The sequence below is a fragment of the Amycolatopsis jejuensis genome, from assembly GCF_000717335.1.
GTDB classification, from domain to species: Bacteria; Actinomycetota; Actinomycetes; order Mycobacteriales; family Pseudonocardiaceae; genus Amycolatopsis; species Amycolatopsis jejuensis.
Map to the genome: position 1 here is coordinate 1 of NZ_JNYZ01000023.1, position 56,905 is coordinate 56,905.

General features: G+C 68.7%; 52 protein-coding genes (1 of these 52 cut by a window edge). 27 read left to right on the forward strand and 25 right to left on the reverse strand.

Going from position 1 to position 56,905, the window contains the following annotated elements; genetic code table 11:
* The first annotated feature begins 444 nt into the window (after nucleotides 1–444).
* Both OO71_RS29430 and OO71_RS29435 read left to right on the forward strand, forming a co-directional pair.
* Nucleotides 445–750 (forward strand): hypothetical protein, encoded by a 306-nt coding sequence (locus tag OO71_RS29430; RefSeq protein WP_033293205.1) that lies wholly within the window; start codon nucleotides 445–447, stop codon nucleotides 748–750.
* Between the two features lie 217 nt (nucleotides 751–967).
* Nucleotides 968–2,260: an amidohydrolase gene (locus tag OO71_RS29435; protein WP_156096601.1), complete on the forward strand. Its 1,293-nt coding sequence runs from the start codon at nucleotides 968–970 to the stop codon at nucleotides 2,258–2,260.
* Between the two features lie 578 nt (nucleotides 2,261–2,838).
* Here the strand turns inward: OO71_RS29435 and OO71_RS29440 are convergent.
* Nucleotides 2,839–3,291: a gamma-glutamylcyclotransferase family protein gene (locus OO71_RS29440; protein WP_211260636.1), complete on the reverse strand. Its 453-nt coding sequence runs from the start codon at nucleotides 3,289–3,291 to the stop codon at nucleotides 2,839–2,841.
* Between the two features lie 130 nt (nucleotides 3,292–3,421).
* Here OO71_RS29440 and OO71_RS29445 point away from each other — a divergent pair, with 130 nt between their 5' ends.
* From OO71_RS29445 to OO71_RS29465, 5 genes are all read left to right on the forward strand, one after another.
* A complete protein-coding gene (locus OO71_RS29445; protein WP_033293207.1) occupies nucleotides 3,422–4,825 on the forward strand; it encodes an NAD(P)H-quinone dehydrogenase in 1,404 nt (467 codons plus the stop codon).
* A 76-nt stretch (nucleotides 4,826–4,901) separates the two neighbouring features.
* A complete protein-coding gene (locus OO71_RS29450; RefSeq protein WP_033293208.1) occupies nucleotides 4,902–5,348 on the forward strand; it encodes a hypothetical protein in 447 nt (148 codons plus the stop codon).
* Nucleotides 5,349–5,540: 192 nt separating this feature from the next.
* Nucleotides 5,541–6,158, forward strand: a complete 618-nt coding sequence (locus OO71_RS29455; RefSeq protein ID WP_033293209.1) for a hypothetical protein — start codon at nucleotides 5,541–5,543, stop codon at nucleotides 6,156–6,158.
* 63 nt (nucleotides 6,159–6,221) lie between these two features.
* Nucleotides 6,222–6,803 carry a class F sortase gene (locus OO71_RS29460; protein WP_033293210.1) on the forward strand — a complete coding sequence of 194 codons (582 nt, stop codon included), beginning with the start codon at nucleotides 6,222–6,224 and terminating at the stop codon, nucleotides 6,801–6,803.
* A gap of 70 nt (nucleotides 6,804–6,873) precedes the next feature.
* Entirely contained in the window at nucleotides 6,874–7,677 is an 804-nt protein-coding gene (locus OO71_RS29465) for a VOC family protein (RefSeq protein ID WP_033293211.1), read from the forward strand.
* Between the two features lie 668 nt (nucleotides 7,678–8,345).
* Here the strand turns inward: OO71_RS29465 and OO71_RS29470 are convergent.
* Together OO71_RS29470 and OO71_RS29475 are read right to left on the reverse strand one after the other, a co-directional pair.
* Nucleotides 8,346–10,562 carry a glycoside hydrolase family protein gene (locus tag OO71_RS29470; RefSeq protein ID WP_156096602.1) on the reverse strand — a complete coding sequence of 739 codons (2,217 nt, stop codon included), beginning with the start codon at nucleotides 10,560–10,562 and terminating at the stop codon, nucleotides 8,346–8,348.
* A gap of 92 nt (nucleotides 10,563–10,654) precedes the next feature.
* Entirely contained in the window at nucleotides 10,655–11,773 is a 1,119-nt protein-coding gene (locus tag OO71_RS29475; RefSeq protein WP_063740131.1) for a LacI family DNA-binding transcriptional regulator, read from the reverse strand.
* A gap of 181 nt (nucleotides 11,774–11,954) precedes the next feature.
* On the opposite strand from OO71_RS29475, the gene OO71_RS29480 reads away from it, so the two are divergent.
* Genes OO71_RS29480 through OO71_RS29495 form a run of 4 tightly spaced genes read left to right on the forward strand, consistent with a single transcriptional unit; the run spans nucleotide 11,955 to nucleotide 16,996 of the window.
* Nucleotides 11,955–13,262: an ABC transporter substrate-binding protein gene (locus OO71_RS29480; RefSeq protein WP_033293213.1), complete on the forward strand. Its 1,308-nt coding sequence runs from the start codon at nucleotides 11,955–11,957 to the stop codon at nucleotides 13,260–13,262.
* A 1-nt stretch (nucleotide 13,263) separates the two neighbouring features.
* Nucleotides 13,264–14,205, forward strand: coding sequence for a carbohydrate ABC transporter permease (locus OO71_RS29485; RefSeq protein ID WP_033293214.1), 942 nt, complete (start codon nucleotides 13,264–13,266; stop codon nucleotides 14,203–14,205).
* Entirely contained in the window at nucleotides 14,205–15,095 is an 891-nt protein-coding gene (locus OO71_RS29490) for a carbohydrate ABC transporter permease (protein WP_245633819.1), read from the forward strand. Before OO71_RS29485 ends, OO71_RS29490 begins: the two co-directional genes overlap by 1 nt.
* A 20-nt stretch (nucleotides 15,096–15,115) precedes the next feature.
* Complete coding sequence (locus tag OO71_RS29495) at nucleotides 15,116–16,996, forward strand: beta-L-arabinofuranosidase domain-containing protein (protein ID WP_033293215.1); 1,881 nt, start codon at nucleotides 15,116–15,118, stop codon at nucleotides 16,994–16,996.
* A 107-nt stretch (nucleotides 16,997–17,103) separates the two neighbouring features.
* Here the strand turns inward: OO71_RS29495 and glpK are convergent, their stop codons facing one another.
* Nucleotides 17,104–18,609 carry a glycerol kinase GlpK gene (gene glpK, locus OO71_RS29500; RefSeq protein WP_033293216.1) on the reverse strand — a complete coding sequence of 502 codons (1,506 nt, stop codon included), beginning with the start codon at nucleotides 18,607–18,609 and terminating at the stop codon, nucleotides 17,104–17,106.
* A gap of 22 nt (nucleotides 18,610–18,631) precedes the next feature.
* Nucleotides 18,632–19,384: an MIP/aquaporin family protein gene (locus OO71_RS29505; RefSeq protein WP_063740132.1), complete on the reverse strand. Its 753-nt coding sequence runs from the start codon at nucleotides 19,382–19,384 to the stop codon at nucleotides 18,632–18,634.
* A 198-nt stretch (nucleotides 19,385–19,582) separates the two neighbouring features.
* Here OO71_RS29505 and OO71_RS29510 point away from each other — a divergent pair, with 198 nt between their 5' ends.
* The gene (locus tag OO71_RS29510; protein ID WP_156096604.1) at nucleotides 19,583–21,352 is read left to right on the forward strand and encodes a glycerol-3-phosphate dehydrogenase/oxidase; all 1,770 of its coding nucleotides are present in this window, start codon (nucleotides 19,583–19,585) and stop codon (nucleotides 21,350–21,352) included.
* Between the two features lies 1 nt (nucleotide 21,353).
* Here OO71_RS29510 and OO71_RS29515 read toward each other — a convergent pair whose 3' ends face one another.
* Nucleotides 21,354–21,887: a GNAT family N-acetyltransferase gene (locus tag OO71_RS29515; protein WP_156096605.1), complete on the reverse strand. Its 534-nt coding sequence runs from the start codon at nucleotides 21,885–21,887 to the stop codon at nucleotides 21,354–21,356.
* Nucleotides 21,888–22,047: 160 nt separating this feature from the next.
* On the opposite strand from OO71_RS29515, the gene OO71_RS29520 reads away from it, so the two are divergent.
* Nucleotides 22,048–23,520: a class I adenylate-forming enzyme family protein gene (locus OO71_RS29520; protein ID WP_033293218.1), complete on the forward strand. Its 1,473-nt coding sequence runs from the start codon at nucleotides 22,048–22,050 to the stop codon at nucleotides 23,518–23,520.
* Nucleotides 23,521–23,524: 4 nt separating this feature from the next.
* On the opposite strand, the gene OO71_RS29525 is transcribed toward OO71_RS29520, so the two are convergent.
* From OO71_RS29525 to OO71_RS29550, 6 genes are all read right to left on the reverse strand, one after another.
* The gene (locus OO71_RS29525) at nucleotides 23,525–24,313 is read right to left on the reverse strand and encodes an SDR family oxidoreductase (RefSeq protein ID WP_033293219.1); all 789 of its coding nucleotides are present in this window, start codon (nucleotides 24,311–24,313) and stop codon (nucleotides 23,525–23,527) included.
* 32 nt (nucleotides 24,314–24,345) lie between these two features.
* Nucleotides 24,346–25,608 (reverse strand): sensor histidine kinase, encoded by a 1,263-nt coding sequence (locus OO71_RS29530; RefSeq protein ID WP_033293220.1) that lies wholly within the window; start codon nucleotides 25,606–25,608, stop codon nucleotides 24,346–24,348.
* Nucleotides 25,593–25,979, reverse strand: a complete 387-nt coding sequence (locus OO71_RS29535) for a DUF1707 SHOCT-like domain-containing protein (protein WP_033293221.1) — start codon at nucleotides 25,977–25,979, stop codon at nucleotides 25,593–25,595. The genes OO71_RS29530 and OO71_RS29535 overlap by 16 nt, the downstream gene beginning before the upstream one ends.
* Before the next feature lie 8 nt (nucleotides 25,980–25,987).
* A complete protein-coding gene (locus tag OO71_RS29540) occupies nucleotides 25,988–26,515 on the reverse strand; it encodes a DUF1707 SHOCT-like domain-containing protein (protein ID WP_033293222.1) in 528 nt (175 codons plus the stop codon).
* A gap of 54 nt (nucleotides 26,516–26,569) precedes the next feature.
* Entirely contained in the window at nucleotides 26,570–28,360 is a 1,791-nt protein-coding gene (locus OO71_RS29545) for an acetyl/propionyl/methylcrotonyl-CoA carboxylase subunit alpha (protein ID WP_033293223.1), read from the reverse strand.
* A gap of 102 nt (nucleotides 28,361–28,462) precedes the next feature.
* Nucleotides 28,463–28,756, reverse strand: coding sequence for an SAV_915 family protein (locus OO71_RS29550; RefSeq protein WP_033293307.1), 294 nt, complete (start codon nucleotides 28,754–28,756; stop codon nucleotides 28,463–28,465).
* Between the two features lie 50 nt (nucleotides 28,757–28,806).
* On the opposite strand from OO71_RS29550, the gene OO71_RS29555 reads away from it, so the two are divergent.
* Nucleotides 28,807–29,526 carry a hypothetical protein gene (locus tag OO71_RS29555; protein ID WP_033293224.1) on the forward strand — a complete coding sequence of 240 codons (720 nt, stop codon included), beginning with the start codon at nucleotides 28,807–28,809 and terminating at the stop codon, nucleotides 29,524–29,526.
* Nucleotides 29,527–30,056: 530 nt separating this feature from the next.
* On the opposite strand, the gene OO71_RS29560 is transcribed toward OO71_RS29555, so the two are convergent.
* The 4 genes from OO71_RS29560 to OO71_RS29575 all read right to left on the reverse strand — a co-directional run bounded on the left by OO71_RS29560 (nucleotide 30,057) and on the right by OO71_RS29575 (nucleotide 35,759).
* Nucleotides 30,057–31,409, reverse strand: coding sequence for a dicarboxylate/amino acid:cation symporter (locus OO71_RS29560; protein WP_033293225.1), 1,353 nt, complete (start codon nucleotides 31,407–31,409; stop codon nucleotides 30,057–30,059).
* Nucleotides 31,410–31,512: 103 nt separating this feature from the next.
* Nucleotides 31,513–32,124 carry a Maf family protein gene (locus tag OO71_RS29565; RefSeq protein WP_033293226.1) on the reverse strand — a complete coding sequence of 204 codons (612 nt, stop codon included), beginning with the start codon at nucleotides 32,122–32,124 and terminating at the stop codon, nucleotides 31,513–31,515.
* Between the two features lie 1,423 nt (nucleotides 32,125–33,547).
* Complete coding sequence (locus OO71_RS29570) at nucleotides 33,548–35,161, reverse strand: DHA2 family efflux MFS transporter permease subunit (protein WP_084145381.1); 1,614 nt, start codon at nucleotides 35,159–35,161, stop codon at nucleotides 33,548–33,550.
* Complete coding sequence (locus OO71_RS29575) at nucleotides 35,142–35,759, reverse strand: PadR family transcriptional regulator (protein ID WP_033293308.1); 618 nt, start codon at nucleotides 35,757–35,759, stop codon at nucleotides 35,142–35,144. Before OO71_RS29575 ends, OO71_RS29570 begins: the two co-directional genes overlap by 20 nt.
* Before the next feature lie 763 nt (nucleotides 35,760–36,522).
* Here OO71_RS29575 and OO71_RS29585 point away from each other — a divergent pair.
* The 4 genes from OO71_RS29585 (at nucleotide 36,523) to OO71_RS29600 (ending at nucleotide 40,103) form a co-directional block, all read left to right on the forward strand.
* Nucleotides 36,523–37,224, forward strand: coding sequence for a tyrosine-protein phosphatase (locus OO71_RS29585; RefSeq protein ID WP_033293309.1), 702 nt, complete (start codon nucleotides 36,523–36,525; stop codon nucleotides 37,222–37,224).
* Between the two features lie 90 nt (nucleotides 37,225–37,314).
* The gene (locus OO71_RS29590; RefSeq protein ID WP_156096607.1) at nucleotides 37,315–37,683 is read left to right on the forward strand and encodes a hypothetical protein; all 369 of its coding nucleotides are present in this window, start codon (nucleotides 37,315–37,317) and stop codon (nucleotides 37,681–37,683) included.
* Nucleotides 37,684–37,809: 126 nt separating this feature from the next.
* On the forward strand, nucleotides 37,810–38,874 hold the full coding sequence (locus OO71_RS29595) for a PLP-dependent cysteine synthase family protein (RefSeq protein ID WP_245633825.1): 1,065 nt from the start codon (nucleotides 37,810–37,812) through the stop codon (nucleotides 38,872–38,874).
* Nucleotides 38,871–40,103 carry an MFS transporter gene (locus tag OO71_RS29600; RefSeq protein ID WP_033293231.1) on the forward strand — a complete coding sequence of 411 codons (1,233 nt, stop codon included), beginning with the start codon at nucleotides 38,871–38,873 and terminating at the stop codon, nucleotides 40,101–40,103. Before OO71_RS29595 ends, OO71_RS29600 begins: the two co-directional genes overlap by 4 nt.
* A 36-nt stretch (nucleotides 40,104–40,139) precedes the next feature.
* Here the strand turns inward: OO71_RS29600 and OO71_RS29605 are convergent, their stop codons facing one another.
* The gene (locus tag OO71_RS29605; RefSeq protein WP_245633820.1) at nucleotides 40,140–41,435 is read right to left on the reverse strand and encodes an MFS transporter; all 1,296 of its coding nucleotides are present in this window, start codon (nucleotides 41,433–41,435) and stop codon (nucleotides 40,140–40,142) included.
* A gap of 90 nt (nucleotides 41,436–41,525) precedes the next feature.
* Here OO71_RS29605 and OO71_RS29610 point away from each other — a divergent pair, with 90 nt between their 5' ends.
* Complete coding sequence (locus OO71_RS29610) at nucleotides 41,526–42,140, forward strand: TetR/AcrR family transcriptional regulator (protein ID WP_033293233.1); 615 nt, start codon at nucleotides 41,526–41,528, stop codon at nucleotides 42,138–42,140.
* 112 nt (nucleotides 42,141–42,252) lie between these two features.
* Nucleotides 42,253–42,462, forward strand: coding sequence for a TetR-like C-terminal domain-containing protein (locus OO71_RS52440; protein WP_051792450.1), 210 nt, complete (start codon nucleotides 42,253–42,255; stop codon nucleotides 42,460–42,462).
* Here the strand turns inward: OO71_RS52440 and OO71_RS29620 are convergent.
* The 4 genes from OO71_RS29620 to OO71_RS50990 all read right to left on the reverse strand — a co-directional run bounded on the left by OO71_RS29620 (nucleotide 42,445) and on the right by OO71_RS50990 (nucleotide 45,668).
* On the reverse strand, nucleotides 42,445–42,657 hold the full coding sequence (locus OO71_RS29620) for an acyl-CoA carboxylase subunit epsilon (protein WP_033293234.1): 213 nt from the start codon (nucleotides 42,655–42,657) through the stop codon (nucleotides 42,445–42,447). The genes OO71_RS52440 and OO71_RS29620 overlap by 18 nt on opposite strands.
* Nucleotides 42,658–42,664: 7 nt before the next feature.
* Complete coding sequence (locus tag OO71_RS29625) at nucleotides 42,665–44,302, reverse strand: acyl-CoA carboxylase subunit beta (RefSeq protein WP_033293235.1); 1,638 nt, start codon at nucleotides 44,300–44,302, stop codon at nucleotides 42,665–42,667.
* A gap of 71 nt (nucleotides 44,303–44,373) precedes the next feature.
* Entirely contained in the window at nucleotides 44,374–45,342 is a 969-nt protein-coding gene (locus tag OO71_RS29630) for a GlxA family transcriptional regulator (protein WP_051792451.1), read from the reverse strand.
* Entirely contained in the window at nucleotides 45,279–45,668 is a 390-nt protein-coding gene (locus OO71_RS50990; protein ID WP_162186122.1) for a hypothetical protein, read from the reverse strand. The genes OO71_RS29630 and OO71_RS50990 overlap by 64 nt, the downstream gene beginning before the upstream one ends.
* Here OO71_RS50990 and OO71_RS29635 point away from each other — a divergent pair.
* The 4 genes from OO71_RS29635 to OO71_RS52445 all read left to right on the forward strand — a co-directional run bounded on the left by OO71_RS29635 (nucleotide 45,643) and on the right by OO71_RS52445 (nucleotide 48,736).
* On the forward strand, nucleotides 45,643–46,473 hold the full coding sequence (locus OO71_RS29635) for an ABC transporter substrate-binding protein (RefSeq protein WP_162186123.1): 831 nt from the start codon (nucleotides 45,643–45,645) through the stop codon (nucleotides 46,471–46,473). The two genes, OO71_RS50990 and OO71_RS29635, sit on opposite strands and share 26 nt — an antisense overlap.
* Nucleotides 46,451–47,494 carry a FecCD family ABC transporter permease gene (locus OO71_RS29640; RefSeq protein ID WP_245633821.1) on the forward strand — a complete coding sequence of 348 codons (1,044 nt, stop codon included), beginning with the start codon at nucleotides 46,451–46,453 and terminating at the stop codon, nucleotides 47,492–47,494. Before OO71_RS29635 ends, OO71_RS29640 begins: the two co-directional genes overlap by 23 nt.
* On the forward strand, nucleotides 47,494–48,285 hold the full coding sequence (locus OO71_RS29645; RefSeq protein ID WP_033293236.1) for an ABC transporter ATP-binding protein: 792 nt from the start codon (nucleotides 47,494–47,496) through the stop codon (nucleotides 48,283–48,285). Before OO71_RS29640 ends, OO71_RS29645 begins: the two co-directional genes overlap by 1 nt.
* 196 nt (nucleotides 48,286–48,481) lie before the next feature.
* Nucleotides 48,482–48,736 carry a GNAT family N-acetyltransferase gene (locus OO71_RS52445; protein WP_051792453.1) on the forward strand — a complete coding sequence of 85 codons (255 nt, stop codon included), beginning with the start codon at nucleotides 48,482–48,484 and terminating at the stop codon, nucleotides 48,734–48,736.
* A 161-nt stretch (nucleotides 48,737–48,897) separates the two neighbouring features.
* On the opposite strand, the gene OO71_RS29655 is transcribed toward OO71_RS52445, so the two are convergent.
* Nucleotides 48,898–49,785: an SRPBCC domain-containing protein gene (locus tag OO71_RS29655; protein WP_033293237.1), complete on the reverse strand. Its 888-nt coding sequence runs from the start codon at nucleotides 49,783–49,785 to the stop codon at nucleotides 48,898–48,900.
* 31 nt (nucleotides 49,786–49,816) lie between these two features.
* Nucleotides 49,817–50,518 carry an NAD(P)H-dependent oxidoreductase gene (locus OO71_RS29660; protein ID WP_033293314.1) on the reverse strand — a complete coding sequence of 234 codons (702 nt, stop codon included), beginning with the start codon at nucleotides 50,516–50,518 and terminating at the stop codon, nucleotides 49,817–49,819.
* Nucleotides 50,519–50,588: 70 nt separating this feature from the next.
* Between OO71_RS29660 and OO71_RS29665 the strand changes: the two genes are divergently transcribed.
* Nucleotides 50,589–51,572, forward strand: coding sequence for a GlxA family transcriptional regulator (locus tag OO71_RS29665; protein WP_156096608.1), 984 nt, complete (start codon nucleotides 50,589–50,591; stop codon nucleotides 51,570–51,572).
* Between the two features lie 156 nt (nucleotides 51,573–51,728).
* Here the strand turns inward: OO71_RS29665 and OO71_RS29670 are convergent, their stop codons facing one another.
* Together OO71_RS29670 and OO71_RS29675 are read right to left on the reverse strand one after the other, a co-directional pair.
* Entirely contained in the window at nucleotides 51,729–52,523 is a 795-nt protein-coding gene (locus OO71_RS29670; RefSeq protein ID WP_051792454.1) for an NBR1-Ig-like domain-containing protein, read from the reverse strand.
* Between the two features lie 81 nt (nucleotides 52,524–52,604).
* On the reverse strand, nucleotides 52,605–53,465 hold the full coding sequence (locus OO71_RS29675) for an alpha/beta fold hydrolase (protein WP_033293239.1): 861 nt from the start codon (nucleotides 53,463–53,465) through the stop codon (nucleotides 52,605–52,607).
* Nucleotides 53,466–53,522: 57 nt separating this feature from the next.
* Between OO71_RS29675 and OO71_RS29680 the strand changes: the two genes are divergently transcribed.
* A complete protein-coding gene (locus tag OO71_RS29680) occupies nucleotides 53,523–56,423 on the forward strand; it encodes an ATP-binding protein (protein ID WP_033293240.1) in 2,901 nt (966 codons plus the stop codon).
* Between the two features lie 51 nt (nucleotides 56,424–56,474).
* Nucleotides 56,475–56,905: the 5' portion of a VanZ family protein gene (locus OO71_RS29685; protein WP_033293241.1), read on the forward strand. The gene runs 73 nt beyond the window's last position; the window shows 431 of its 504 coding nt (coding positions 1–431); its start codon is at nucleotides 56,475–56,477; its stop codon lies beyond the right edge, outside the window.

A 56,905-nucleotide genomic window follows, 5' to 3' on the forward strand; every position in this document is an offset into this window, starting at 1 on the left:
ACGGTCTGAATGGCTTGTCAAGGCGGGAAAGATGCCTTGACAAGCCATTCAGACCGTGTGGGGGCTTCGGATCGGGGTGCAGGGCGGGGGCTGGGTGCCCGGTCCGGTGGGTGCGTCGGCTGCGGTGGGGTGGTGGGGGAAGTCCGTGAAGGTTCCCTTCACGGATGAGGGTTGTGAAGGGGGACGGTCCCGGTACGAAGTCCGTGAAGGGAACCTTCACGGAATAGGGGGCTGTGAAGGGAACCATGAGGGAATCTGAGTCCGTGAAGGTGGCCTTCACGGAAGTGGGGCGACAGCGGGGGGCGGGGGGCTTTAGGTGTTGAGGGGGCGGGTGCGCCCGGCGGTCGTCGTCACGGGGCGAACGGGGGTGGCTCCTCCGCGTGGCGGGTGACGTTGCTGTCGGTCGGCGGGCACAATGCCTCGGTAGGGCGTAGAAGGGATGTCATGGCGAAGGTGCGGGGACTGCTGCTGGCCGGTCTGCTCGGGGTGCTGCTCACCGGGGTGCTGCCTGTTTCGGCAGCGGATGCGGCTCCGGCGCCTGCCCCGGTCACCGGGGTCGCGATCACGCAGGTGGGCGACCTCGCGCAGGTGCCGCCGGGGCCGGTGCTCGATCCGACGCAGACTGACAAGGCCAACGCCGAAAAGACCAAGAAGAACCTGATTGCCGGGGGTGCGGCGGTGGTGTTGCTCGCCATCGTGTTCTTCGGGCGGCGGCATCGGATCAAGCGGCGTAAAGCCCAAGGCGGCTGAGTCCTCCCCGCAACTGCCGTTCCGGCTGCCTTTCCATTCACCCAGGCCGAACTTCGGGCCGCCGTTCGCCGCAGATCCGGTACCGGCCGTCTAGGCCGGTTGCCGTCGGCGCGCCGCTTGCCACCTGCATGGTGCACGATCATCTGCAAATGCGTATGACAGATCGAACGGCACGTTGCGTGACCCCCTGCGCTCGTGTTGCGGGAGGAGGTGCGGCGTGACTGTGCTGGATTCACGACCGAACGTTCCAGGTGACCACGAGAGCAACCCGATCGAGGCGCCCGGCGCGCTCCTCTCCGAAGCCGGGGTCAGCATGGCTCCTGTGGACGACCTTGGTGCGGGCCGCGGCCCGTTCTGGCTGGACGATTGGCTGCGCGCCAACGCGACCGACGTACTCGCGTGGCGCAGGCACATCCATGCCCACCCGGAGCTGTCGCGGCACGAGTTCGCGACCACCGAGCTGATCGTGTCGCTGCTGCGCGCGGTCGGGCTCAAGCCGTGGGTGCTGCCCGGCGGCACCGGCGTGGTGTGCGACATCGGCCGCGGCGAGCGGTGCGTCGCGCTTCGGGCGGACATCGATGCGCTGCCGCTCACCGAGGCCACCGGGCTCCCGTACGCGTCCACCACCGAGGGTGCGGCGCACATGTGCGGTCACGACGCGCACACCGCCATCCTGCTCGGCGCCGCCCGTGCCCTCGCCGGTGCGCCCGAGCTGCCCGGCCGCGTGCGGCTGATTTTCCAGCCCGCGGAGGAGGTCATGCCCGGCGGTGCGCTGGACATGGTCGCCGCGGGTGCGCTCGAAGGTGTCGAGCGGATCTACGGCCTGCACGTCGACCCGCGGCTCGAGGCAGGCAAGGTCGGCACCCGCGTCGGCGCGCTCACCTCGGCCGCGGACCTCATCGAACTGCGCCTCACCTCGCCGGGCGGCCACACGTCGCGTCCGCACCTCACGGCCGACCTCGTGTACGCGCTCGGCACGGTGATCACGTCGCTGCCGTCGGTGCTGTCGCGCCGCGTCGACCCGCGATCCGGCACCGTGCTGGTGTGGGGTGCTGTGCACGCCGGACAGGCCGCGAACGCGGTCCCGCAGGACGGCGTCCTGCGGGGCACGCTGCGCACCGCCGACCACGAGGTGTGGAAGGCGCTGGAGCCGCTGGTCGCGTCGTCGGTGGAGTCGCTGCTGGCCCCGACCGGCGTCGGGTTCTCGCTGGACTACCGGCGTGGCGTACCCCCGGTGGTCTCCGACGCCGAGTCGACGGCGCTGATGCGCGCAGGTATCGAGGCGGCCGTCGGTGAGCACGGTCTTGCCGGAACGGAACAATCGTCCGGTGGAGAGGACTTCGGCTGGTACCTCGAGCACGTCCAGGGCGCTTTCGCGCGGCTCGGCGTGTGGTCCGGTCCGCCCGCTCCGCAAGCCGACATCCACCGGCCGACCTTCGTCCTCGACGAGCGCGCGTTGCTCGTCGGCGTCCGCACTTTGGTGCACACCGCGCTGGCCTCGCTGGCCTGAGTTGTCCACAGGCCCGCGGGCGATGTGGATAACTCAGGAGGGGGAGAAGTACCCCTCGTGCGGGGGTGTCGACGGGCGGATCACCCGGTGTTGTGGCGGGTTCTCCGGTCGGTGGCGTGGGTGTTGACTGTGGGTGATCCCGGGCTGGTGGAGTGCCGTGGTATTGCTCAGTGGCAGAGTCAGGTGCTCATCGCTCACGGCTGGTGTGCGGCGGCGAGCGATCAGTGGCCGGTTTACAGATTTCGCGTTACCGGGCAAGGGTTTCTGCGGGTTTCGGAGCTGGCCGGACGATGTGATTTCCTAGGGCGCGAGTGGGTCTGCGCGGTCCTGAGTGGATCTTCGACGGGTCCGCGACGGCTCTTCGCTTGGCCTCTGGTGGTCCGAAGTGGTCACCCAGTGCGATCGAATGTGAGCGCTGTGGTAAGCGATGTCCGTGTGAGTGAGCCCCTGCCGGGTGGTCGCGAGTGGCGCTCCCGGGCGGGTTGTGGATCTTCCGTCTGGCCGGAGTTATCCACAGGCCCGGTCGGGATGGGGACAACCGGCAAGGCGTCCGGCCCGGTGCTCCCCGCCGGAAGGATTCACCCGCTGATGCCCGTGCACGGACGCGTCCGCAGGTCGTCCACGTAGTCCACCGGTGCAGCCGCTGCTTCCGCCGCGTCCGCCAGCACCCCGAGGTACCGGGCCGACGGCAGGCCGCCCTCGTAGGCGTCCAGGACGTAGAGCCACGCGAGCACCGAGCCGTCCATCGTCTGTACCCGCAGGCGGATCTTCGTGTGCATTCCGAGCTCGCCGCCTTCCCAGCGGTCGAGGCGTTCCTCGTCCAGGGCGGTCACGTCGTACAGCACCACGAAGACCCGCGACGACGCGTCCTCGACGATGGTGGCCAGCGCGCCTTCCCAGCCGAGGTCCTCGCCGCCGAAGGTCAGCCGCCAGCCCTCCAGCCAGCCAGTGCCGGCCATGGGCGAATGCGGGGCGCGCTCCAGCATCTGGGCGGGCTCCATGTTGGATCCGTAAGCGGCATACAACGGCACGCGCGACAGCCTAGCGACCCCCGCCGCGCACGAGCGGATGCACATGCCGTGTCCGGGCACTTCGCTTTGCCGTCAGGTCTCCCGCGTACGGTGAGCACCACCGCCAAGCACGTCGACGAGGAGGACCCGGGTGACCAGGATCGTGATCATGGGCGGCGGCCCGGCGGGCTACGAGGCGGCCTTGGTCGCGGCCCAGCACGGCGCCGACGTGACGATCGTCGAGCGGGACGGCCTCGGTGGCGCCTGTGTCCTCTACGACTGCGTGCCGTCGAAGACGTTCATCGCGTCGTCCGGCGCGCTGGCGAAGATGCACGACCTGGGCGAGCTGGGGATCAACACCGATCTCGCGGACACGAAGGTCGACCTCCCCACCGTGCACGGCCGGGTGAAGGGCCTGGCGCTCGCGCAGTCGGCCGACATCCGCGCCCGGGTACAGCGCGAGGGCGTCCGCGTGATCACCGGCGAGGCGCGGTTTGCCGACGACGAACCGGGTCTTGCCACGCACCGGGTCGCGGTCACAGATTCCGACGGGGCTACTGAATCCCTGTCCGCCGACGTAGTCCTGATCGCCACCGGCGCCACGCCGCGGGTGCTGCCCGGCGCAGTCCCCGACGGTGAGCGGATTCTCGACTGGCGCCAGCTGTACGACCTCACCGACTTGCCGGAGCACCTCGCGGTGATCGGGTCGGGTGTCACGGGCGCCGAGTTCGCGTCGGCGTACACGGAGATGGGCGTGAAGGTCACCGTCGTGTCCAGCCGGGACCGCGTGCTGCCGCACGAGGACGCCGACGCCGCTGCCGTGCTCGAGGAGGTCTTCACGCAGCGCGGTACCACCGTGGCCAAGCAGGCGCGTGCGGAACGCGTGGAGCGCACTGAGAAGGGCGTCGAGGTCCACTTGGCTGACGGTCGCGTGATCGAGGCCAGCCATGCGCTGATGACTGTCGGGTCGATCCCGAACACCGCTGACATCGGCCTCGACCGGGTCGGCATCGAGCCGGGGCCGGGCGGCTTCATCGCGGTCGATCGGGTGTCTCGTACCAGCGTCCCCGGGGTGTACGCCGCGGGTGACTGCACCGGGGTGCTGATGCTCGCGTCCGTCGCCAGCATGCAGGGCCGGATCGCGATGTGGCACGCGCTGGGCGAGGGCGTCGCGCCGATCAAGCTCAAGACGGTGGCCGCGAATGTGTTCACGCATCCGGAAATCGCGACCGTCGGGATCAGCCAGCAGGCCATCGACTCCGGCGAGGTCCCCGCGCGCACGATCATGCTGCCGCTGGCCACCAACGCGCGGGCGAAAATGGAAGGTCTGCGCCGCGGTTTCGTGAAGCTGTTCTGCCGTCCGGCCACCGGCGTGGTGGTCGGCGGCGTCGTGGTGGCGCCGTCGGCGAGCGAGCTGATCCTGCCGATCGCGCTGGCCGTGCAGAACCAGCTGACGGTGGACCACCTGGCGCTCACGTTCTCGGTGTACCCGTCGCTGTCGGGATCCATCACCGAAGCGGGCCGCCAGCTCATGCGGCACGACGATCTGGACTGATTTCCACCTGCCGGGCAACCCCGCGCCACGCACCGCGTCTTGCGGGGTGAACAGGCGGATACCGGGGAGGAAGAACGTGCGCAGGAGCGCGGTTTTGGTGGCGGCAGCGGTGCTCGGGATGGCCGCGCCGGCAGTGGCGTCGGCGGCAGGTCCGGCGCCGGATCCGGTCACGGTGCAGCTGAACCAGGACACTGCGGTGCTGCACGGGCAGGTGAACGTTTATCAACGCGGCGATGACGCGAATGTCGCCCTCGCGGATTGCCCCGGAGCACAGGCCGGGGCCACGAAGTTCAGTTCTCCGGTGTTGAAGTTTTCCGGGTACGACTTCGGCCCGTTCGTCAGTGTGCGGGCCACCGTCAGTGCGGCTGCGGAACTGGTGCCGGGTACTGCTCCCGGCCGCTACCCGCTCACTGTCGCGTGTGGCGGAAAACCTTACACCACAACGTTTTCCGTACCTGCCGCGCAGGTTTCGCGGGTACCCGCGGGCGCGGCGAAAGCGGGCGACGGGAGTCTTGCCGAATAGTCTTACAGGCCGAAACAGCCGCCGGGAAATTGTTCCCGGCGGTTTTTTTGTGTGCCGGGCAACCCCTTAGGGGGCGGAGACGTCTTGGTGATGTCGGAAGAAAACGCCCGGACCGCAGGGGGAACTGTCGGCCGGGTACGGATTCCTCGCGGCCATTTGCCGCGAGATCCGAATTTCATCAAGGGGAGTGTCATGAAACGAATTGCTGTCGTCTCCACGCTGATTGCCGCCGGGATGCTTTCGGCCGCCCCGGCTTTTGCTTCCGGGTCGGCGCCTGCGCCCACCCCCACCCCCGCGCCCACCACGACTGCGCCTGCGCCGGCCGGTGACCACGCCGGGGTGCCCAAGGCGTTCGTGCGGGTGCTGCCGTCGTCCGGACGGGCGGGGGACAAGGTGCTGGTGCGCGTCGGATGCGAGGCGTCGGCGATCTCGGGGCTGAAGTCGTCGGCGCTGCAGATCGGCAAGCTGTCCGCGGTCGGGCCGCAGAAGGACCCGGCGAAGGCGCCGGTGTCGCAGGCCACCGCGACGGTGCGCAAGGACGTGAAGCCGGGGACGTATCAGGTGTCGTTCTCCTGCGGTGGCGCGGAAATCGGCACGAAGTTCACCGTGCTGGCGGCCAAGCCGGCTACCAAGCCTGCGCCGAAGCAGGTCACCAAGGTGCCGTCGGGGGCACCGCAGACCGGGGGCACGGACGGGCCGGTCGCGGACAGCGCCTCGACCGCCGACATCCCGATCGCCGCGGGTGCGATGGGTGCGCTCGCCGTCGGTGGGGCAGGGTTCGTGCTGATGCGGCGCCGCCAGCGTGGCTGACCCGGTTTCCGGCCCTGGCCTGGCGGGAGGCCGGGGCCGGTCCCGGAGCGAGGTGGGGGAGACGTGATCAGGAAGACGCTCGCCGCGGTGGCGGTTGCGCTCGCCGTGGTGCTGACGGGATGTTCGACGGACGGGACTCCGGTGCCCGTCGCCAGTTCCGATGCGCCGTCCGCGGCCGCGTTGCCGAAGTCGGACCCGGTTTCGCTGGACATCCCGCGGATCGAGGCGCATTCGAGCCTCGTGCCGCTCGGGCTCAACCCGGACAACACGGTGCAGGTACCGTCGGTGAGCACGCCGTTGCAGGCCGGGTGGTACCAGTTCGGGCCGACGCCGGGGGAGGCCGGGCCCGCGGTGGTGCTCGGGCACGTGGACGGCAACAAGCAGAAGGGGATCTTCTACCGGCTGAAGGAAATGAAGCCGGGAGACGACATCTCCATCGCCCGCCGCGACGGCAGCACGGCGCACTTCGTGGTGACCAAGGTGGACCAGGTACCTAAGGACGTCTTCCCGAGCGACGCGGTGTACGGCGACACCTCGGACGCCGAACTGCGGCTCATCACCTGCGGTGGCGCGTTCGACCGGGGCGAGCACAGCTACGTGGACAACATCATCGTGTACGCCCACCTGGTGGTCGGCGGTCGCTGAACAACACACTCCCGTTTTTGTCGGTCCCCGGTGCGACACTGTGACGGCTGGCACAAGACTGGGAGGAAACATGATCATCAGAACCGAACCGTGGCCATCCGGTACCCCGTGCTGGGGCGATTTGATGGTGCCCGACCGGGACAAGGCGGTCGCGTTCTACTCGGCACTGCTGGGCTGGACGGTGGAGACCGGCGGACCCGAGACCGGGTTCTACGGAATGGCACAGGTAGCCGGAAAGCCGGTGGCCGGGATCGGCCAGATCCCACCGGAGCAGGAGGGGATGCCGCCCGCGTGGACCACGTATCTCGGAGTGTCCGATGTGGACAAAACGGTCACGGCCATCACCGAGGCGGGCGGCAGCGTCATCGCCCCGCCAATGGACGTGATGACCGAGGGCCGGATGGCGATCGCGATGGACCCCACGGGCTTGGTTTTCGGCCTGTGGCAACCGGGCCGGCACCTCGGCACGGGAGTCACTCTGACGCCGGGTGCGCCTGCCTGGAACGAGTGCATGACGCGCGATTTCGCAACGGCCAAGCAGTTTTATGGCGACGTATTCGGGTACACGTTCACCGATTTGTCGGGAGACGGCTTCACGTACGCAACGCTGGATGTCGACGGGCGCCCGGTCGGTGGGCTGGGTGAGCTGTCGGAAGGCGGACCGGCCGAGCTGAAGGCCGGGTGGAACACGTACTTCTGGACGTCGGATGCGGACGGGCTGGCGGCGCGAATCCCGGAGCTGGGAGGAACCGTGGTGAGCCCGCCGACGGATACGCCGTACGGCCGAATGGTGCTGGCGAGGGACGACCAGGGGGCGGAGTTTTCCCTGATGGCACCTAATGAGCAGACGGGGACACAGGAGGGGTGGGGGTGAGGTTGGCCCGGTTTTCGTGAGGCCTGGGGTGGGCCGGGGTTTGGGCTTGGGGTTTGAGTAGGGCTTGGGTTTGAGTTGGGGCTGGGCAGTTGGGCCGGGTTGGAGTCGATGGGGAGGTGCCGCTGGTCCAGGCCCGAATTGGCCGAGCTCGACGCGGCTTGACCCAGCCCGGAGTTGGGCCAGGCCGGAGTGGCTTGGCCCGGCCTGTGGGGCCGAACTCAGCACGGCCCCGCCCGGCTTGGGCGTCGCCTGACCTGGTTCGGCATAGCCGTGGCCCGACCGGCCGGACAGGCTAGGCGTGGCCTGAAATGACCCGACCCGACCCGACCCGACCCGACCCGGCGTGGCCTGGCTCAGCTCGGCGTGGCGTGGCTCGGGGTGGCTTGGTTCTGCCAACCCGGCGCAGTTCGGCTGGGTCTAGTTCCGATTGGCCCGAAGCGGTCCGATCCGGCCGAGTCCGACTTGGACCAAGTCACCTCCAGCTTGGGTCCCGATCGGTTGGGCTCATCCCGGTTGGGATCGGCTCGTCCCACCCGCCCGGTCGACCGCGCCACCCCGCCAACCCGCGCCGGAGGCCAACCCGGCGGTCAGTGCCGAGGGTGAGAAAAAGAGCGGTGGGGCCGACCCCAAAACCGGGACCGGCCCCCACCGCCCTCAACCATGCCCTCCTAATGCTTCGCCAAGTTCACATCGTCGATGTTCACCCATTGCCCCGCACCGGCGTCCGAGTAGAAGCCGATCGTTGCCTGGCCGTTTGTCACCGGGACGTTGCGGATCGACACCAGCGTCCACGTGCTGCCGGATGCGTCGCTCATGTCTGCCGTCAGGTCGGCGCCGTTGCCGAAGTCCTTCACGTCCAGGTACGCCGCATTCTGGCCACCGCTGCTGCGGACCCATGCGGTGACGTCATACGTGCCATTCGGCAAGCCCGTCACATTCTGCGACGTGTATACCCGGTACGCGCTGCTCTTGTAGTGCGTCAGCGTGTAGTCCCCGGTACGCGCGTCGTACGGCGCTGCCTTCTTTTCCGTGAAACTCGACCCGTCGTTGGCCGTGTTGCCGAAGTTGTAGGCCGTCCAGCGGGAGGGGGTCTGGGTTGCCTTTCCGTCGTCCTCGAAGGAGAAGTTGCGGGCCGTGTATGCCGGAGTGGTCACCGCTGCCGGGGTGAGGAGTACGTCGTCCACGTTGATCCACTGGCCTGCGCTCGCCTTCGAGTACACGCCGATGGTTGCCTGCCCGTTCGTCACTGGCACGTTCGGGATCGACACCTGCGTCCAACCGCTGTTCGGTACCCCGCGGACGTCGGCCGTCAAGTCTGCGCCGTTGCCGAAGTCCTTCACATCCAGGTACGCCGCCTCCTGGCCGCCGCTGCTGCGTACCCATGCCGACACCGTGTACGTGCCGTTCGGGACGTGTGCGGTCTGGAACGCGTACGTCTGGTACGGCGAATTCTTGTACTGCGTCAGCACATACGACCCGTGGTGCGCGTCCTTCTGTTCGGCGAAAGTCGCGCCGTCGTTGGCCGAGTTGCCGAAACCGTAGGTCAGCCAGCCGAAGGGGGCGTTCGTCCGAGCGCCGTCGGTTTCGAAGCCTGCGTTGAGCAGCGATGAAGCACCCGACTGCGCGTCCAGCACCCGGTACATCAGGTCGATGCCGGTGAAGTTCCCCGACGCCAATCCGTTGGCGGGCAGCTTGTTCGGCACCTGCCAGTTCGTGTACAGGAGATTGTCCGACAGATGCCGGTTGTCCCACGCGGTTTGCGCATTGTCGTGCATCCAGCCGAGATACTGTTTCTGCCCGGTGGCATTCAGGAAATTCACGATGCCACGCGACATGATTCCCTTGGCGACCGTGTTCTGGTTCTGATCAGGGTCGACCCACAGGTTGTAATGCGCGCCGCCGTTCGACGTGAGCCATTGCGGCCACAGGATTTGCTTGCCCTGGTAAGGAATGGTGAATCGGTTACGGCCCCAGTCGATCACGCGCTGGCCGTCGCTGAGGTATTTCGGGTCGTGTGTGTCCGCGTACATCGCCGCGGCCGAATCGGCGATCAGGCCGACGTTCATCATGTAATGGTTCTTGTCGTAATACCCGGTCTGCGAACCATTGGTGCCGTTGAGAATGCTGCCGTCCTGCTGCAACCACAGCATGGACCAGTCGTACGTCATTTTCGCGTACTGCTTGTACGTGTAGCTCTGGCCCAGTGCATTGTTGTACATCGTCTGGTTCGGGAAATATTTCGCGAGCGCCATGGCGATGTACGGCAGCTGTCCGGTGGTGGAAATGTCCTTGTAGTCGCCGATGTTCTTCCAGTCGTGCCACACGCCGTAGTCGCCGTAGCCGGCGCGGCTGTCGAGCTGGGTTTCGAGAATATAGCGGGTTTCCGCTTCGACTTCTTGCAACAGGTGTGGATCGCGAGTCGCCTCGTACGCGCACAGGCCCGCGCTGATGTTCCACAGATAGTCGTCGTTCGCGTCGTTTCCTCCGGTCCACCAATACGGGTCGGTGGTGGTGCGCTGCACGCCGTTGACGGTTTCGGTCCAGGTGAATGTGGTGGCTTCACTGCGTTCGAAACCGTAGTACGTGTCGCGCAGCAGTTGCCGGTATTTTCCGCCGGTATTGGCATTGGCGGTGCACAACCCTTGCCGGATGTAGGCGCTCGTCCACAGATCCAGCGGGGAATGGTCGCTGATGGACGCGTAGAACATCCCATTGCCGGGGTTGTAATAGGTGTTCAGAAAAGCCGTGAGGGCAGTTTCCGCGTTGTCCAGGGTGTAGGGCTGCGCGGCTTTGGCCGGCCGCGCGGTGACCAGCGCGGTGGCCAAGGCCGTGACGAACAACAACGCCACCAACGACAAACGTCTGCAACTTTGGAGTACGGACATCGGGCCTTCCCTTGTCGGGGGCTGCAAGTGGCCGTGATCCGGAAAACGGTTTCCGAACCGTAGCGGCCCGCTCGCCCGACCGTCAAGGAATCTCAGGGCAACGGTTCGGTTTCGTGGCCGGGCAACATTTCTGGGCGCTCGGCAGGAGCGACCGGAGTGGCCGCAGCGGCCGGAGCAGGCGGGAACCACCCCCGGCTCTCCGAAGACTCCCGCACCACCAACCGGCACGGCACCGACCGGACCCCGCTTTCCAGCGCTTTCCCGTTCATCGCATCCAGCAGCTCGGTCGCCGCGACGCGGCCGAGTTCGTGCAGGTTCAGGTCGATGGTGGTGAGCGGCGGGCGGGCGGCCTCGGCCATCACCTCCCAGTTGTCGAAGCCGACCACGCCGACCTCGTCGGGGACCTTGTGCCCGCTTTCGCGCAGCCCATCCAGCAGTCCGCGGGCGATCTGGTCGCTGCCGCAGAACACGCCGTCGAACGGCTTTCCGCTGCGGACCAGGATGCTTGCCGCCTCGCGGCCCCAGCGTTCGCTCCACTCGCCCATCAGCGGTTCGCCGAGCACCATTTCCTGTCCCACCGCGGAAAACGCGGCCGTGGCGCCCTCGATCCGCCGCTGCGTGGCGAGGTGGTGCTGTGGTCCGGTGACGTGCGCGATCCGCCGCCGTCCGGTGCTGAACAGGTGTTTCACCGCGCGTTCGGCGCCCTCCCGATCGGCGTGGATGAGCGACCGGTCGCGCGGGTCCTCCGACTGCGCCAGCACGTAGATCACCGGAATCGGCAGGTCCTGACCCAGCGACGGGCGCGGATCGCTGCCGCGGCCGGTGACGATGATGCCGTCGACCCGGCGGGCCAGCAGCGTGTGCAGGTAGTGCCCCTCGCGGATGCGGTCGTCACGGCCGTCGCACAGCAGCACCGAAATCTGGCCCGCGCCCAGCGTGTCCTCGACGCCCAGCATCACCGGGATGGTGAACCGGCCGAAGCTGTCGCTGGTGAGCACGCCGACGGTGTACGTGCGCCCCTCGAGCAGGCTGCGCGCCAGCAGGTTCGTGGAAAACCCGAGTTCCTCCGCGGCGGCAAGCACGCGTTGCCGCGTTTCCGGGCGCAGTTGCCCGCGCCCGTTCAGCGCCTTCGACACGGTGCCCGGGGACACGCCTGCCCGCACCGCGACGTCCGCCACCGTCGCTGCCTTGCGCCGCCCGCCCTGCCTCATCGTGATCCCGCCCCTCCACTTGGTTTTCCGGACAGTGTAACTGCCGCGGAAACATTTCCGTAGCGCTGGTGCACAACACAGTTCGGATACTGGCCCTTGACGGGGAATCTGCCGCGTCTTAGGTTTCGGAAAACCTTATCCGAAACTTGCCGTCGTGGCGGGTTCGAAGGAGACGAGTGTCATGGCCAGTGCCCGACTGCGCGCGTTGCTGCTCGCCGCGGCTGCCGCGGTTTCCCTGACAGCGTGCGGTGGCGGCGGGTCCGGGGACGCGCCCGGTGCCGCGGGAGACTCCGCGACCGGGGTCGACGACGGGGCGAACCTGAGCATGTGGGTGCGGGCCAACGGCACCGGTTCCTACAGCCAGGCGCTCGTCGACGCGTACAACGCGAGCCACAAGAACCACGTCACCCTCACTGCGGTGCCGGACGCGAACTATCAGCAGAAGGTCGGCGTCGCGGCGGGTTCGGGCAGTCTGCCGGACCTGCTCACCTCCGACGTCGCGTACGCGCCGAACTACTCCCAGCAGGGCATCTGGGCCGACATCACCAGCCGCGTGCAGGCGTTGCCGTTCCACGACGCGCTGGTCGGCTCGCACGTCAAGGCCGCAACGGCCGACGGCAAAACCTACGCCGTACCGCACAAAGTGGACTCCTCGGTGATCCTCTACAACGCGGACCTGTTCACCAAGGCCGGTCTCGACCCGAAGGTGCCGCCGAAGACCTTCACCGACCTGTACAACGACGCGAAGGCAATCCGCGCCACCGGCGGCGACACGTACGGCTTCTACTTCGCGGGCAACTGTCCCGGCTGCAACGCGTACACCGCGATGCCGTACGCGGTCGCCGCGGGCACGCCGCCGATCTCGCCCGACGGCAAGTCGGCCGATGTGCACAGCCCCGCGCTGCAGGAGGCATTCGCGCTGTACAAGCGGATGTTCGACGAGGGGATCGTGCCGAGCTCGGCCAAGACCGAGAGCGGGTCGACCTGGACGACGCTGTTCGAGGCAGGCAAGGTCGGCATCCTGCCCGCCGGGTCGTTCGAGTTCGCGAACCTCGCGAAGGTGAACTTCAAGTGGGGTATCGCGCCGATCATGTCGCCGGACGGCAAGGCGACCTCGACCTACGTCGGCGGCGACGACCTCGGCATCGCGGCCAACTCGAAGAAGGCCGCGCAGGCGTGGAACTTCATTGCCTGGACGCTGGATCAGAAGACGCAGGTGGACGTAGTCGCGAAGGCCGGAAACCTGCCCGTGCGTACGGATTTGGCGGGCAACCAGTACACCACCGCCGACCCGCGGTTCGCCGAGACCGCGAAGGGCCTCGAACACGGGTACACGCCAGCTTCCCTGGCGTACGGTCAGGTGTTCAACGACAACACCGGACCATGGAACCAGCTCGTGCAGCAGGCGGTCTTCGGTTCCGGCGATGCGAAGCAGGCGTTCGAAACGGCGCAGTCGGCAATCCAAGCGAAGCTGCAGGCCGGAAACTGAAATGACGACCACCCTCCCGTCCCGGCCCGCGGCGGCCCGGCCTCGCCGGAAAGCCGCGGGCACCGGGGCGCGCACCACCGGCAGGCCGCTCACCGGGCTGCTGTTCGTCACGCCGACCGCGCTGATCGTGATCGCATTCTTCGTGGTACCGCTGGGAATCATGCTGTTCATGTCGCTCAGCGACTGGCCGCTGCTCGGCTCTCCCAGTTTCGCCGGGTTCGACAATTACGCGAAGATCTTCCACGACAAGCTGTTCCTGTCGGCCATCACGTTCACGCTCGTCTACACCGGAATCACCACGGTCGTGGTATTCGGGATTTCCTTTGTGCTCGTGGCGATTTCGAACAGCCCGCGGCGTGGCGCGAAGTTCTACCGCACGGCGTTTTTCCTGCCGTATGTGCTCGGTACCGCGTCGGCGGCATTGTTGTGGGGCGTGGACGCGAACGACCAGGTCGGCGTGTTCAACCGGATTCTGCAGGACCTCGGAATCCTGAGCGAACCGGCGGGTTTCCTTGCCACGCCGGCAAAAGCGCTGTTCACCGTGATCGCGATGGTGGTGTGGAAGTTCATCGGGTTCCAAGTGGTGGTCCTGTTGGTCGCGTTGCGGTCGGTGCCGGCGGAACTGTACGAGGCAGCGAAACTCGACGGCGCGAATGCGTGGGCCAGGTTGCGGTACATCACACTGCCGTACCTGCGACCGACGCTCACTTTGCTTTTCATGCTCTCGGTTGCCGGTTCCGTGCTGGCCTTCGACCAGTTCTACGTACTCACCCAAGGTGGCCCGGCGAATTCGACCGTCACGGTGGTGCTCGATCTGTACAACACGGCTTTCAGTCATTTCAAGCTCGGTACCGCGGCGGCGATGTCGGTGGTCCTGCTGATCGCCTTGGTGTTGATCAATGCGGTTCAGTTGCGGTTGCGTCGTGAGAAAGGGGATGCGTAGTGGTCGCGGTGCTGGGGGAGGCCCGGCCGCGCCAGGTGTCCGGACGGCCGTGGAGCGAGCGGGCGCTGCGGCTGATCGGGTACCACGGCGTGGGATTGACACTCGCGCTCGCGTTCCTGTTCCCTTTGGTGTGGGCGTTCATCAACTCCGTGAAGACGCCCGCCGAGGCGAATGCCATTCCGTCCACCTGGCTGCCGCACGCGCTTTCGCTGGGTAACTACGCGTCGCTGCTCAAATTCGGCGCGGGACTCTGGACGTATCTCGGCAACAGCATTGTGCTGGCCGCGCTGGTGGTGGTCGGCACGGTAGTGGTGTGCGTCCTCGGCGGGTACGGCTTCTCCCGGTTCCAGTTCCGCGGCCGCAACCTGCTTTTCGCGGCCACGCTGGCCATTCTGATGGTGCCGTACGCGACAATCCTGGTTCCGCTGTACATCGTGCTTGGCAAACTCGGTTTGCAGAACAGTGTATTCGGGCTGGCCATCGTGCTCATCATGTTCCAGCTTCCGTTCGGGATGTACATGATGCGCAACAGTTTCGACTCGGTCCCGCGCGAGCTCGAAGAGGCGGCGCTGGTGGACGGTTGCTCGAATTTCGGTGCCCTGTGGCGAGTTTCGCTGCGGATCGTGATGCCGGGTATCATCACCGTCGCCTTGTTCTCGTTCCTGGCCTCGTGGAACGAATTCCTGGCACCCTTGATCTTCCTGCAGGACGGCGATAAATACACCTTGCCGATCATGCTGGTGAACATCAGCGCCGGTGACTACGGCACGGTCGACTACGGTGCACTGCAGGCCGGTGTCGTGCTCTCCGCGCTCCCGTGCCTCCTGCTTTACCTGTTCCTGCAGCGGTTCTTCGTCGGCGGTCTGCTCAGCGGCGCGCTGCGCGGCTGAGTGTGGAAGGAGTTTCCCGAGTGAGACGCGCAACCGGTTCCTGGTCCGAGCTGCCGCTCGGCGCCATCCGGCCGTCCGGCTGGCTGGCCGACCAGCTGCGGCTGCAGGCGAGCGGGCTGACCGGCCGGCTCGAGGAGGTGTGGCCCGACGTCGGCCCGGACAGCGAATGGCTCGGTGGCACCGGCGAGAACTGGGAACGCGGACCGTACTATGTGGACGGACTGCTGCCGCTCGCGCACGTCCTCGACGACGCGCAATTGCGGGCCAGGGCGGAGAAGTGGGTCGAAGCGATCCTCGGCAGCCAGCGTGCGGACGGGCAGTTCGGGCCGAAGTCCAATGAGGACTGGTGGCCGCGGATGGTCGCGCTCAAAGTGTTGATCCAGCACGCGGACGCGACCGACGACGAACGTGTCGCCCCGTTCCTCGAACGCTACTTCCGTTACCAGCTGGAGCACTTGCCGGACCGTCCACTTGCGAGCTGGGGCGCGGCAAGGGGGGCGGAAAATGCGTTGGCGGTGTATTGGCTTTACCGCCGTACCCAAGAATCCTGGTTGGCTGACCTCGGCCGGTTGCTGCTGGCGCAGACGTCGGACTGGGTCACGTTCCTCGGCAAGGAGCTCACGCCGGGCCCGACGCGGCAGATGCAGCACCTCAAACATTGCGTGAACGTCGCAATGGGACTGAAGAAGGCGGCGGTCGAGTACCTCTTCGACAGCCAAGAGAGCCATCGCGCCGAGACCCGTGACATGTTCGCGAGCCTGGATCGCTTGCACGGCTTGGTGCACGGCGTGTTTTCCGGCGACGAATGGCTGGCCGGACGCGAACCACACCACGGAGTGGAGACGTGTCAGGTCGTGGAATTGATGCGTACCCTCGAAGAAGTCACCGCGATTTTCGCCGACGGCAGCTATGGCGATCTTCTCGAACAGGTCGCGTACAACCTGCTCCCGGCGTCGAACGACCCGCGTATGCTGGCGCATCAGTACCACCAGCAAGCCAATCAGGTGCTGGTTTCCTTCGCGCAACGCGATTGGACGTACAGCGGGATCGACGCCAATGTCTTCGGCCTTGAACCGCAATTCGGCTGCTGCACGGCGAATTACCACCAGGGCTGGCCGAAACTGGTGCGCTCGTCGTGGCTGGAAACGTCCGACGGGCTTGCAGCGGTTACGTATGCACCGTGCACTGTGTCGACGGCGATCGGCGACCAGCCGGTGCGGCTTTCCGTGCTCACCACGTATCCGTTCGAAGAGACCGTCGAAATCTCCGTGGAGACACCGAATCCCACCGAGTTCACGCTGCACCTCCGAATTCCTGGGTGGTGCTCCGAGGCGACCCTGGAGGTGGCCGGGGAAGCCATCGCGGTGCGCCCGGACGAACGCGGCTACCAGGCTGTGCGACGGCAGTGGAAGGACGGAGACCGCGTCCGGCTCGTGCTGCCGATGCGCCCGCGCACGGTCGCGCGGGACAAGGGCGCGGTCGGCGTCCGGCTCGGTCCGCTCGTGATGGCGTTGGGAGTGAAGGAAGTCTGGCGTCCGGTGCCGGATCACCCCGGCCCGGCGGAATGGGAGATCACCCCGCGGTCGGCGTGGAACATCGGGCTGTGGCTGGACGATCCCGCGCGGATCGACACCTGGGAAGTCGAACGCCGCCCGGTCGCGGCGGTGCCGTTCACCGCAGCCGACGCGCCGGTGGTGGTGAAGGCGAAAGGTGCCCCGATTCCGGAGTGGACAATGGTGGCGAACTCCGCCGGACCGCTGCCGCAAAGCCCGGTCGCCGCGAATCTGCCGATCCACCAGGTACTGCTGATCCCGTACGGCTGCGCCCGGCTGCGGGTCGCGGAACTGCCGGTGATCACGCAGGTCGAAGGCGCCGAGGACGACACCGGCGTGCACCCCTGAAGCCCGCTGAAGCCCCCTGAAGCCCGCTGAAAGTCGGTGGAAGTCCGTGAAGGGAACCATGAGGGAATCTAATTCCGTGATGGTTCCCTTCACGGACAACGGGCGGCTCAGTCGACCCAGTTGAAGGTCTTCGTGACTGCCTTCTTCCAGTTGGCGTACTCCGACTCCCGGCGGGATTCGTCCATCGCCGGGTCCCACTGCTTGTCCTTGGCCCAGTTCGTGCGGATGTCGTCCTCCGACGACCAGAAGCCGACCGCCAGCCCGGCGGCGTATGCGGCCCCCAGCGCGGTGGTCTCGTTCACCACCGGACGGATCACCGGTACGCCGAGAATGTCCGCCTGGAACTGCATGAGCAATTCGTTCACGACCATTCCGCCGTCCACCTTCAGTGATTTCAGCGGCACCCCCGAATCGGCGTTCATCGCGTCGATCACCTCGCGCGACTGGAATGCCGTCGCCTCCAGTACTGCCCGCGAAAGGTGGCCCTTGTTGACGAATCGGGTGAGCCCGACGATCGCCCCCCGTGCGTCCGAACGCCAATACGGCGCGAAAAGCCCGGAAAACGCGGGTACGAAATATGCGCCGCCATTGTCGTCGACGGTCCGCGCGAATTCCTCGATCTCGGCCGCGGATGAGATCAGCCCCAGGTTGTCTCGCAGCCACTGCACGAGTGAACCGGTGACCGCGACCGAGCCCTCCAGCGCGTACACCGTGTCGTTCGACCCGATCTTGTAGCAGACCGTGGTGAGCAGCCCGTTTTCCGACAGCACCTTCTCGGTACCGGTGTTCAGCAGCACGAAGTTCCCGGTGCCGTAAGTGTTCTTGGCCTCGCCGGGAGACAGGCACGCCTGGCCGAACGTCGCCGCCTGCTGGTCGCCGAGGATACCCGCGATCGGCACCCCGGCCAGCGCACCGCGTTCGCGGACCTTGCCGTACTCCTCCGACGACGACCGGATCTCCGGCAGCATCGACAGCGGAATCCCCATCTCCCCGGCGATTTCCGCGTCCCACTGCAGGGTGTCGAGGTCCATCAGCAGCGTGCGCGACGCGTTGGTGGGGTCGGTGACGTGCACGCCGCCGTCCACCCCGCCGGTCATGTTCCACAGCACCCAGGTGTCCATGTTGCCGAACACCAGGTCACCGGCCTCGGCGCGGGCCCGGACGCCCTCGACGTTGTCGAGGATCCACTTGATTTTCGGCCCGGAGAAATACGTGGCGAGCGGCAGCCCGGTCTTGGTGCGATACCGCTCCTGCCCGCCGCCGAGGGCGCCGAGCTCCCCGACGATCTTGTCAGTACGCGTGTCCTGCCAGACAATGGCGTGGTACACCGGTTTCCCGGTTTTCCGGTCCCACACGAGCGCGGTCTCGCGCTGGTTGGTGATGCCGACCGCGGCGATGTCCGCGGGCCGCAGGTCGGCCTTGGCGAGCGCACCCGCCGCGACCGCGCGCGTGTTTTCCCAGATCTCCTCGGCGTTGTGCTCGACCCAGCCCGCCTTGGGGAAGATCTGCTCGTGCTCACGCTGGTCGACCGAGACGACGCGGCCGGAGTGGTCGAAGATCATGCAGCGCGTCGACGTGGTGCCCTGGTCGATCGCGGCGACGTACGAGGTCATGGGTTCCCTCCGCAAAACTGGGTCAGGTCAGGTTGTGCACGGCCAGATACACGAGCGCGGCCAGCGCGCCACCGGCGAGCGGCCCGATCACCGGGACCCACGAGTAGTTCCAGTCGGGGTCGCGCTTGCCCTTGATCGGCAGCAGGAACGCGTACGCGATCCGCGGGCCGAGGTCGCGGGCGGGGTTGATGGCGTACCCGGTGGGCCCGCCGAGGGAAATACCGATCACCAGCACCACGAACGACACCCCGGCGTACCCGAGTGCCGAGTTGCCGAACGTCGGCACGCCGTCCTGTCCCGGCGCGGAGAACACCGGGCTCAGCAGGATCCAGCCGACCAGTACGAACGTACCGATGATTTCCGTGACGAGGTTCCACGGCTTGTTGCGGATCTGCGGTGCGGTGGAGAAGATCCCCAGTGTCTCCGCCGGTTCCGGATGGTCGTCGAACTGCAGCTTGTACGTCAGCCAGCACAGCACGGCGCCGAGGATCGCGCCTGCCATCTCGCCGATCAGGTAGTACGGCACGTCCGCCCACGACACCTTGCCCGAAATCGCGAGCCCCAGCGTGACCGCGGGGTTGAGGTGAGCGCCGGTCGGCGCGGCGATGCTGGCCCCGGCGAACACGCCGAAAGCCCAGCCGAAAGTGATGAAGAGGGTACCCGCGTTGTGGCCGTTGTTCTTGCGCAGCACATGATTGGCCACGACGCCGTTACCCAGCAGCAGGAGTACCGCTGTCCCCAGCAGCTCCCAGACGATGATCGCACCAGGACTCACGTTCGCACCTCCACACTGGACAGTCTGTGCAGGGCCGATCACGTCCGGCCACGGCCTCGTCGCCGACCCCCGTCCGCGGCACGTTACCGGTGCGTACGCGATCGAACCAGGTGCTGACGGCAGGAATGTCACCATGATCGTCTCCGGTTACGCCACACGTGTCACCTCGGGGTCAGCGCGCGATCACCGAGGCGTGCAATGCTGGGGAGGGTGGAGCACGAGGAGGAACGAGTGGTGACGAGTTCGCAGCACGGCGGCGACCCGGCCCGGCTTGGCCCGTCCGGCCGCGAGAATTCCTGGCAGCGGTTCGGCGCGGAAACGTTCGACCTGGTCGTGATCGGCGGCGGGGTGGTCGGTGCCGGAACGGCACTGGATGCCGCGACGCGCGGCCTGCGGGTCGCCCTGGTCGAGGCGCGTGACCTGGCATCCGGCACGTCGAGCCGGTCGAGCAAGCTCTTCCACGGCGGGCTGCGTTACCTCGAGCAGCTGGAGTTCGGGCTGGTGCGCGAAGCACTGCACGAGCGCGAGCTGATGCTCACCAAGATCGCGCCGCACCTGGTCAAGCCGGTGAGTTTCCTGTACCCCCTCACCCACCGGATCTGGGAACGCCCGTACACCGCAGCCGGGTTGCTGATGTACGACACGATGGGCGGCGCGCGGTCGGTGCCCGGGCAGAAACATCTCACCCGCGCGGGTGCCCTCCGAATGGTCCCCGCGCTCAAGCGGTCCGCGCTCATCGGCGGAATCCGGTACTACGACGCACAGGCCGACGACGCCCGGCACACCATGACCGTCGCGCGCACCGCCGCGCATTACGGCGCAGTGGTCCGGACCTCCACCCAGGTCGTCGGGTTCCTGCGCGAGGCGGACCGGATTTCCGGCGTGCGCGTGCGCGACGTCGAGGACGGGCGTGAGACCGAGATCCAGGCCGGCGCGGTCATCAACTGCACCGGAGTGTGGACCGACGAGCTGCAGCGGCTGTCCGGCGGCCGCGGCCGGTTCCGCGTGCGCGCCAGCAAGGGTGTGCACATCGTGGTGGCGCGAGACCGGATCGTGTCGGAGTCGGGGATGATCCTGCGTACGGAGAAGTCCGTGCTGTTCGTGATCCCGTGGCGTAACCACTGGATCGTCGGCACCACGGACACCGAATGGAATCTGGACCTCGCGCACCCAGCGGCTACGAAACACGACATCGACTACCTGCTTGAGCACGTGAATTCGGTGCTCGCTACGCCACTTACGCACGACGACATCGAAGGCGTGTACGCGGGTCTTCGGCCGTTGCTGGCCGGGGAGAGCGAGGAGACGTCGAAGCTGTCGCGCGAGCACGCGGTCGCGCGGGTCGCGCCGGGGCTGGTCGCGATCGCGGGTGGCAAGTACACGACGTATCGCGTGATGGCGGCCGACGCCGTCGACGCCGCGGTGGTCGACCTGCCGGGCCGCCCGCCGTCGTCGATCACGGACAAGGTCCCGCTGCTCGGCGCCGATGGTTACCACGCGCTGGTCAACCAGGCCGACCATCTCGCCGCGGAACACGGGCTGCACCCGTACCGCGTACGGCATCTGCTCGATCGGTACGGCTCGCTGGTACACGAGGTGCTCGCGCTCGCCGCCGGACGCCCGGAGCTGCTCAAGCCGATCGAGTCGGCGCCGGACTACCTGGGCGTGGAGGTCGTGTACGCGGCGAGCCATGAAGGGGCGCTGCACCTGGAGGACGTGCTCGCGCGGCGGACGCGGATTTCGATCGAGTACGCGCACCGGGGCGTCGACTGTGCGGAGCAGGTGGCACGCCTGGTCGGCGATGTCCTGGGCTGGTCGGCGGAGACGGTGCAGCGGGAGGTCGAGGTGTATCGGGCCCGGGTGGAGGCGGAGCGGGAGTCGCAGCTGCAGGGGACGGACGAGTCGGCGGACGCGTTGCGTGCTGCGGCGCCGGAAGCGCGGGCGGGTCTCATCGAGCCGGTGAGCTGACTCAGCTGGGTTTGAGGACCCACCGGACCAGCGGGTCCCCGGTCGGAGACGGCCGGTCCTCCACCCCGACCTGGGTGAATCCGGACCTCGCCGCGACCACGGCCGACGCGATGTTGCTCTCGTCGTGCCGGTACACGATCTCGTGCAGGCCGAGGCCGCCGAAACCGAAGCGGGTGGCGGCGGACAGCGCGACCGCCGCGATGCCGTTGCCCCGTTCTGCCGGATGGGTCCACACTGACGCCTCGGCCATGCCGAACGTGAGGTCGAGGTCGCGGAGTCCGACCTCGCCGAGCAGCCGTCCCGTGGTCGGCTCCGCCACCGCCCACGAGCAGCGTTCGTCGCACGCCCACTGCGCGGCGCGGAGTGCGACGTACTCGGTCGCTTCGTCGAGGGTGCGCAGCTGGTAGTTCAGCACGTACCGGCGGTGCTGCGGGTCGGCGAACGCCTCCATCAGCGCGGCCCGGTCGTCGAGGTGCCGGTCCGCGCGCAGCTGGCGCAGGTAGTACGCGCCCGCGTTGATCTCCACGGGTTCCACCTCACGAGCGTAACCGGCGAAGACCGGGGTCAGGCCGGGTCGCGCGTCACAGCCGCGGGTCGCGAAGGTGAAAGATCAAGGTGAAAGATCATTGCCCGGTCCGGACAGGCCTTCGTCCGGATTGTCCCCTTGGCCGTGGTTGCCCTGGCAGCGTGGCATCATGCCGCACAACGTGACCGGACTCGCGGCCGCGCACGCCCGCGACCACGGATGGGACGACCTCCCCGCCTTCCTAGACGGCGACCGCGTCTGGACCTTCGCCGACGTGTACGCCGGAGCCGCCCGCGTCGCCGGCGGATACCGGGCTGCCGGACTGCGCCGCGGCGATCGGGTCCTGCTCGCGCTTCCGGACAGCATCGACCTGGTCTGGTGCCTGCTCGGCGCCTGGCAGGCCGGGGTCGTCGCGATCCCGGTGAACGTCCGGATGAGCCGGGAAGACCTCACCAGGGACGCGCGCACGGCCGAGCCGGCGCTGATCGTCGCCGGCCCCGAAACAGCAGGCTGGCTCGGCGAAGCCGGACTCGCGCCGGTCACGAACGCCGAGCGGCTGGCCACCGCGGACCCGGACCCGGCGTTCGAGGACGGCAAGGGCCACCCCGCGATCGCGTTGTTCACGTCCGGGACGACCGGTGCCCCGAAACTGTGCTTCTCCCTCCACGACAACTTCGGTTCCGGGGCCACCGGTTTCGGCACCGACCGCGTCGGCGACGTCGGATTGTCGATGTCCCGCATCTGCTTCTCGGTCGGGCTGCACGCCTCGGTGTTCGCCACGATCTGCACCGGCCAGACGTCGGTGCTCGCCGGTGCGCACGCGACCCCGGCCGCCGCGCTCGACCTGATCCGCCGCCACCGGGTCACGACGTTCGTCACCCAGCCCAGTTATCTCGCGCGGCTGCTGCTCGAACCCGGCCACGCCGAGGTACTCGGGCAGCTGACGATGGCGATCTCCGCGGGTGAAGTGCTTTCCGGGCGGCTGCGGGAACAGCTCCTGCCGATTCTCGGCGACCGGCTGATGAATCTCTACGGTTCCACCGAAGCCGGTGGGATCGCGTTCGGCCGTCCGTCGGATTACGTCGTGCCGTCCGCAGTCGGACCGTCGTTCGGCGGGCTGCCGGTGCGCGTCGTCGATGCCGGCGCCCGCGAAGTCGCTCCCGGCGAGCGGGGTGAGCTGCACATCTGGCTCCCGGTCGCCACGCGCGGGGTCACCCGCGGCAGCCTCGGCCCGGACCAGCTCACCGACGGCTGGTGGCCGACCGGCGACCTGGCGGCACTCGACGCGGACGAGGTCGTGCACGTCCACGGGCGGCTCGACGACGTGGAGGTGATCGGCGGGCAGAACGTGGTCCCGGACGAGGTCGAACGGCTGCTGGAAAGTCATCCGCACGTGGCGGAAGTGGCGGTCAGCGCGGTCCGGCGCGCGGCGGGGGACACCACCTTGCGTGCTTATGTCGTGGCTGCTCCGGAGGCGGCGGACCGGGCCGCGCTGGGTGCGGAGCTGATCGAGCTGACCCGCTCGCGGCTGTCGTGGTACAAGGTGCCGCAGGATGTCGCGTGGCTGGATGCGTTGCCCCGCAACGGAAACGGCAAGGTGCTGCGGCGGGTGCTCCGGGCGCAGGGCGAGCAATACGGGTGACGGCTCAGAGGGACCGGCGTGCTCCGGCGTCGATCTCGAAGTTCGCGCCGATCGTGCTTCCCGACAGGGGAGAGGCGACGAACGCGATCGCCGCGGCGATTTCCTTCGGCTCGATCCAGCGGCCGGTGAGCATTCCGGCCTGTTCGGGAAGCACCTTGAGCAACGCGTCGTGCGGCACTCCGGCAGCGCGAGCGAGCGTCTCGCCGACTTCGCCTTCCCACAGCGACGTCCTGGTCGAGCCGGGCGACACGGTGGTCACCCGGATTCCCTCCAGACCCAGCTCGACCGACAGCGCCTTCATACAAGCGTTGAGCGCGGCTTTCGAGACGGCGTAAGGAAGTGGCGTCGCCAGGGCGCCTTGCCGTGGCGTGAGGGCGCCGTCGGAGGAGACGGTGACGACGACGCCTTTGGTGCGCAGCAAGGACGGGACGGAGGCGCGAGTGGTGCGAACTGCGGCCATCAGGTTGAGGTTGAGCAGGTCGAACCAGTCGTCGTCGGTGGTGTCGGCGAAGGCGAGGTGCTCGACGTGGTCCGCGCCGCCGACGTTGTTGACCAGCAGGTCGATGTCCCCGAACTCCACGATGGCCCGCTCGACCAGCGCGTTGACGCCGTCCGCCGTGCGTAGGTCGGTGGTGACCGGAATTGCGCCGGTTGCCGCGAGCTCGGCCGAGACCGTCCGCGAGCCGGCGACCACGCGCACGCCTTCGGCGACGAGTGCTTCCACGGTGGCCAGCCCGATCCCACGGCTGGCTCCGGTGACGACCGCGCGCTTGCCGGTCAGCTGCAGATCCATGCGTCGAAGCTAGCCGCCGGCCACCGATTCCATCAGGTTTTGGGGATGGCGGGGAACTCTGCGTGCACGGCCGTCCCTTCCCCCGGCGCCGATTCGATGCTGAGCGTGCCCGCGACCCGCTGGACGCGTTGCCGCATGGCCTGAAGGCCGAAGCCGGTGCCGTCGCCGCGTTCTCCAGGAGCGAAGCCCTTGCCGTCGTCGCGGACGTCGAGGAGGACGACCTCGCCCGCGTACGTCAGGGTGATCCCGATGCGGGCTGCTCGGGCGTGCTTTTCCGCATTGGCCAAGGCTTCCTGCGCGACCCGGTACAGCGTCACCTCCAGCTCCGGCAGCAACGGCCGCGCGTCCCCCGCGGTCTCGGCCGTGACGGTGACGCCCGACGTGCCGGACACGCGATCGGCCAGCCCCGCCAGCGCTTCCGGCAGATGCGAATCGGCCAGCGGTTCCGGCCGCAACGCCTGTACCGCACGGCGGGCCTCGGTGAGACTGTCTTTCGCCAGCGTGTGTACGTGGTCGAGGTGGCGTTTCCGGTCCTCGGACGCCGTCGCGCGGTCGGCGGCCTGCAGTTGCGTGACGATCCCGGTGAGCCCTTGCGCGACGGTGTCGTGGATCTCGCGGGCCATCCGCTGCCGCTCGTCGAGCACGCCCGCCTGCCTCGCCTGGGTGACCAATTGTGCGTGCAGTTCCGCGTTTTCGGTGAGCGCCGTTTCCAGCCGCGCATTCGTTTCGGCGAGTTTTTCGTTGGTCCGACGGCGTTCCTCGTTCTCCGCGCCGACGAACCACGCGACGTACAGGATCGGCCCGATGATCGAGACGACGGTGACCCACGGCTGGGTATCGGCCTGCCCGGCGCCCTTGGCCAGCAACGGAACCACCGCCGTTGCCGCCGCCGCGAAAATGCTCCAGCGCGGTGGGAACAGCACGAAGGCAATCGGGTAACCGATGGACGCGAAGGCGGTGAACGGGTCCAGCCGCGCGGTCAACGCCGTCGCCCCGGCCAGCAGGACCACGAAAAATCCGATGGCCAGCCACGGTTGCCGCGTGCGCCGCGGGATCACCGGGATCAGCAGCAGCAACCACAGGCCGGTCAGCACGACGAGGACCAGCGTGGTGCGCCACTGCCCTGGATCGCCGTGATCTTGGGTGGCCGCCACGACGGTGCACGCCGCGAGCGCGACGATGCCAACCCCGGCGAAGATCGGACCCGCGCGTCGTTCGGCCCGGGGATCGATGGCGCCCGGTCGCAACCCGATCGTCGGGCTGAGCCGTTCCCGGGTACTCAGCGCCGCCGCCATCCGCTGAGCAGCATCACGACCAGCGGCAGCGCGAAAACGATCAGCAGCCGCCCGCGCGACAGCACCAGCACGATGATGGCCAGCGCGATCGAAAGCGGGACCGCGTACCGCATGGCGAAGCGCGTGAGCGGGCTGCTGCCCGGCGGCGCCAGCACGGGTTCCGGAGGTCGTGGCGTGGCGAGCAGCGCGCTCGGCCGCGGCGAGGGCAGGTCGTCGAACAGCGGGATCAGGTCGCTGACCAGCTTGGCCGCGGTGACCTTCGCCGAGCGGTTGCCGTACTCGTCGATGTCCAGCCGGCCGGTGCGGACGTGTTCGGAGAGGACGTCGAGCGCGTCTTGGCGCTCCGCGTCGCTCAGCCGCATGTCAGCCATGACCTGCCTCAGGGATCCAGCCGGCGCTGCCGCCGGTGCTCGTCCCGCATCCGCCGGAACTCCTCGCGGCGTTCCCGGTGGTGGTCGTGCTGGTGGTCGAAGCTCCTGCCCCAGAGCGCGCGGCCGACCGCCGTGAACGCGATCGGCACGAACACCACCGGCCACGCGGCGGCTCCGGTGGCGATGAGCGCGATCGCGGCGATCCAGACCAGCGGTACCAGCGCCGCGGCCACCCGCTGCCCGGACGACCACTCCGGCTGCCGGGCCACCTCGCGACTCGCGGCAGGCTGCGGTACCGGCGGCGGTTCCGGCGTGGCCGCCACCTCGCCCGCGCCGTACCTCGGATGCGGCGCGGGCAAGTCGTCGAACAGTCCGCCCAGCTCACCACGGGTTTTCGCCGCGGTGATCCGGGCGGACCGCTCGCCGTACTCGTCGATGTCGATCCGCCCCGCGCTCATGTGCTCACCGAGCGCATTCAGCGCGGATTCCCGTTCCTGGTCGCTGATCCGCAGCTGCGGAGACGGAACCTCAGTCACGTATCCGATGGTAGGCCGCTCCGGCGGGCGGCACCCACGACATTCGGCACAACTTCAGTCCTTGAGCTCCAGCAGCTGCGTTCCCTGCGTGACGGCGGCGCCGACCTCGACCGAAAGCCCGGTGACAGTGCCCGCTTTGTGTGCGGTGACCGGGTTTTCCATCTTCATCGCCTCGAGGACCACGATCAGCTCGCCCGCTTCGACGTGCTGCCCCTCCTCGACCGCGATCTTCACGATCGTGCCCTGCATCGGCGCGGTGACCGCGTCGCCACTCACCGCGGCCTTCGCGCCACCCGCGCGCTTGCGGGGCTTGGCCTTGGCCGCGGCCGGGCTGCCGCCTTCGAGCGCGAACCCGCCGGGCAGCGACACCTCGAGCCGGCGCCCGCCGACCTCGACGACCACGTTCTGCCGCGGCGCCTGCTCGTCGGCCTCGACGTCCGGCGCGGTGAACGGCTCGATCTTGTTGTCGAACTCGGTCTCGATCCAGCGGGTGTGCACGCTGAACCCGTTGTCGTCGCCGATGAACGCCGGGTCGTCCACGATCACGCGGTCGAACGGCAGCACCGTCGCCATGCCCTCGACCTCGAACTCGGCCAGCGCGCGGCGGCTGCGTTCGAGGGCGTTGGCGCGGTCGGACCCGGTGACGATGAGCTTGGCGAGCATCGAGTCGAACTGGCCGCCGATCACGCTGCCGGATTCCACGCCGGAGTCGACGCGCACGCCCGGCCCGGTCGGCGCCACGAACTTCGTGACCGTGCCCGGCGCGGGCAGGAAGCCGCGACCCGCGTCCTCGCCGTTGATGCGGAACTCGATCGAGTGGCCGCGCGGCTCCGGGTCCTGCGTGAACCGCAGTTTTTCGCCGCGGGCAATGCGGAACATCTCGCGGACCAGGTCGATGCCGGTGGTTTCCTCCGACACCGGGTGCTCCACCTGCAGCCGCGTGTTGACCTCGAGGAAGGAAATGGTGCCGTCGACGGCGACGAGGTACTCGACCGTGCCCGCGCCGTAGTACCCGGCCTCCTTGCAGATGGCCTTGGCGGACTCGTGGATCCGGGCACGCTGGTCGTCGCTCAGGAACGGTGCCGGGGCCTCTTCGACGAGCTTCTGGTGACGGCGCTGCAGCGAGCAGTCCCGCGTGCCGATGACGATCGCGTTGCCGTGCTGGTCGGCCAGCACCTGCGCCTCGACGTGCCGCGGCTTGTCCAGGTACCGCTCCACGAAGCATTCGCCCCGCCCGAACGCGGCGACCGCTTCGCGCGTCGCGGACTCGAACAGCTCCGGGATTTCCTCGCGGGTGCGGGCGACCTTCAGGCCGCGTCCGCCACCGCCGAACGCCGCCTTGATGGCGACCGGAAGCCCGTGCTCGTCGGCGAACGCGACGATCTCGCCGGCGTCCTTCACCGGTTCCTTCGTACCCGGGACCAGCGGCGCGCCCGCGCGCATGGCGATGTGCCGCGCGGTGACCTTGTCGCCGAGGTCGCGAATGGCCTGCGGGCTCGGCCCGATCCAGGTCAGCCCGGCGTCGAGGACGGACTGGGCGAACTCGGCGTTCTCCGAGAGGAAGCCGTACCCAGGGTGGATCGAGTCGGCGCCGGACCGCTTGGCGGCGTCGAGGATCTTGTCGATCGCGAGGTAGCTTTCGGCCGCGGTGGTCCCGCCGAGGGCGAAGGCCTCGTCGGCGAGGCGGACGTGCGGAGCGTCGCGGTCCGGGTCGGCGTACACGGCCACGCTCTGCAGGCCCGCGTCCTTCGCCGCCCTGATCACGCGCACCGCGATCTCGCCCCGGTTCGCGACCAGGATCTTCGTCACCGGACCGCCTGCGCTCGCGGTGTCCTGCTCGCTCACCTCATACCTCCCGTATCCGTCAGCTCCAGTGCTGGTCAACCGGGAGTCTACGGACCCGGTCATGGCCAGGATTGAGAGTTGGACCACCCGGTGGGGGGCGGGTCATCCGTGCGTGGCGGGGTGCCGCAGCTCGGTGGGGATCTCGGAGTCGAGCACGATGACGTCGTAGGGCCTTGCCTGGTGGATTCGCGGCAGGTGCTCGGTGTTGATCAGGATCCACGGCTGGTTCTCGCCGCAGCAGTCGACGAGCCGGTCGAGCGCGGTGAACGCGACCAGCGCGGTGCGGCCGTCGGGCGTGCGGCGCAGCTCGACGTTGGCGCCGGTGCCGCCGTCGGTGGTCGGGCCGGTCGCTCCGGTCGGCAGGTACAGGGCAGGAGGAAGGTTCGGGTTCGTCACGGGGACAACATAGACGGACACGATGAGCAAGGTCGCTTACAGTCTCGGATATGCGGACTTGGCCCAAGCGGATCCCGCGCTCGATGCTGTTCACCGCCGTGCTCGCGGCAGTGGTCACGGCGGCAGCGCTCGTGGTGGTCGTGGCCCTGCGCCCGCCCCGCACGGAGGACCCCGGCATCGCCCAGCTCGTCCCGGCCGCGTCCGGCGCGAACCCGTCCGCGACCTGCGGCTCGGGCCCGTGCCGCCAGCTGGCCGCAATGACCGTCGGCGGCACCCCGGTGGTCCTGTACGCCGACGCGTCAGGCGGCTGGGGCCGGGTCGAAATCGGCTCGCCCCCGAGCGCCGAGTTCGAACTCGCGATGACCAGCATGGGCGCAAAACTGAACGACAAGTCCCTGCGCTGCATCGACGGGTCCACCCCGGCCTGCCTCATCCGCGGCGACACCGGAGGCGGCGCATACGGCGAACTGCTCACGGCGACTGGCGGGGTATGGCGCAACTTCGGGAAGCCGTACTTCGCGGACGCCGGAACGATCTCGCTGTACGACGTAAGCCAGGACGGCCGCCCGGACGTGATCGTGGTCCGGCACGAGTGCCCGGACGCCACGCCGGGGACGCCGGGTTGCCAGGCTTCGCCGGTGCTGGCGGAGGTCTACGAACTCGACGGTGCGGTCATGGGCTGCACGAATACGGTCACGGCGCCGTCGAATTTGGCGGGGTGGCCGGATGTGCGGTTGAGGGAGAATCAGCTACATCCGTGCACTTCTTGAGTGGCTGTGCCGGTGGAGGTTGTTCTTGGGGTGACACGGGGTTGTGCGTGGGGTGGCGCGGGTTGTGGCTGCGTCGGTGCACGTCGTGACTGACTGCGCTCGTGCACCTCGTTAGTGGCTGCTATGCCGGTGCAGGTTGGGTGTGACTGCGCTTGTGCAGCTCGTGAGTGGCTGTACCAGCGCACGTCGTGACTGACTGCGCTCGTGCCGCTCGTGCCGCTCGTGCCGCTCGTGCCGCTCGTGCCGCTCGTGCCGCTCGTGAGTGGGTGCTATGCCCGTGCAGGTTGGGTGTGGCTCCGCCAGCGCACGTCGTGACTGGCTCCGCCATGCAGCTCGTGAGTGGCCGTGCCGGGCCTTCCGAGACGGCCACTGGCCGGACGGTTGCGATTGGACGGTCGCCAGCCGGATGGAGCGCAGCCGGGCGGCCGCCGATCAGGCGGGCGCCCGGCTGGTCGATTGCCGGTTTGGCGGTTTGCGGTCGGATGGGTCACCGGTTGGACGGTCGGGCGGGTCGTAGCCAGGCGGTCCGGTCAGGCGGTTGCCGGTGCGGTTCCGGGGGCGAGGCCCTCGTCGCCGTGGTTGGGGCGGGTCGTTTGGGTGTGCAGGACTTCGTCGTCGAGCAGGCCTTCGCTCCGTGCGACGATGGTGGGTACCACGATCTGGCCCGCGACGTTCGTGGCCGTGCGCATCATGTCCATGATCGGGTTCACCGAGTAGATCAGCGCGATGCCGAGCGCGACCTGCTTGGCGTCGAGGCCGATGAATGCGGTGGTGAGCGTCAGGGCGGTCAGCCAGCCGGTGGTGCCCGCGGTGGCCAGTGCGCCGAGCACCGCGACCAGCACGATGCCCGCGTACTGCCCGAAGCTCAGCGGCACCCCGGCGAGGTTGGCGATGAAAATCGCGCCGATGGCGGGGAAAACGGCGGCGCAACCGTCCATTTTGGTCGCGCTGGCGAGCGGGGTGGCGAAGGCCGCGTACCCCGGGTCGACGCCGAGGTTCACCGCGGACTGGCGGGTCAGCGGCAGCGTCGCGGAGCTCGACTGCGACGCGAAGGCGAACTGGATTGCGGTACCGGCCTTGGCGAAGAACGTCAGCGGGTTCACCTTCGCGACGAACTGCAGCAGGATCGGGTAGACCACGAACAGCACGAGCAGGCAGCCGACGTACACCGCGATCGTGGTGGACAGCAGCGGGCGGAAGAGGGCGTCGCCGTAGTTCGACACCGCGGCGCCGATCAGGCCGATGATGCCGAGCGGGGCGAGCCGCACGATCCAGCCGAGGTACCGCTGAATGATTTCGAACACGCTCGTGGTGAAATCGACGAACGGCTTGGCCTTGTCGCCGAGGCTGTACGCGGCGGCGCCGATCAGCACGGCCAGGAAGAGCACCTGCAGCGTGCTGCCTTGGGCGAACGCGGAGAAGAAGTTCTGCGGCAGCAGGCCGTTGATGAACGAGTCCCAGGAACCCCAGTGGCTCACGCTTTTCGCGGCTTTGTCGGCGTTCTTCGCGGTGGCCGCGATGCCTTCGCCCAGCCCGCCGGAGCCGGGGTTGAAGAGCTTGCCGATCACGATCCCGATCAGCGACGCGATCAGTGACGTGATCGCGAACCACAGCACGGTCTTGCCCCCGAGCCGCGCGGCGGTGCGGCCGCCGCCGAGGCCGCGCAGGCTGTTGATGCCGACCACGATCGCCGTGAAGACCAGCGGGATCACCGCGATCTGCAGCAGGGTCGTGAAGATCGTGCCGATCTGGTCGAGAGTTTCGGTCAGCCAGCCGGCGCCGGTCGTCCGGGCGAGTACCCCGAGGCCCGCGCCCACGACGAGCGAGCCGAGTACGGCCGCGGCGAACACGCGCGGCTTGGTGTACGTCCTGACGAAGGACATGAGCCACCTTCAGAGGTCGAGAGGTTCCGATGTGGTCCAGGTATGGACCACTGCGGACTCTCCCTGATCACTCGTCCGAGTGACAGTTGTCCCAAGATGTGAACTATTTCCACATCTCGACGACGCTCACGCCCACCTCGGCCAGCAGTTGCCGCACGAGCGGCAGGCTGATCCCGATCACACTCGAGGGGTCCCCTTCGACGCCCTCGACGAACCACCCGCCGAGCGCGTCGAGGGTGAAGGCGCCGGCGACCTGGAGGGGCTCGCCGGTGGCGATGTAGGCGTCGATCTCGGCCTGGCTGGGACTGCCGAAGTGGACCGTGGTCGACCGCGTTCCGGCGGCTTCTTTGGTACGCCGCCCGCCGTCGATCCGGACCACGGCGTGCCCGGTGAGCAGCACGCCGGACCCGCCGGCCATCCGCGCCCAGCGTTCCCGCGCAATGTCGGGCGTGGCAGGCTTCCCGACCATCTCCCCACCGATGAAGAGCATGGAGTCACACGCGACGACGACCGCGTCGAGGTCGGTGATGTCGTCGATCACGGCGTTGGCTTTGGCCTTGGCAAGCGCCGTGACGAGCTCCTCGGGCGCGGGCTCGACGAGCGCCGCCGCGACGGCATCTTCGTCGACGCCGGACACGACGACGACCGGATCGAGCCCAGCCGCCCGCAGAAGGGCAAGCCGGGCGGGGGACTGGGAGGCAAGAACGAAACGCACGCCCCGAACGCTACCTCGGGGCGGTGGTGGGGGTGTTTTTGTGTGGGATTGGTGGGGTGGTGTTGGGCTGGGGCACTTTGCCGTAAGGGCGGCTGCTGTTGGGGCGGTGAGTGTTTGGTCGGCCGGGCTTGCGGGATCGGGTGGTTGGCCGGTGGTTGGTGCGGGGCGGGGTTGTGCGCGGCGTTCGGCACGGCTGGGTGTGCAGCTGGCGGAATCGTCGAGGCGGGGGTGTCGGGCGCTCCGGCGCAGATCGTGAGGCAGCCGGATGAGCTGGGCGTTTTGCCGGGCCGGGTCGGGTGGCCGGGCAGGTCGTTCACCCAGCGCTGCCGGACCCTGGCGACTCAAGCCGGGCGAGGTCAGCCTGAGTCGGAGCGCGTTGGCCCCAGCCTGACCACTTCGGCCCCCAGCCGGATCAATTCGACACCAGTTGGACCAGGTTGGCCCCAGCCGGAGCAGGTCGGCCCCGGTTGGACCAGGTCGGCCCCGGCAGCAGCAGTTCGGCCCAAGCCGGGGCAGACCGGCGCCAGTTGGACCAGTCCGGTCCAAGCCGGAGCGGCTCGGCCCGAACCGCAGCGGTTCGGCGCCAGCTGGATCGGCGGCCGGTTCGCCGCGGGCGCTGCGCGGTGCGCAACGGTGCGGGCGCTGCGTGGTGTGGGACGCCGCGGGCGCTGCGTGGTGCGGAACAGTGCGGGCGCTGCGTGGTGCGGAACGGTGCGGGACGCCGCAGGCGCGGCGCGGCGCGGAACGGTGCGGGCAATGCGTGGTGCGGAACGGTCCGGCAGGCCCCGCCGGGGTGCCTGAATGTCCCCCGAATGGGGCCTGGTGCTGGGGGTGTTGCCGAATCGTGATCCACATCCGGGGTGGGCGGGGTTACTTTTGTTGTAGTCCGCAACATATGGCTCGCCGGGGTTTCCGGGTCCGGCTCGTCGACGGTTGACGCCGGGGAAGGGGCAGGGTTGCCATGACCGTGCGAGTTACGGAATCGACGCCGCCTGTTCGCTCTCGGGTGTTGTGGTGGGGGCGTCCGCGGGTGCCGAAGGGGCGTGCGGAAAGCCGACCGGTTCCCGTGGCGGGGGCGGGTGCCTCGCGGCTTGCTCGGAGTTGAGGGGCGGTGTCCGCGGGGAATGCCGGTGCCGCGCGGTGGGTCGGGGTTCTTGGGTCTGGTGGACGGGTGAGCGGTGTCCGCGGGAAACCGGGGCGCGCGGACGAAGCCGGGGCGTGCGGACAAAGGGCGGGCGTTGTCGTCATGTGTGCGCCGGGGCGGGGCGCGTGTTCCCGGCTGGCGGAAGCGGCGCCTCGAAGGGGAGCAGCAAACGCGGCGGGGCGATTCCTGTTTCCTCCTTGACGTTTCTCTCCCGCGGTAAGGCGTGACGGCCCCGGGCCCGGTTCCCGCGCTGGGTGCGGGGCCGTCACGCAATCGGGTTCAGGACACGGGTTCCGGGGTTTTCGGCGTCGGGGTGTGCGGGTGAGGCGTGACCCGGCGCAGTATCGCGGCCGACAGGACTCCCAGTACCAGCACTGCGATCGGCAGGATCAGGGTCGTCCTCGTGGCGTCTGTCAGTCCACTGTGGACTACCTCGCCGGCCAGTCGTCCGGCTTGGGCGGCAATGTCTGCGGGCAGGCCGGGGATCGGGGCCGGTCCGGCTGACGAGCCGAACTCTCCGGTCGACGCGGCGGCGTGTGCGATGCCCTCCAGGAACGGTGCCCGGTACTGCTCTGGCAACTGCGCGGCCGCGGTTGCTGCCTCGTCGGCGATCGACGTGCTGATGCGGGTCTGCAGCAGCACTCCGATGGCGGCACTGCCCAGCACCCCGCCGACCTGCCGGGCCGTGTTGAAGATGCCCGACGCGGTACCGGTGAGCCGGGGTTCCACCGCCCCCATGGTGAGGTTGCTCATCGGCGAGAAGATGCAGCCGATGCCGAGTCCGCACACCAGCAGGGCCGGGATCAGTTCCCACGGGCTCGTGTCCGGCCTCGCCTGCAGCGCGATGATCCCCATGCCCACCGCGAGCAGCGACAGGCCTGCCATGACCAGGTATTTGCCGTTGATCCGGTCCGACGCGCGGCCGACGAACGGCGCGATCACCCCGGACAGCAGCGACATCGGTGCGGTGAGCAGGCCCGCGGACGTCGGCGAAAGGCCCAGTACCGTCTGTACGTAGATGACCAGCGGCAGGAACATGCCGGTCATCGTGAAGCCGACGGTGGTGGCGGTGAGCGTACCCGCGGAGAAGTTGCGGTTGGCGAACACGGCGAGCGGCACCAGCGGTTCGCGCCGGTTGTAGTGCTGCCAAACGACGAACGCGACCAGCAGCACCACACCGACCGCGATGATCTCGAACACGGTGATGCCGCCGAAGACAGTGCCCCAGTCGTATTGCTGGCCGTTCTGCACGCCGAACACGACGCAGAACAACCCGGCGGCGGACAGCACGATGCCGATGAGATCGAAGGAATGCGAGTGCTTGGGCTGCCAGTCCGGGACCAGCCACAGCGTGAGCCCGATGGCGATGATGCCGATCGGCACGTTCACGTAGAAGATCCACTCCCAGCCGAGGTGCTGTACCAGCACCCCGCCCAGCAGCGGGCCGGTGATCGTGGCCAGCCCGGCCACCCCGCCCCAGGCACCCATCGCGGGTCCGCGTTTCGCGGGCGGGAACAGGTGGGTGATGAACGCCAGCGTCTGCGGCGTCATCAGCGCGGCACCGAGCCCCTGCACGGCGCGCGCGGCGATGAGCATCTCGACGTTGCCGGCCAGCCCGCACCACAGCGACGACGCCGTGAACACGATCAGCCCGGCGAGGAACACGCGCTTCGGGCCGAAGCGGTCGCCGAGCCTGCTGGTGAACAGCATCGGGACGGCGTAGGTGAGCAGGTAGACGCTGATCACCCAGATCACCGAGTTGAGCCCGGCGCCGAGTTCCCGCAGCATCGCGGGCACCGCAATGGACACGATGGTGGTGTCCAGCAGAATCATGAAGAACCCGAGACACAGCGCGCCTAGCGCGCCCCACGGGTTAGCCTGTCTTGCTTGCATTGTCTTCCTTGCTGAGATGAGGGCGGTTTTTCTTGTCCTGGAAGGGGATCCGGCCGCTGTCGAGGCTCTCGTACAGCTGCTCCATCCACGCGAGCTCGAACGTTCGCTGCGCAGCGCGGTAGCGGAAGTCGAGCCAGTAGACCTCGGGTGTGCCGTCGGCCAGCAGCCGGGCGACCACCACTTCCTCGGACGCGACCGCGGCGCGCAGCCGCGTGATCCGATTCCCCAGTTCGGCCAGCGTGGCGTCGTGCCCGAGCTCGTCGATGACGGCGAGCCCGCTGAGCACGTCGGGGTAGTCGGGGACGACGTCGCCGAGCATCTGCCGTCCGCGTTCCTGGAAGGCGTCTTTGCCTGCCGCGGTCATCGCGTACACCGTGCGTTCCGGGCGCCGCCCGTCGCGCTGGGTTTCGACCACGTCGACGTAACCGTTGCGCTGCAACCGATCCACCGTGTGATACAGCGAGCCGGCCTTGAGCTTCAACCGGGTTTCGACGCTGCGTACCCGCATGAGCTGGGCCATTTCGTAGGGGTGCATCGGCCGTTCGTGCAGCAGCTCGAGCACGGCGATCCCCAGTGCCGTGAGCTTGGCCGTGACCATGATCGGTGATCCCTCCAGAAGATCCATTCGAGTGATCCATCGTGGGTTATTCCACGTGGACTGTACGGCGTGGGGCAGATTGGGGTCCAGTGTGATGTGTGCTGGTGAGCGGTCTGTTGCGGTGGGTGACGGGTGGTGCGGTGATGGTGGGAGCGTATCGAGGGGCACCGACAAAAACGGCCGATCGCCTGTTCGAAGGCGGAATCGGGTCCGCTTCGGCGATGCTCTGGGGATGGTGGTGAACAGGGTGGTGACTGGGAGGGGTTTCTTCGGCGCGTGGGGTTTTCGTCGGGGTTGCCGAGGAGTCTGGGGGTTGGATGGCGCGGGTGGGTTTGGACCGAGCGGTGGGCTGGGCGGGCTGCTTCGGTGCGTGGGGCCTTCGTCGGGGTTGCCGAGGAGGTCTGGGGGTCGGGTGGGTTTGAACCGGGTGGTGGGCTGGGCAGGCTTTTCAGTACGCGGGGCATCGGGGGTTGCCGACACGGTCTGAGGGACGGGTGGTGGACCGGGCGAGTGAGTTGGGCGGGCGTTTCAACGCGCGGGTTCTCGGGGGGAGGAGGGAGGCGGTCCGGGGGGCGAGTGGTGTGGGTGGGTTCGACTCGGGTGATGCGGTGGGAGGGTGGAACATGCGGGTCCTCGGTGGGCCGCCGAGGCGGTTCGAGGGATGCGTGGCGGGGGCGAGGTTGTGCCGGGTGGTGCGGTGGGCGGGCTTCCTGAACACCGGTGACCTCGGGGCGCTGCCGAAGCGATCCGGGGGTTGGACGGCGTGAACCGGGCAGTGCGCTGGGAAGGTTTCTTCAACACCCGGGACCTGGGCGGTCTGCCGACCCGATCCGGCGGCCGAACCGCGCAGGCGGGCTTCTACCGTGCAGCCGACCTCCGGTTCGTCACGGACGCAGGCTGGCGGCAGGCGCGGGAATCCGGCGTCCGGACCATCGTCGACCTGCGCAACGCGGCCGAGATCACCACGCCGGGGGCTACCGGGATCTGCCGGATCGAAGTCCCGCTCGACGGCGTCGAGGATGTTGCGTTCTGGCGGCACATCGCCGCTGAGCAGCTCGACGGGAGTCCGCTCTACTACCGCCTCTTCCTCGAGCAAAAGGCCGACCGCTGCGCCGCCGTCCTGACTGCTCTCGCGCGGGCGGAACCGGGCGGGGTGCTGTTTCACTGCGGAGCAGGCCGCGACCGTACCGGCCTGATCGCTCTCCTGTTGCTGGCGCTGGCCGACGTCGAGCCCGAAGCCATCGCGGCCGACTACGACCTCTCGGCGGAAGCCGTCCGGCCGCTTTTCGCTGCGCTGGGTGTCGAGGACCAGTCGCCAGTGATCAAAGTCATCCTCGAGAGCCGTGGAACCACCACCCGCCAAGCGATTCTCGACGTCCTCAGCGGTTTCGACCCCGAGCAGTACCTCCTCCACGCCGGAATGCACCCCAAGGACGTGAACAGCCTTCGCAATCGGCTCCGCTGACCTGGTGCCACCGGACGGACGGCCACGCTTCCGTGGCCGGACGGTCCGCCGTCGTGGTCGGGCAAGGTCAACTTCTGCTAGCTTGCGACCATGCGTGCCGACGTGACTACCGGGCGTCGGCCTCTCGTTCTCGTGATTCTGGTCGGGCTGCTGGTCTTCGCGGTGCTGCATCCGGAGTCCGGTTCCGGGGTCGGCATCGGGCACGGGGCCGGGGTATGGGCGCATTCGGCTGCCGCGCAGGAATGTCCCGGTAACCACGGCCACGGCGAACATCCCGCGCACCCCGTCGCCGATGCGCAGCGCGGCGGACCGGTGCCGGTCGACCTGGCCGGTGTCCTGCCCGGCGGCGTCACACCGGCCGGGGCCGAGACGGCAACCAGCTCGGCGCCGGTGCCGGAACGTCCTCCCGATCCGGGTGGGCGCGCACTTCTCATCGGGCTCGGGATTTCGCGTACCTGAGCGGCGAAAGCGGTGAATCCCAGGGGGTCGGAAACGACACCCGGCTTTGTCCTGCTCGCCGAAAGATCGCCCAAAGATCGAGGAACGATGACACTCTTCGCCCCGCAGACAAGCTTGCCCGCCCGGATGATCACCAGGGCGCCGTACAGCCGATCGCTCGCCCCGGCCGTCGGCAACACCCCGGTGCTCTGGATCGAAGATTCCCCGGCCGGGCACGGTTTCTGGGCCAAACTCGAAGGCTTCAACCCCGGTGGGATGAAAGACCGTCCCGCCCTGCACATGGTCCAAGCCGCGCGCGAACGCGGTGAACTCGCCGACGGGGCACCGATCGTCGAGTCCACCAGTGGCACACTCGGGCTGGGCCTCGCGCTCGCCGGTGGCGTGTACGGGCATCCCGTCACCCTGGTCACCGACCCGGGCATGGAGCCGATCGTGCGGCGCCTGCTCGCCGCGTACGGCACCCGCGTCGAGATGGTGGACCAGCCGCATCCGGTGGGTGGCTGGCAGCAGGCGCGCCGCGACCGGGTCCGGCGGCTCATGGCCGAACACCCCGGGGCCTGGTGCCCCGACCAGTACCACAACCCGGACAACGTCAGCGCGTACCGCACGCTGGCCGACGAGCTCGCCGCGCAGCTCGGCCGCATCGACGTCCTGGTCTGCTCTGTCGGTACCGGCGGCCATTCCGCGGGTACTTTCCGTGCGCTGCAACGGCATTTCCCCCGCCTGCGCCTGGTCGGCGTGGACACCGTCGGTTCGACGATCTTCGGCCAGCCCGCCACGACCCGGCTGATGCGCGGGCTCGGGTCGAGCATCCATCCCCGCAACGTCGACTACGCGGCGTTCGACGAGGTCCATTGGGTGGCGCCGCAGGAAGCGGTCTGGATGTGCCGCCGCCTTGCCGCGACGCACCACGCGAGCGGCGGGTGGAGTGTCGGCGCGGTCGCGCTCGTCGCGGGCTGGCTGGCCCGCAACCACGATCCGGACGTCCGGATCGCCGCGGTGTTCCCGGACGGGCCGCATCGGTACTTCGACACCGTCTACAACGACGATTACTGCCATCGGCACGGACTCCTCGGCACCGCCCCGCCGGCGGAGCCGGACCTGCTCGCCGATCCGGGGGACCGCGTCGTCGACCGCTGGACGCGCTGCCGCCGGATCGTCGACCCGGCCGCCGAAGGAGCGCCGAAGTGAAGCAGTTCGTCCGGCAGTTCCGGTCGTTCGGCAGGCCGAGCAGGCTGCTGATGGTGAACCAGTTCGGCATCAACCTCGGGTTCTACCTGCTCATGCCGTACCTCGCCGGGTACCTCTCCGGTCCGCTCGGACTGGCCGGCTGGGCGGTCGGGCTGGTGCTCGGGATGCGGAACTTCTCGCAGCAGGGCATGTTCCTGGTCGGCGGAACACTGGCCGACCGGTTCGGGTACAAACCGCTCATCGTCGCCGGTTGTCTCCTGCGGACCGGCGGGTTTGCCTTGCTGGGCCTGGTGAACTCGCTGCCCGCGCTGATCGTGGCTTCGGCCGCGACGGGGTTCGCCGGGGCGTTGTTCAACCCGGCGGTACGCGCGTATCTCGCGGCCGACGCGGGGGAGCGGCGGCTCGAAGCGTTCGCCGTGTTCAACGTCTTCTACCAGGGTGGCATCCTGATCGGCCCGATCGTCGGCCTCGCCTTGACCGCCGTGGACTTCCGGTTGACCTGCCTGATCGCGGCCGCGGTGTTCGCGGTGCTCACGATCGTGCAGCTGCGCGCCCTGCCGGAACAGGAGACCGGTGGCGAATCCCGCCGCGAACCGGTGCTCGCGGGCTGGCGCGTCATCGCCGCGAACCGGACGTTCGTGCTGTTCTCGCTCGTCATGGCCGGGTCCTACGTGCTGTCGTTTCAGACCTACCTGGCGTTGCCGATGGAAGTGCGCCGGATCGCACCGTCCGCGGCCGTCGGCGACGTGGTGGTCGCCACGCTGTTCCTCGTTTCCGGCGGTCTGGCGCTGGCCGGGCAGCTGAAGATCACCGCGTGGCTCCGGGCGCGATGGAGCGCCGGGAATTGCCTTGCCGCAGGGCTTTTCCTCATGGCGGCGGCCTTCGTGGCACCGTTGGTGGCGGCTCGCACCGGTCCGGTTGGCGGTGCCATCGCGGTCGTCGCGGCCGCCGCGTTGCTCGCGCTGGGCACCGTCGCGGTGTTCCCGTTCGAGATGGACACCATCGTCCGGCTGTCCGGTGATCGGCTGGTGGCCACGCACTACGGCTTCTACAACACCTTCGTCGGCGTCGGGATTCTGATCGGAAACCTCGGTACCGGCGTGGTGTTCGACCTCGCGCGAGCCGGTGGCTGGCCGGAAGCACCCTGGCTGGGATTGATCGTGATCGGCGCTCTGTGTGCGATCGGGGTGCGGAAGCTCGACCGTTCCCGCGGACTGGTGCAGGTCTGACCTGCTGGGGGTGGCACCGAGGGGCCACCCCCAGCGTCAGTCGACCTGGTGCAGCTGATCCCGAGCCTGACGCGCCCGACGGCCCCACAGGGAATACCACCCGGCGATGCCCGTGCCGACTGTCAACGCCGCTGCGCTCAAGCCCAGCGACCAGTGCACCCCGACCGCGGAACCCAGCAACCCCACGGTGAACCCGCTTCCCGCGCGCAGACCGTTGGCGGACACGTTGTACACGCCGATCACCCGACCGCGTTCCTCCGGTTTTGCCAGCAGCTGCACCACGGTCTGGCCGATCGACATCGATGCCAGGTTCGCCACCCCACCGACCACCAGCAGGATCACCGCCAGCGGATAACTCGCGGTCATGGCGAAGAACAGACTCGAAATGCCGTAGATCACCGTGCTCACGACCGCCGCGGGCACGCTCGGTTTGATCCTTCCGGTTGCCTCCAACAGGATTCCGCCGATCACGCCGCCAGCGCCGTTGGCGAACAGCAGCACCCCGTACGCGGTTCCGGCGTTGCCCGCGCCGAGGTCCTGGGCGAAGATCGGCATCGAACTCTGCAGTGACGCACCCACGAAGAATGCGCCGAGCCCGGCCAGGATGATCATCCCGACCATGGTCGGGTTCGCGCTCACCTCACGCAGCACGCGCACCGAATCCAGCAGTCCGACCCGTGGCCGGCGGATGATTCCGCCGTCGCGGGTGTGCCCGGTGAACTTGGTGCGGAAGAGGAAGATCGTCAGCGGCAGGTAGAACGCGACGTTCACGAAGATTCCGGCCACCGGACCCAGCCCCAGCAGCAGCGCCGACCCGACGACCGGTCCGAACAGGATGCCGAGGCTGCGGAAGGTCGCGTTGAGCCGGACCGCGCTCGGCAGCTCCGCCGGTTCGACGAAATCGTGCAGCATCAGCTGTTCGCCCGGACCCCAGATCGCGCCCGCGCAGCCGTGCAGAATCAGCAGTACGCACGCACTCCACACCTGCAGTGTGTCCGTGACGATCAGCACCCCCCATGCCACCGACACGGCCATGAACAGCACCTGCGCGGCCTGGATGATCCGGCGGCAGTCGTGCCGGTCGGCCAGCCCGCCGAAGTACACCGAGAACAGCAGGAACGGCACCCAGTGGCTGATCACCTCGAACCCGGTGAGCGCAGGCGACTGGAACTTCTCCCACAGCACCCAATACGTGATGACGTGCTCGATGTTGTCGGCCATCATCGCGAGCGCGGCGCCGAACAGGTACGGGCGGCAGTCTTTGTTGTACAGCGCAGCGAACTTACGCGGGGGCGCGATGGTCTCCCCCGGCTCGGGCACGTGCGTCGGCACGCCGCAAGCGGAACACATCCCCAACCCCCTTCACCCGGTTACCTGGGCAACGCTAGACGAGACGCTGCGTCTTGACTAGACTGTTCCACCGTGGGAGACGTCACTGCGCCGGACCCGCGCCGGCACTACGGGAACCGATACGGCCGCAGCGAAAACGCGCGCCGGGCGGTGCTCCATGCTGCCGATGACCTGCTGGTCGAGCACGGTTTCGCCGGGCTCACCATGGAGCGCATCGCGGCGCATGCGGGCGTGTCGAAGCAGACGATCTACCGCTGGTGGCCGTCCAAAGTGGACGTTCTACTGGACGCGCTCGGTGACGACCTGGCCGAGGAGCTAACCCCGCCCGACCACGGTGACCTGCGGAAAGACCTGTCCGCGCACCTGGCCGCGGTCGCGGCGTTCCTGACCTCCGCCGACGCCGGCGCGGTGTTCCGCGCGCTGCTCGGCCAGGCCCAGCACGATCCAGCGCTCGCCGAACGGCTGCGCGCGGAGCACGTGCACGGGCAGCACGAACGGGACCGGTTGCCGCTCGAACGTGCGGTCGCTCGTGGTGAGCTGCGGTCTGATATCGACTTGGATTGTGCGGTTGAGCAGCTTGTCGGGCCGATCTATTACCGCGTGCTGGTGACTGGTGGGCCGGTGCCGCCGGAGTTCACCGACCAGGTCGTGGACGGGTTTCTGGACCGGTCGGCGCGGGAAGGCTGAAGCGCGCCAAGCTCCGTCGCCAGGAGCCAGCGGCGCGCGGAGGGCGGCTGCCCGGTCGATCCAGCGTGGCGAGTTCGGCGTCGTCCGGGTTGCCGCGGACAACGCGGAGCACGTGCAGGGGCAGCATGAACGGGACCGGTTGCCGCTCGAACGTGCGGTCGCTCGTGGTGAGCTGCGGTCGGATGTCTACCTGGATTGTGCGGTTGAGCAGCTTGTCGGGCCGATCTACTACCGCGTGCTGGTGGCTGGCGGGCCGGTGCCGCCGGAGTTCACGGACCAGGTCGTGGACGGGTTTCTGGACCGGTCAGCGTGGGAAGGCTGAAGCGCGCCAAGCTCCGTCGCCAGGAGCCAGCGGTGCGCGGACGGAGGCCGCGCGGTCGATCCACCACGACGTACGCCGCGACGGAGGCGCCGCGGGCGGGGCTGCGGCTGCGGCGGCCACCACGGCGGTGAGCGCGGCGAGTTCGGCGTCGTCCGGGTTGCCGCGGACCACGCGGAGCAGGGGAGTGTCCGTCATCGCGGCCTCACAGGGGGATGTTGCCGTGCTTCTTGGGCGGCAGTGACTCACGCTTGGTACGCAGCAGGCTGAGCGCCTTCGCGATGTGGCCGCGGGTGTGCGCGGGCACGATCACCGAATCGACGTAGCCGCGCTCGGCCGCCGCGTACGGGTTCAGCAGCGTGTCCTCGTACTCCTGGATCAGGTCCGCGCGCAGGGCGTCGACATCCTTGCCGTCGGCGGCAGCGTTGGCGAGCGTCTTGCGGTGCACGATGTTCGCCGCGCCCTGTGCGCCCATCACCGCGACCTGCGCGGTGGGCCAAGCCAGGTTGAGGTCCGCGCCGAGGTGCTTGGAGCCCATCACGTCGTACGCGCCGCCGTACGCCTTGCGCGTGATCACCGTGATCAGCGGGACCGTGGCCTCGGCGTACGCGTAGATCAGCTTCGCGCCGCGGCGGATGATGCCGTTCCACTCCTGGTCGGTGCCCGGCAGGAAGCCCGGAACGTCCACAAAGGTCAGTACCGGGATGTTGAACGCGTCGCAGGTGCGCACGAACCGCGCGGCCTTCTCGGACGCGTCGATGTCGAGGCAGCCGGCGAACTGCGTCGGCTGGTTCGCGACCACGCCGACGCTCTGCCCGTCCACCCGCCCGAAACCGACCAGGATGTTGGGCGCGAAAAGCTCGTGTACCTCGAGGAATTCGCCGTCGTCGAGCACGCGGGTGACGACCTCGTGCATGTCGTACGGCGTGTTCGGCGAGTCGGGGATCAGCGTGTCGAGCTCGCGGTCGGTGTCGGTGACGTCGTCGAAGAACCCGGCGGGCGGCTGGTTCGCGTCGAACTCCGGCGGCTCGGACAGGTTGTTCTGCGGCAGGTAGGAGAGCAGTTCCTTGACGTAGGCGATGGCGTCCTCGTCGTCGGACCCGAGGTAGTGCGCGACGCCGGACTTGGTGTTGTGCGTGCGCCCGCCGCCGAGCTCCTCGAAGGTGACGTCCTCGCCGGTGACCGTCTTCACGACGTCCGGGCCGGTGATGAACATCTGCGACGTCTCGTCGACCATCACCACGAAATCGGTGAGCGCGGGGGAGTACACGTGCCCGCCCGCGTTCGCGCCCATGATCAGCGAGATCTGCGGGATCACGCCGGAAGCCATGGTGTTGCGGCGGAAGATCTCGCCGTACAGCCCGAGCGAGACGACGCCTTCCTGAATCCGCGCGCCGCCGCCCTCGTTGATGCCGATGATCGGGCGGCCGGTCTTGATCGCGAGGTCCATGACCTTGACGATCTTCTCGCCGTACACCTCGCCGAGCGCGCCGCCGAACACCGTGACGTCCTGGCTGAACACACACACCGGACGTCCGTCGACGGTGCCGTGCCCGGTGACGACGCCGTCGCCGTACGGCCGGTTCTTCTCCAGGCCGAAGTTCGTGGAGCGGTGCCGCGCCAGCTCGTCGAGCTCGACGAAGGAGCCCTCGTCGAGCAGCAGGTCGATGCGCTCGCGGGCAGTTTTCTTGCCCTTGGCGTGCTGCTTCTCGATGGCGCGCGCGGACCCGGCGTGCACGGCCTCGTCGTAGCGGCGGTAGAGGTCCGCGAGCTTGCCGGCCGTGGTGTGGATGTCCGGTTCTCCCTCGGGCGGCGTCCCGAGCGGCTGCGTCGCACTGCTCATGACGCGGAGCTTAGCTACTGCGTGGTTGCCGCGCGTGTGGCGTAGGACTCCTCCGGCTCGGTGTCGGGCGGTCAAGTGCCGGCGAACATCCGGCGGTACGAGCTCGGGGTGGTTCCGGTGGCTCGGCGGAAGTGCCGGCGGAAGTTGGCCGGGGTGCCGAGACCGCAGCGGACAGCGATGTCGTCGACGGTCAAATCGGTGGTTTCGAGGAGCTCACGGGCCTGGTCGACCCGTGCGGCGTTGAGCCACTTGATCGGGCTGGTGCCCATTTCGTCGGTGAAGATGCGCGCGAAGCTGCGGGCCGACCGGCTCGCGTGGGCGGCGAGATCGGCGACCGCAAGCGGCTTGTCCAGGCTGGTCAACGCCCATTCCAGAGTCTCGCCGAGCCCGGTCCGGGCAGTGGCCACCGACGGCCGGGCGATGAACTGTGCTTGCCCGCCTTCCCGGTGCGGCGAGGCGACGAGGTCGCGGGCAACGGCGTTCGCGATGGCCGCGCCGTGGTCGCGGCGCAGCAGGTAGAGGCACAGGTCGATGCCGCTGGCGACGCCTGCCGAGGTGATGATGTCGCCGTCGTCGATGTAGAGCGCGGCCGGATCGACGGCCACGTTCGGATAGCGCCGGGCGAGCTCGTCCGTTCGGCGCCAGTGGGTGGTCGCGCGTCGGCCGTCGAGCAATCCGGCCGAAGCAAGCGCGAACGCCGCGGTGCAGATCGACGCAATTCGAGCGCCGCGTCGGTTCGCTTCGCGGAGCGCGGCCGCCACGTCGTCCGGCGGCTCGGCCAGAAAATCGCGGAAAGCAGGAACGATCACCGTGTCCGCTGCGATCACCGCGTCGAGAGCGTGCGTGGCGTTGACCGTCCAGCCACTGTCGGTGGCGATCGAACCGGCGTCGCGGCCGCACAAAGTCACGTCGTAGGGCAGGTCGCGGCGATCGAAGACCTGGAACGGGATGCCGACTTCGAGCGGAGCGACCCCGTTCAGCGCCAGCACGGCGATGCGGTGGGCGAGTCCGGGCCGGGCGGACGCAGTCGGCGACGGCATGGCAGAAATCTATCGCAAGCAGGCAGTCCTGCTGCTTGCCGGAGAAATGCATCGTTGCGAAAGATGATCTTCTGTGCGGGATGCGAGTAATAGATGACGAAGTACCGGATGCCGGTGGCCGTTGTTGCAGTCGTGGCAACCGCGCTGACCGGCTGCAGCACGGCACCGGACGCGGCCGTGCCGGCGACCGGCGGGACTTCGGTCAGGGTGGAGAACTGCGGCCGGACCGAGAACTTCCCGAAGACGCCATCCAGGGTCGTGATCCTGAACGGCACGTCGGTGGGGGAGGCGGAATCGTTCGTGGTGCTCGGCCTGAGCGAACGCATCGTCGCGAACGTGCAGTCGTACGGTGTTTCGGATGTGCCGTCCTTGGCGGAAAAGGTTGCGGCATTGCCGACGGCGGGTCTGACGGTGAACGAGAACCACGATGTGCCCGCCGAACAATTGCTCGCCCTGCAACCGGATCTGGTCGTTTCCACGTGGCCGGGCGGATTCGACCGGAGCTCCGGCTTCGCCACCCGGGAAGAGCTGGCCGCAGCAGGCGCGAACACATTGGTCAATCCAGCGAATTGCGCCGGGGGCGGAGCAGCAGCGACCGCCGAGCAGAAGCGCCGTTACGAGACCGTGGGAATCGAGGGCAGTTTCGACTTCCTCCGGCTGCTCGGCAAGGTCTTCCACGTCGAGGCCAAGGCGGAAAATGTTGTCGCAGCACAAGAACACCGGCTCGCGCAGGTGGCAGCGGTGTTGCGCGGCAAGAAGCCGGTCCACGGCCTGGTGGTGAGCCCCGGACCGGGCACGGACGGAACGCCGGCGGCCTGGACCGGTGGCATCGTCGACGAAGTGCTCAGGCGCGCCGGTGTGGAGAACGCTTTTGCCGGGCGTCAGCGAGAAGCTTCCGGCATGATCAGTGCCGAGCAGCTCGCCGCGGCTGAAGTGGAGATACTCGTCATTTTTGCGGATTCCAGCGTCGAGGTGGAGGCCCTGGCGACGAAAACGTTCGCCACATTCCCGCAGTGGGCAGCGTCGAAAGCGAATCGGTACGTCGTGGTCCGCGACGGGCTGTATTTCGGTCCGACGAATGCCGCGGCAGTCGAGAAGGTCGCGAGAATTGCTCACCCGGATTCGTTCTGACCCGAGCCGCACTCGCCTGCCGCTCGGCGGGTGGGTCGCGCTGCTCGCCCTGATTCTCCTCGCGGTCGCCGTGCTCGGCGTGTGCGTCGGCAGCGTGCCGTTGCCGGTCGGCGATGTGGTGCAGGTGGTGCTTGCCAAGGTCGGTATCGGTACGCCCACCTCGCCACTGAACGCCGTGATCGTGTGGGATTACCGCATTCCCCGGGTCATTGCCGCGATGACCGCCGGGGCAGGGCTGACGGTGTCCGGGATCGCGTTGCAGGGCCTGGTACGGAATCCGCTCGCTGACCCGTACGTCGTCGGGGTTTCTTCGGGAGCGTCGTTCGGTGCGGTTCTCGTCATGGTTGCCGGCGGCGGTGCGTTGCTGGGCCTCGGCGTGCCCGCCGGGGCGTTCGCCGGCGCGGTTCTCGTCCTCACGCTCGTCTTTCTTTTCGCCCAGCGGCGCGGTGCCTTCACCGACAACCGGCTCGTCCTCGCCGGTGTCGCGCTCGGCTACATCGCCGCTGCCGGAACCAGTTTCGTCCAGCTGCAAGCGAAACCCGGGCAGCTGACCGGAATCCTGTTCTGGACCCTCGGCTCCGTGTCGGGCGCGCGGTGGAACTCGCTGCCGATCCCGGTCACGGTCATCCTGGTCTGCGTCCTCTGGCTGCTGACCCAAGGTCGTGCGTTGAACGCGCTTTCCCTGGGCGACGACGCCGCAACAGCCGTCGGAGTGCATCTGCGCCGGCTTCGGCTGTCTTTGCTGCTCGTGGCCGCGCTGTGTGCCGCGGTCACCGTCGGGATCGCCGGGGGCGTCGGCTTCGTCGGGCTGATCATCCCGCACGCGGCCCGTCTGCTCGTCGGAGCCGACCATCGCCGCGTCCTTCCCGTCGGCGCGTTGCTGGGAGCGGTGTTCCTCGTCGCCGTCGACCTCGTCGCCCGCACTGCCGGTTCGCCGCACGAGTTCCCGCTGACGATTTTCACGGCACTGGCAGGCGGACCGTTCTTCCTGTTCCTGATGCAGCGGGAACGAGGACAGTGATGCGCGTCGACCTCGCTTCCGTCACGATCCGGCTCGGTGGCACCCCGATCGTGCAAGACATCGACCTGTCGGTCCCCGAGGGCGCGTTCCTCGCGATCGTCGGGCCGAACGGTTCCGGCAAGACGACGCTGCTCCGCGCGATCTACCAGGCGGTACGGCCGGTCGGTGGTGCCGTGCTGATCGGCCGTCGCGACGTCCGCGCCGTGCCACCGCGGGAAGCCGCCCGGCTCCGGGCGGTCGTGCCGCAGTTCCAGGACGCCGGAACCGGCCTCACCGCGAGCGAGGTCGTCGGCACCGGCCGGCACGCTCACGTGCGCTGGTGGTCGGCGGAACGCCCGGCCGACCGGGACCTGGTCACCGAGGCCCTCCGGCGGACCGGTGCCGGTCCGCTCGCGCAGCGGGTGTTCAGCACCCTGTCCGGCGGTGAACGGCAACGGGTTCTCCTCGCCCGGGCGCTCGCGCAGGAGGCGTCGGTGCTGATCCTGGACGAGCCGACCAACCACCTGGATCCGCGGGCGCAGCTCGACCTCCTCGACCTGCTCGGCAGCCTTCCGCTGACGCGGATTGCCGTCTTCCACGATCTCGACCATGCCCTCGCCTACGCGGACCTCGTCGCGGTCCTGCACTCCGGCCGCCTCGTCGCGTCGGGTCCTCCGGCCGAGGTGCTCACCGACGACCTCACCACGACAGTCTTCGGCGTCCGGTCGCAGCTGATGCAGCACCCGCTCACCGGCCGCCCGCACCTGCTGACGGCGCCTTTGCCGGGTACTCCGACAGCAGAAGGCCACTAGGGTGACGAGGTGTTTCCGGTCCGCTCGCTCGTGCCCGCCTGCCTCGATCTCGGCGCCGATCGTGGCTGGCCGCGGGAGGAGCGGAAGTGGTCGATGCTGCTGGACGTCGGCCGTGGGTTCGGCATCGACGCCCCGGACGGCGGTCTCGCAGCGAGTGCGATTCTCACCCGGACGGGACCGACGGCGACGGGTCTCGATGGTCGTGGTCGCCGAGCGGTTTGCACGCCGCGGGCTCGCCCGCCGGGTGATGGCGCATGCGCTCGACGCGGCCGGGGATGCGGTGGTTTCCTTGCATGCCACGGAAATCGGGCGTCCGCTATATGAATCGATGGGTTTCGTGGTCGACGGCGGCTGCAATGACTACCGGGGTCGCTTTGCCGACGACGGCGGGCCGGGTGCGCGGCCGATCGGCCCGTTGGACGTCGCGCGGGTGTATGGAACGTGCATGTGACCGATGGCGGGTACGCGCTGGGCACGGTGCTCAACGGCGTGACGGTGATCGGCCCGGTCGTGGCCTCCGACGAGGAACAGGCCCGTGCGCTGATCCGCAGCATCGCCCGCGCGTCGGATGGTGAGATGCGGTTTCGCCATACAACACAGCGCTCGGTTAGGTCACCCGCGGCTGGCTTCGTACTGCTTCCTCGTCGAAGCCACCCTCTCCGCCGACCACGGATCCAGCGCAAGATCGAACGAAGCAGCAAAAAGCGCGTTCAACTGCTCATGCCGGGTGGCCATCAGATCCGGCAGCTGGTCGGCGAGGTCGGCCGGGACCGTTTGCCTCAGCTCCACCCGCACGCCGTCCAGCGGGTCGGCCGTCACTTCCCATCGGACGCGGCCGTGGTCCGTGTACTCCAGTACCTCCGGCGAGCGTGACTCCAGGACCTCGGCGTCTCCCGCGAACTCGAGGAGCCGTTGCCACACATCGGCTGGGGCTGGCCAGACCAGGTCGCGGCGGAAGCGGAATTCCTTGCCGCCATTGAGGATTTCGCTTTTGAGGATTTCGCCGTATTCCAGGCCCCATTCCTCGATGTAGTGCAGCATCCGCGCGTGCCAGTCCGTCGGGAGCACCGGGGTCCGGCCGTCGAGTGCCGCGTCGAGCGATTCCAGGCAGGCGACCCAGCCGGTGGTGTGCCGTCCGGCGGCGATCAGTGCGATCTCCGGCTCGCCGCGGTTGAACGTGTGCGTGAACTCCAGCTTGCTGCCGGTGCGCTCGGCCGACACCTCGATCCGGATCACGTCCGTGTTCCAGCTGAACTCGAACAGCCCGGGAGGCTGGTAGGCGAGGATTTCGCCCTCGCTGGTGTCACCGGTTTCGGTGAAGGTGAACGTGATCTTGCCGCCCGCCGCGGGGCGTTCCGGCAGGGTGACCGCGGCCGGGAACCAATGCGCCAGCTCCTCTGGCGTGGTGATCGCGTGCCACACCTTCTCCGGCGGATGGGTCAGGTGCCGTTCGATCGTCACGCCCGGCCTGCCGGACGGGCTGGTCTGCAGGATCGCCATGCCCGTATATAACCACGGCGGCATATGCGGGTCAAGAAGCCAGGTGGATCCCGTAGCCGCTGCGGCCGGGAGCGACGTCCGGATGCAGCACGAGACGACGGTCGTAGTCGCCGCCGTCCTGCGTGCGATACGGAAGCGGATCGGCCGTTTCCAGTGAATGCAAACGCTTGCGCAGGTGCTCGGCGGTGCATTCGAAGCGCTCCGGCGTCATCCGGTTCGTGCCCGTGATGGTGACCGGCGGCAGCACCGTCATGCCGGTGTAGAAGAGCGTGGCGTGCTGGACGCCGAACAGCAGGTCATCGAGCGAGCCGTGCGCACCGCGCGGGCCGAGGCTCTCCGCATGCGCGCCCGCGGTGACCACCACCATGGCGCGCTTTCCGGCCAGCACGCCGTTGCCATAACGCAGGACGTGGCCGGTTTCGTCGCGGAAGTCGTAGCCGTAACCCTGCACCAGGACGCGGTCGAACCAGCCCTTCAGAATGGCCGGGGTGTCCGCCCACCAGAGCGGAAACTGCACGATGACGGTGTCGGCCCAGGCGAGTTTCTCGTGCTCGGCGCGGACGTCGCCGGGCACCGTGGCGATCTTGTCGACCACCGGGTTCCAGCGCATGGCGTAGAGGTCGGATTCGCGCACTTCGTGACCGAGGCTGCGCAGCGTGGCCAGGCCGTCGTCGCGGAGGGCGCCGTTGAGGGATTCGGGTTCGGGATGAGCGAAGACCCACAGGACGTTCATGTCGTCAGGGTGCATCCGCATCGGGACGCGAAACAGTGGCCGGATGGCCACCTTGTGCAAGAATCGAGCCATGGCTGTTTTCCGGCACCCCGAGCGGCACAAGGTCGCGGTGCTGGTGCGCCACGGCATGCTCGTGATGGAGCTCGGCATCGTCCACCGCCTGTTCGGGCAGGCCCGTTCGGCGACCGGCGAGCGGCTGTACGAGGTCATCACGTGCACGCCGGAGCCGGGTGACATCCGCACCGACGCCGACTTCACCATCCCCGTCCCGCGTGGTCCGGAGGCCGTGGCCGAGGCGGACACCGTGATCGTGCCCGCGTCGTCGGCCGAGTACGAGCCCACCGGACACCAGCTGACGCCGCCGGTCGCGCATGCGATGGGCCTGATCCGGCCGGACACGCGGATCGCGTCGATCTGCACCGGCGCGTTCGTGCTTGCCGCGATGGGCCTGCTCGACGGCAAACGCGCGACCACGCACTGGCGGTCGGCGTGCGAGTTCCAGCTCGAGTACCCGCGGGTATGCCTCGACCCGGACGTCCTCTACACCGAGGACGAGAACGTTTACACCTCGGCCGGGGTCGCGTCCGGCATCGACCTGTGCCTGCACCTGATCCGCCGCGACTTCGGCGCGGCCGTGGCCAACGAGGTCGCGCGCGGCACGGTGGTGTCGCCGCATCGTGAGGGCGGGCAGGCGCAGTTCATCCGCCGTCCGGTACCCGAGCCGCGTTCGCCGTCGACGGCCGCCGCGCGGGCTTGGGCGCTGGAGCACCTCGAACGGCCGCTGACCCTGCGTGACCTGGCGGCGAAGGAGTCGATGAGCACCCGCACGTTCACTCGCCGCTTCCGCGACGAGGTCGGGATTTCGGCTCTGCAGTGGCTTACCCAGCAGCGAGTGGAACGGGCGCGGCAGCTGCTGGAGGAAACCGAACTGCCGATCGACCGCGTTGCTGCGGCGTGTGGGTTCGGCACCGCGGCCTCGCTGCGCCAGCACCTGCAGGCCGCGCTCGGCGTCTCGCCCAGCGCCTACCGCACGACTTTCCGCCGCACCGCCTGAAACCGGCGGCCCGTGGCAAAGTCCGTGAAGGGAACCATGAGGGAATCTGATTCCGTGAAGGTGGCCACGGACTTGCCACGGGCCGACCCCCAGCGACTCCCATCCTGGCGAGGTACCGGGGGTGTCCGGTATGGGTCTTACAGAATCTGACAGTCCTCAGGAGACCACGGTCACCAGTACGTACACCGGACGGCGCGTGGTGAAGAACTCGGCACCCGAGGCGTCGACCATCTTCCAGCCGATCCAGCACCGGCCCGGCGAATCGGGCGCGGTCACCGGCACGCTCACCATCACGTGGTCGCCCGGTGCGGTGTCGCCGATCAGCACCCGCTCGGGGGTCCGGCAGGCGCCCGGACCCGGCGGCAGGTCCATCCGCTGCAGGTACCGCTCGTGCCAGACCACCGAACCGGCGTTCTGCAGCTCCCACACCTTGAGCACGGTCTCCCCGGTGCGGATCGTGGTGCCGTCGGGGACGGTGACGTCGGAGATGAACTTGGTGTTGTCGCCGGGGATGCGGGCCCCGGCGTCTCCGGTGCGCGTACCCAGCTTCGGCACCACGAACGCGGCGATCCCGCCGAACAGCACCACGACCAGGGCAGCCGCGGCCAGCGCGTACTTCCGGCGGGGCCGCGGGGTGGCCGGTTCCGTGCTGACCACGAGCGGTGCCACCACCGGTTCGGGCGCCGGTTCCCCGATCGGCTCGGGCGGAACTCCCTTGAGCTCCTCCCACCGCCACCGCCACTGCTGCTCGTCCGCACCGCAAGCCCGCACGAACTCACGCGTCGTGTCCCACGACGGGAACCGGGTGCCCCGGACAGCCTCGTGCAGCGTGGTGTGCGAGATCTGCCCGGAGCGTTCGGCCATCTTGCGGAACGACGGGTCCCCGGCCTGCGCGCGCAGTGCGGCCAGCTCCGCCGACAGCACCTGCGCGGGAGAACGGCCGTCGCCCATTGCGCTCCCCGGTTGTCAGATCCGCTGGTCAGCGACCAGTCTGACATTCCGGTCCGACACCGGCAGGGCGTACCCCGCGGGTCAGCGCAGCAACAGCTCGCGCAGGGTCTTGGTGACCATGGCCGGGGCCTGCTCGGCCATGAAGTGCCCGGTGGTGACGGTCTCGTGCACGCAGGTCGGCGCCCACGCGCGCCACAGCGCGACCGCGTCGTAGCCCAGTGCGACACCCCAATCCTGCTGCACCACGGTGACCGGCATCTCCAGCTGCTTACCCGCCTCGCGGTCGGCGCGGTCCTGCTCGATGTCGATGCCGGCGGACGCGCGGTAGTCGGCGACGATGGACGGGACCGCGTTCCGGCACGCTTCGAGGTACCGCGCGCGGATGTCGGCCGGGATGGCTTCCGGGTCGGCGCCCCACTGGTCGAGGAAGTGGCCGAAGAATGCGTCTGGGGCGCCGCTGATCAGCTGCTCGGGCAGTCCGGGCGGCTGCGCCATCAGATACAGATGGAAGGCGACGGCCGCGTTGACGCCGCTCAGGACGTTCCACATGTCGAGCGTCGGCAGTACGTCGAGGATCGCCAGGTGGGTCACGTGGCCGGGGTGGTCGAGGCCGGCGCGGATCGCGACGAGCGCGCCGCGGTCGTGCCCGGCCAGCGCGAACTTCTCGTGGCCGAAGGCGCGGGCGAGGGCGACGACGTCGGCGGCCATGGTGCGCTTGGAGTAGGTCTGACCGTCGTCGGCGGGTTTGTCGCTGTCGCCGTAACCACGCAGGTCGGGGCAGAGCACGGTGTGGTCGGCGGCGAGGTCGGCGGCGACGTGCCGCCACATCAGGTGGGTCTCGGGGAAGCCGTGCAGCAGCACGACGGGGGAGCCGGAGCCGGCGACGGCGACATTCAGTGAGACGTTCTCGGCGACGGGCACTCGTTGGTAGTCGAAGTTCATGTCGACAGCCTGCGCGGGGCCGATCAGTATTCGATCAGCGATTACAGTACGGAGCCGATGGCTGTGTCGTTCGCGGTGCTGGGTCCGCTGGTGGCCCGCGACGCGCGAGGGCCGGTGGCGCTGCACGGGCCGCGGCATCGCGCGGTGCTGGCGCGCCTGCTCGTCGCCCGCGGGCAAGTCGTTTCCACGGACGCGCTCGTCGACGCGTTGTGGGCCGAGCCGCGCGCGGGTGCGGTCGGTGCCGTGCAGACGTTCGTGGGTGCGTTACGGCGTTCGCTCGAACCGGATCGGCCGCCGCGGACACCGGCGACGCTGCTGGTCACCGAGGCGCCCGGGTACGCGCTGCGGGCGGCCCCGGACCAGGTCGACGCGTGGCGGTTCGAGGCGTTGCTGCGCGGAAATCCGACGGTTGCGCAGCTCGACGAGGCACTCGGCTGGTGGCGGGGCGAGCCGTATGCGGAGTTCGCCGACGAGCCGTGGGTGCGCTCCGAATGGTCCCGGCTGACCGAACTTCGGCTGCTCGCGCTGGAACGCCGGGCCGCCGGGCTGCTGGACCTGGGCCGCGCGGCCGAGGCGGTACCCGATCTGGAGTCCTATGTGGACGCTCAGCCGCTGCGGGAGGACGCGTGGCGGCTGCTCGCGCTCGCGTTGTACCGCACCGGACGCCAGGGCGAGGCGCTCGCGGCGCTGCGGCGGGCCCGGACGGTGCTGGCGGCGGAACTCGGCATCGATCCGGGTCCGGCGTTGCGGCAGCTGGAGCAGGACGTACTCGCGCAGGCCCCGCAGCTGGTCCCGCCGGTTCGCGGACCGCGGCTGGCCGGACGCGACCCGGAGCTGGCGCGGCTTGCCGAGGCCGCGGCGGACGTCGCCGAGCGGAAACGGTTCCGGCTCGTGCTCGTGTCCGGTGAGGCAGGTGCGGGTAAGACGGCGCTGGCCGAGGAATTCGCCGCGCGGCTCGGCTGGACGACGGCGTGGGGCGCGAACCCGGACGGCGGCGGCGTACCACCGGCTTGGCCGTGGACCCGAATTCTCGCCGCATTGGGTGAACCTGTTCCGCCCCGGGAAGCGGCCGACGACCCGGCGGTGGCGCGGTTCCAGTGGCACCACGCGGTGATCGAGCGGCTCGCGGACGTCGCGCGCCGAGGTCCGCTGCTGCTCGTGCTCGACGACATCCATTGGGCGGGCGAGGAAACCTTGGCGCTGCTCGCCGCGGTGACCGGGGAACCGTTGCCGCTAATGGTGATTGCGACCTATCGCGCCACCGAGGTGTCCGCGGAACTGACCACCGCGCTGGGGCGGCTCGCGCGGGCCGATCCGGTGCGGTTGTACGTGGGCGGGCTGTCCGTCGAGGCGGTGGCCGAGCTGGTCGGTGCCGATTCCGCGGCGATGATTCATCGGCGGACCGGGGGAAATCCGTTCTTCGTCAAGGAACTTGCGCGCGCTGGCTCCGAGGATTTACCGGATGGCGTGCGCGATGTCGTTCGGCACCGGCTGGCGGCGCTGCCTGAACCCGTGCGTGCGGTGCTGGGAAAGGCGGCGGTGATCGGGGCTGAGGTCGACCTCGGCCTGCTCGGCGACGTTCTCGAAGAGCTGGAAACCGCGGTACAGGCGGGATTTCTCACGGAAACCGGTCCTCGGACGTTCCGGTTCGCGCACGCCCTGGTCCGCGATGCGATGTACGACGACCTGTCGCTGGCGCGGCGGGCGCAGCTGCATCGGGAGGTCGGCGAGGCATTGGCGCGGCATCGTCCGGCGGAGATTTCGTTGCTGGCGCACCACTTCCTGCTGGCCGGAGACGATCGTGGCGCCGGTTACGCTCGGGCGGCGGCGGAACGGGCCGAGCGGGATTTCGCGCCGCAGGAAGCGGTTCGGCTGTGGCAGGCCGCACTGGCGCAGGGTCCGCGTACCGTCGAAGTGTTGATGGGGCTGGCGCGCACGTCGGCGATTGCGGGTTCGCTGCCTGCCGCCCGCCGGTACCGCGCGGAGGCGTTGGACCTCGCCGGTGCCGATCTCGCGTTGACCACCAGGGTGTTGACCGCCTTCGACGTTCCCGGCATCTGGACCGAGAACGACGACCCCGCGCTGGCTCGCCGGATCGCCGATGCCGCGGAACGCGTGCTGGCCACCGAATTGCCGCCGCCGGTCCGGGCACGGTTGCTGGCGACGATTGCGTTGGAACTCCGCAGCGACGGCGGTTCGCGGGCGCACGACGCGGCTGTCGAGGCGGAGGCGCTGGCGCGGACGGTCGACGATCCCGCGTTGCTGGCGCTGGCGTTGAACGCGCGATGGACGCAGACGTTCACGCGCGCCGGATTGGCCCCGGAACGTGCCCGGATCGGGGCGGAACTGGTCGACCTGGCCGCCCGGCACCGGTTGGTGACGTTCGAAGTGTTGGGCCACCTGGTACTGGTACAGGCCCGCTCGGCCCTCGCCGACTTCGCGGCCGCTGACACGCACGCGGCCGCCGCCGACCGGTTGGCCGAGGAATACGACCTGCCTTTAGTTGGAGTCTTCACCGAGTGGTACCGCGCACTGCGGCTGGCAGTCACCGGTCCGGTGCCCGCGGCGGAGGCGGCATACCGCGCTGCCGCGGCCCGTCTTTCGGGCAGCGGAATGTCCGGAGTGGACCGGGGAATGCTCCCGCTCGCCCTGCATTGTCTTTACGTGCAGCACGGCCTGGAGTCCACAGTGGAGGATTGGCAGCTACCCGCTGCGCGGCCGGACCTGTTGCAGGAACTACGCGCATGTCTGTCCACTGAGGATCCACAGCAGGCTTACGACCTGCTGGCCCCGGCGGAGAACGAACTCGCGGGCGCGGGGACCGGCCTGGTTACCCTGGGTCCAGTGGCGCAGTATCTCGGTGATTTGGCCGTGCAACTGGGTTTGCCCTCCGCTGAGCACTACCGGAAGGCGACGGAGGTCGCCCGGCGGGCAGGCGCTCCACAGTGGACTCGGTGATGCCCGGGGGCCCCGTCGAACGTCGCATAACACTGCTATGCTCAGCCAGTCATGATCACGAACTTCCTGCTCGACCACTGCGGACTCGTCCCGCTGGCTTTCGTGCTGATCCTGCTTGCCTGCGCGGTAATCGGGGTCCTGCTGCTGCGCAGCCGCCGCTTCGGGACCCGGATCGCACTGGGCCTGGCAGGGCTTTCGCTGCTCTCGATTCTCGCGCTCACGCTGGTCCCGGCCTCCCGGGACATGGACGTGGCAGCGTGCACGGTGCAGTTCAGCCTGCCGAGCCTGACGAGTGTCGAACTCGTGGCCAACGTCGCGTTGTTCGTGCCGCTGGTGTTCTTCGCCGCTTTGCCCGCGCGGCGCCCGCTGCTGGTGGGCTTGGGTGGAACAGTCCTGTCGGCTCTCGTGGAGGCAGTGCAGGCGCTGGTCCCGGCGATCGGCCGCGCCTGCGACACAAACGACTGGCTGATGAACACCCTCGG

Bases quoted from the DNA above. Each gene is read 5' to 3' on its own strand.
- OO71_RS29630 (WP_051792451.1), bottom strand. From the start codon at position 45,342: ATGCCGTCGCCGACTGCGTCCGCCCGGCCCGGACTCGCCCACCGCATC.
- OO71_RS29595 (WP_245633825.1), top strand. From the start codon at position 37,810: ATGATCACCAGGGCGCCGTACAGCCGATCGCTCGCCCCGGCCGTCGGC.
- OO71_RS29465 (WP_033293211.1), top strand. From the start codon at position 6,874: ATGATCATCAGAACCGAACCGTGGCCATCCGGTACCCCGTGCTGGGGC.
- OO71_RS29455 (WP_033293209.1), top strand. From the start codon at position 5,541: ATGAAACGAATTGCTGTCGTCTCCACGCTGATTGCCGCCGGGATGCTT.
- OO71_RS29675 (WP_033293239.1), bottom strand. From the start codon at position 53,465: ATGAACTTCGACTACCAACGAGTGCCCGTCGCCGAGAACGTCTCACTG.
- OO71_RS29655 (WP_033293237.1), bottom strand. From the start codon at position 49,785: ATGGCGATCCTGCAGACCAGCCCGTCCGGCAGGCCGGGCGTGACGATC.
- OO71_RS29485 (WP_033293214.1), top strand. From the start codon at position 13,264: ATGACGACCACCCTCCCGTCCCGGCCCGCGGCGGCCCGGCCTCGCCGG.
- OO71_RS29560 (WP_033293225.1), bottom strand. From the start codon at position 31,409: ATGTCCTTCGTCAGGACGTACACCAAGCCGCGCGTGTTCGCCGCGGCC.
- OO71_RS29590 (WP_156096607.1), top strand. From the start codon at position 37,315: ATGCGTGCCGACGTGACTACCGGGCGTCGGCCTCTCGTTCTCGTGATT.
- OO71_RS29625 (WP_033293235.1), bottom strand. From the start codon at position 44,302: ATGAGCAGTGCGACGCAGCCGCTCGGGACGCCGCCCGAGGGAGAACCG.
- OO71_RS29555 (WP_033293224.1), top strand. From the start codon at position 28,807: ATGCGGACTTGGCCCAAGCGGATCCCGCGCTCGATGCTGTTCACCGCC.
- OO71_RS29670 (WP_051792454.1), bottom strand. From the start codon at position 52,523: ATGGGCGACGGCCGTTCTCCCGCGCAGGTGCTGTCGGCGGAGCTGGCC.
- OO71_RS29665 (WP_156096608.1), top strand. From the start codon at position 50,589: ATGGCTGTTTTCCGGCACCCCGAGCGGCACAAGGTCGCGGTGCTGGTG.
- OO71_RS50990 (WP_162186122.1), bottom strand. From the start codon at position 45,668: ATGCGTTCGCTCAGGCCGAGCACCACGAACGATTCCGCCTCCCCCACC.
- OO71_RS52445 (WP_051792453.1), top strand. From the start codon at position 48,482: ATGGTCGTGGTCGCCGAGCGGTTTGCACGCCGCGGGCTCGCCCGCCGG.
- OO71_RS29525 (WP_033293219.1), bottom strand. From the start codon at position 24,313: ATGGATCTGCAGCTGACCGGCAAGCGCGCGGTCGTCACCGGAGCCAGC.
- OO71_RS29645 (WP_033293236.1), top strand. From the start codon at position 47,494: ATGCGCGTCGACCTCGCTTCCGTCACGATCCGGCTCGGTGGCACCCCG.
- glpK (WP_033293216.1), bottom strand. From the start codon at position 18,609: ATGACCTCGTACGTCGCCGCGATCGACCAGGGCACCACGTCGACGCGC.
- OO71_RS29575 (WP_033293308.1), bottom strand. From the start codon at position 35,759: ATGGTCACGGCCAAGCTCACGGCACTGGGGATCGCCGTGCTCGAGCTG.
- OO71_RS29620 (WP_033293234.1), bottom strand. From the start codon at position 42,657: ATGACGGACACTCCCCTGCTCCGCGTGGTCCGCGGCAACCCGGACGAC.
- OO71_RS29520 (WP_033293218.1), top strand. From the start codon at position 22,048: ATGCCGCACAACGTGACCGGACTCGCGGCCGCGCACGCCCGCGACCAC.
- OO71_RS29660 (WP_033293314.1), bottom strand. From the start codon at position 50,518: ATGAACGTCCTGTGGGTCTTCGCTCATCCCGAACCCGAATCCCTCAAC.
- OO71_RS29530 (WP_033293220.1), bottom strand. From the start codon at position 25,608: ATGGCGGCGGCGCTGAGTACCCGGGAACGGCTCAGCCCGACGATCGGG.
- OO71_RS29680 (WP_033293240.1), top strand. From the start codon at position 53,523: ATGGCTGTGTCGTTCGCGGTGCTGGGTCCGCTGGTGGCCCGCGACGCG.
- OO71_RS29475 (WP_063740131.1), bottom strand. From the start codon at position 11,773: ATGAGGCAGGGCGGGCGGCGCAAGGCAGCGACGGTGGCGGACGTCGCG.
- OO71_RS29570 (WP_084145381.1), bottom strand. From the start codon at position 35,161: ATGCAAGCAAGACAGGCTAACCCGTGGGGCGCGCTAGGCGCGCTGTGT.
- OO71_RS29535 (WP_033293221.1), bottom strand. From the start codon at position 25,979: ATGGCTGACATGCGGCTGAGCGACGCGGAGCGCCAAGACGCGCTCGAC.
- OO71_RS29510 (WP_156096604.1), top strand. From the start codon at position 19,583: ATGCTGGGGAGGGTGGAGCACGAGGAGGAACGAGTGGTGACGAGTTCG.
- OO71_RS29470 (WP_156096602.1), bottom strand. From the start codon at position 10,562: ATGTCCGTACTCCAAAGTTGCAGACGTTTGTCGTTGGTGGCGTTGTTG.
- OO71_RS29430 (WP_033293205.1), top strand. From the start codon at position 445: ATGGCGAAGGTGCGGGGACTGCTGCTGGCCGGTCTGCTCGGGGTGCTG.
- OO71_RS29480 (WP_033293213.1), top strand. From the start codon at position 11,955: ATGGCCAGTGCCCGACTGCGCGCGTTGCTGCTCGCCGCGGCTGCCGCG.